This is a genomic window from Agromyces sp. Y558, from assembly GCF_059445415.1.
This window is the reverse complement of the sequence record NZ_JCAIUH010000002.1, coordinates 1-54,544: the sequence shown is the minus strand read 5'-3', so window position 1 is coordinate 54,544 and position 54,544 is coordinate 1. Positions and strand designations below refer to the sequence as shown.

The 54,544-nt window shown below is 68.7% G+C and carries 54 protein-coding genes, 1 tRNA gene and 1 rRNA gene (1 of these 56 cut by a window edge); 19 read left to right on the top strand and 37 right to left on the bottom strand.

Annotation, left to right across the window (positions count from 1 at the left end; all coding sequences use genetic code 11):
• The 4 genes from AC1C2T_RS12045 to AC1C2T_RS12030 form a co-directional block, all read right to left on the bottom strand.
• Positions 1-1,422, bottom strand: the 5' portion of a protein-coding gene (locus tag AC1C2T_RS12045; RefSeq protein WP_495385463.1) for a long-chain-fatty-acid--CoA ligase. It extends 279 nt beyond the left edge of the window; only the first 1,422 of its 1,701 coding nucleotides appear in the window; it begins with the start codon at positions 1,420-1,422; its stop codon lies off the left edge, out of view.
• A 12-nt stretch (positions 1,423-1,434) separates the two neighbouring features.
• A complete protein-coding gene (locus AC1C2T_RS12040) occupies positions 1,435-2,412 on the bottom strand; it encodes a ribose-phosphate diphosphokinase (RefSeq protein ID WP_495385462.1) in 978 nt (325 codons plus the stop codon).
• 33 nt (positions 2,413-2,445) lie between these two features.
• Entirely contained in the window at positions 2,446-3,891 is a 1,446-nt protein-coding gene (glmU, locus tag AC1C2T_RS12035) for a bifunctional UDP-N-acetylglucosamine diphosphorylase/glucosamine-1-phosphate N-acetyltransferase GlmU (protein WP_495360761.1), read from the bottom strand.
• A 52-nt stretch (positions 3,892-3,943) separates the two neighbouring features.
• Positions 3,944-4,015 (bottom strand) — tRNA-Gln (locus AC1C2T_RS12030).
• Between the two features lie 248 nt (positions 4,016-4,263).
• Here AC1C2T_RS12030 and AC1C2T_RS12025 point away from each other — a divergent pair.
• The 3 genes from AC1C2T_RS12025 to AC1C2T_RS12015 all read left to right on the top strand — a co-directional run bounded on the left by AC1C2T_RS12025 (position 4,264) and on the right by AC1C2T_RS12015 (position 7,163).
• Positions 4,264-4,755: a MarR family winged helix-turn-helix transcriptional regulator gene (locus tag AC1C2T_RS12025; protein WP_495360762.1), complete on the top strand. Its 492-nt coding sequence runs from the start codon at positions 4,264-4,266 to the stop codon at positions 4,753-4,755.
• A gap of 357 nt (positions 4,756-5,112) precedes the next feature.
• Entirely contained in the window at positions 5,113-6,735 is a 1,623-nt protein-coding gene (locus AC1C2T_RS12020) for an HNH endonuclease signature motif containing protein (RefSeq protein WP_495385461.1), read from the top strand.
• Positions 6,736-6,806: 71 nt separating this feature from the next.
• The gene (locus AC1C2T_RS12015) at positions 6,807-7,163 is read left to right on the top strand and encodes a hypothetical protein (protein WP_495385460.1); all 357 of its coding nucleotides are present in this window, start codon (positions 6,807-6,809) and stop codon (positions 7,161-7,163) included.
• A gap of 12 nt (positions 7,164-7,175) precedes the next feature.
• Here the strand turns inward: AC1C2T_RS12015 and AC1C2T_RS12010 are convergent, their stop codons facing one another.
• The 6 genes from AC1C2T_RS12010 to AC1C2T_RS11985 form a co-directional block, all read right to left on the bottom strand.
• Positions 7,176-7,613 (bottom strand): hypothetical protein, encoded by a 438-nt coding sequence (locus AC1C2T_RS12010; protein WP_495385459.1) that lies wholly within the window; start codon positions 7,611-7,613, stop codon positions 7,176-7,178.
• 163 nt (positions 7,614-7,776) lie between these two features.
• The gene (locus tag AC1C2T_RS12005; RefSeq protein WP_495360766.1) at positions 7,777-8,436 is read right to left on the bottom strand and encodes a methionine ABC transporter permease; all 660 of its coding nucleotides are present in this window, start codon (positions 8,434-8,436) and stop codon (positions 7,777-7,779) included.
• Positions 8,436-9,464, bottom strand: coding sequence for a methionine ABC transporter ATP-binding protein (locus tag AC1C2T_RS12000; RefSeq protein ID WP_495385458.1), 1,029 nt, complete (start codon positions 9,462-9,464; stop codon positions 8,436-8,438). Before AC1C2T_RS12000 ends, AC1C2T_RS12005 begins: the two co-directional genes overlap by 1 nt.
• 95 nt (positions 9,465-9,559) lie before the next feature.
• Positions 9,560-10,480 (bottom strand): MetQ/NlpA family ABC transporter substrate-binding protein, encoded by a 921-nt coding sequence (locus tag AC1C2T_RS11995; protein WP_495385457.1) that lies wholly within the window; start codon positions 10,478-10,480, stop codon positions 9,560-9,562.
• Between the two features lie 183 nt (positions 10,481-10,663).
• Positions 10,664-12,607: an ABC-F family ATP-binding cassette domain-containing protein gene (locus AC1C2T_RS11990; RefSeq protein WP_495385456.1), complete on the bottom strand. Its 1,944-nt coding sequence runs from the start codon at positions 12,605-12,607 to the stop codon at positions 10,664-10,666.
• Between the two features lie 101 nt (positions 12,608-12,708).
• Positions 12,709-13,314 (bottom strand): ArsR/SmtB family transcription factor, encoded by a 606-nt coding sequence (locus AC1C2T_RS11985; protein WP_495385455.1) that lies wholly within the window; start codon positions 13,312-13,314, stop codon positions 12,709-12,711.
• Between the two features lie 65 nt (positions 13,315-13,379).
• On the opposite strand from AC1C2T_RS11985, the gene AC1C2T_RS11980 reads away from it, so the two are divergent.
• The 3 genes from AC1C2T_RS11980 to AC1C2T_RS11970 all read left to right on the top strand — a co-directional run bounded on the left by AC1C2T_RS11980 (position 13,380) and on the right by AC1C2T_RS11970 (position 15,873).
• Entirely contained in the window at positions 13,380-14,471 is a 1,092-nt protein-coding gene (locus AC1C2T_RS11980; protein WP_495385454.1) for an aldo/keto reductase, read from the top strand.
• A gap of 106 nt (positions 14,472-14,577) precedes the next feature.
• The gene (locus AC1C2T_RS11975; RefSeq protein ID WP_495385453.1) at positions 14,578-14,907 is read left to right on the top strand and encodes a PadR family transcriptional regulator; all 330 of its coding nucleotides are present in this window, start codon (positions 14,578-14,580) and stop codon (positions 14,905-14,907) included.
• Between the two features lie 15 nt (positions 14,908-14,922).
• Positions 14,923-15,873, top strand: a complete 951-nt coding sequence (locus AC1C2T_RS11970) for a permease prefix domain 1-containing protein (RefSeq protein WP_495385452.1) — start codon at positions 14,923-14,925, stop codon at positions 15,871-15,873.
• A gap of 52 nt (positions 15,874-15,925) precedes the next feature.
• Here AC1C2T_RS11970 and AC1C2T_RS11965 read toward each other — a convergent pair whose 3' ends face one another.
• From AC1C2T_RS11965 to rsmI, 7 genes are all read right to left on the bottom strand, one after another.
• Positions 15,926-16,852, bottom strand: coding sequence for a 4-(cytidine 5'-diphospho)-2-C-methyl-D-erythritol kinase (locus tag AC1C2T_RS11965; RefSeq protein WP_495360774.1), 927 nt, complete (start codon positions 16,850-16,852; stop codon positions 15,926-15,928).
• Between the two features lie 9 nt (positions 16,853-16,861).
• Positions 16,862-16,996: a hypothetical protein gene (locus AC1C2T_RS11960; RefSeq protein ID WP_495385451.1), complete on the bottom strand. Its 135-nt coding sequence runs from the start codon at positions 16,994-16,996 to the stop codon at positions 16,862-16,864.
• Between the two features lie 9 nt (positions 16,997-17,005).
• Positions 17,006-17,890 (bottom strand): 16S rRNA (adenine(1518)-N(6)/adenine(1519)-N(6))-dimethyltransferase RsmA, encoded by an 885-nt coding sequence (gene rsmA, locus AC1C2T_RS11955; protein WP_495385450.1) that lies wholly within the window; start codon positions 17,888-17,890, stop codon positions 17,006-17,008.
• A complete protein-coding gene (locus tag AC1C2T_RS11950; RefSeq protein WP_495385449.1) occupies positions 17,887-18,810 on the bottom strand; it encodes a TatD family hydrolase in 924 nt (307 codons plus the stop codon). The genes rsmA and AC1C2T_RS11950 overlap by 4 nt, the downstream gene beginning before the upstream one ends.
• Before the next feature lie 68 nt (positions 18,811-18,878).
• Positions 18,879-20,438, bottom strand: coding sequence for a methionine--tRNA ligase (metG, locus tag AC1C2T_RS11945; protein ID WP_495385448.1), 1,560 nt, complete (start codon positions 20,436-20,438; stop codon positions 18,879-18,881).
• 114 nt (positions 20,439-20,552) lie between these two features.
• Complete coding sequence (locus AC1C2T_RS11940; protein WP_495385447.1) at positions 20,553-21,671, bottom strand: NADP-dependent oxidoreductase; 1,119 nt, start codon at positions 21,669-21,671, stop codon at positions 20,553-20,555.
• 181 nt (positions 21,672-21,852) lie between these two features.
• Complete coding sequence (gene rsmI / locus AC1C2T_RS11935) at positions 21,853-22,677, bottom strand: 16S rRNA (cytidine(1402)-2'-O)-methyltransferase (protein ID WP_495360780.1); 825 nt, start codon at positions 22,675-22,677, stop codon at positions 21,853-21,855.
• A gap of 117 nt (positions 22,678-22,794) precedes the next feature.
• On the opposite strand from rsmI, the gene AC1C2T_RS11930 reads away from it, so the two are divergent.
• The 3 genes from AC1C2T_RS11930 to AC1C2T_RS11920 are packed head-to-tail and all read left to right on the top strand — an operon-like array spanning position 22,795 to position 25,766.
• Positions 22,795-23,031 carry a hypothetical protein gene (locus AC1C2T_RS11930; RefSeq protein WP_495385446.1) on the top strand — a complete coding sequence of 79 codons (237 nt, stop codon included), beginning with the start codon at positions 22,795-22,797 and terminating at the stop codon, positions 23,029-23,031.
• Positions 23,028-24,776: a dolichyl-phosphate-mannose--protein mannosyltransferase gene (locus tag AC1C2T_RS11925; RefSeq protein WP_495385445.1), complete on the top strand. Its 1,749-nt coding sequence runs from the start codon at positions 23,028-23,030 to the stop codon at positions 24,774-24,776. Before AC1C2T_RS11930 ends, AC1C2T_RS11925 begins: the two co-directional genes overlap by 4 nt.
• A gap of 9 nt (positions 24,777-24,785) precedes the next feature.
• Positions 24,786-25,766 (top strand): YeiH family protein, encoded by a 981-nt coding sequence (locus tag AC1C2T_RS11920; RefSeq protein ID WP_495385444.1) that lies wholly within the window; start codon positions 24,786-24,788, stop codon positions 25,764-25,766.
• 28 nt (positions 25,767-25,794) lie between these two features.
• Here AC1C2T_RS11920 and AC1C2T_RS11915 read toward each other — a convergent pair whose 3' ends face one another.
• From AC1C2T_RS11915 to AC1C2T_RS11900, 4 genes are all read right to left on the bottom strand, one after another.
• Positions 25,795-26,760, bottom strand: coding sequence for an NAD(P)-dependent alcohol dehydrogenase (locus tag AC1C2T_RS11915; RefSeq protein WP_495385443.1), 966 nt, complete (start codon positions 26,758-26,760; stop codon positions 25,795-25,797).
• On the bottom strand, positions 26,757-27,758 hold the full coding sequence (locus tag AC1C2T_RS11910) for an NAD(P)-dependent alcohol dehydrogenase (RefSeq protein ID WP_495385442.1): 1,002 nt from the start codon (positions 27,756-27,758) through the stop codon (positions 26,757-26,759). The genes AC1C2T_RS11915 and AC1C2T_RS11910 overlap by 4 nt, the downstream gene beginning before the upstream one ends.
• Positions 27,755-27,970 carry a helix-turn-helix transcriptional regulator gene (locus AC1C2T_RS11905; RefSeq protein WP_495360786.1) on the bottom strand — a complete coding sequence of 72 codons (216 nt, stop codon included), beginning with the start codon at positions 27,968-27,970 and terminating at the stop codon, positions 27,755-27,757. Before AC1C2T_RS11905 ends, AC1C2T_RS11910 begins: the two co-directional genes overlap by 4 nt.
• A 102-nt stretch (positions 27,971-28,072) precedes the next feature.
• Positions 28,073-28,372, bottom strand: coding sequence for an antibiotic biosynthesis monooxygenase family protein (locus tag AC1C2T_RS11900; RefSeq protein ID WP_495385441.1), 300 nt, complete (start codon positions 28,370-28,372; stop codon positions 28,073-28,075).
• A 137-nt stretch (positions 28,373-28,509) separates the two neighbouring features.
• Here AC1C2T_RS11900 and AC1C2T_RS11895 point away from each other — a divergent pair, with 137 nt between their 5' ends.
• The 3 genes from AC1C2T_RS11895 to AC1C2T_RS11885 all read left to right on the top strand — a co-directional run bounded on the left by AC1C2T_RS11895 (position 28,510) and on the right by AC1C2T_RS11885 (position 31,098).
• Positions 28,510-29,088, top strand: a complete 579-nt coding sequence (locus AC1C2T_RS11895; protein WP_495360788.1) for a cysteine hydrolase family protein — start codon at positions 28,510-28,512, stop codon at positions 29,086-29,088.
• Between the two features lie 58 nt (positions 29,089-29,146).
• On the top strand, positions 29,147-30,442 hold the full coding sequence (locus tag AC1C2T_RS11890; RefSeq protein ID WP_495385440.1) for an O-acetylhomoserine aminocarboxypropyltransferase/cysteine synthase family protein: 1,296 nt from the start codon (positions 29,147-29,149) through the stop codon (positions 30,440-30,442).
• A gap of 137 nt (positions 30,443-30,579) precedes the next feature.
• Positions 30,580-31,098: a CoA-binding protein gene (locus tag AC1C2T_RS11885; RefSeq protein WP_495385781.1), complete on the top strand. Its 519-nt coding sequence runs from the start codon at positions 30,580-30,582 to the stop codon at positions 31,096-31,098.
• Between the two features lie 147 nt (positions 31,099-31,245).
• On the opposite strand, the gene AC1C2T_RS11880 is transcribed toward AC1C2T_RS11885, so the two are convergent.
• The 5 genes from AC1C2T_RS11880 to AC1C2T_RS11860 form a co-directional block, all read right to left on the bottom strand.
• Positions 31,246-33,147, bottom strand: a complete 1,902-nt coding sequence (locus AC1C2T_RS11880) for a CocE/NonD family hydrolase (RefSeq protein WP_495385439.1) — start codon at positions 33,145-33,147, stop codon at positions 31,246-31,248.
• A 93-nt stretch (positions 33,148-33,240) separates the two neighbouring features.
• Positions 33,241-34,086, bottom strand: coding sequence for an ABC transporter permease (locus tag AC1C2T_RS11875; RefSeq protein ID WP_495385438.1), 846 nt, complete (start codon positions 34,084-34,086; stop codon positions 33,241-33,243).
• Positions 34,083-34,997, bottom strand: coding sequence for an ABC transporter ATP-binding protein (locus AC1C2T_RS11870; RefSeq protein ID WP_495385437.1), 915 nt, complete (start codon positions 34,995-34,997; stop codon positions 34,083-34,085). The genes AC1C2T_RS11875 and AC1C2T_RS11870 overlap by 4 nt, the downstream gene beginning before the upstream one ends.
• 13 nt (positions 34,998-35,010) lie before the next feature.
• Positions 35,011-35,535, bottom strand: a complete 525-nt coding sequence (locus AC1C2T_RS11865; RefSeq protein ID WP_495360793.1) for a Clp protease N-terminal domain-containing protein — start codon at positions 35,533-35,535, stop codon at positions 35,011-35,013.
• Positions 35,528-35,779 (bottom strand): hypothetical protein, encoded by a 252-nt coding sequence (locus AC1C2T_RS11860; protein WP_495360794.1) that lies wholly within the window; start codon positions 35,777-35,779, stop codon positions 35,528-35,530. The genes AC1C2T_RS11865 and AC1C2T_RS11860 overlap by 8 nt, the downstream gene beginning before the upstream one ends.
• A 123-nt stretch (positions 35,780-35,902) precedes the next feature.
• Here AC1C2T_RS11860 and AC1C2T_RS11855 point away from each other — a divergent pair, with 123 nt between their 5' ends.
• Entirely contained in the window at positions 35,903-36,334 is a 432-nt protein-coding gene (locus tag AC1C2T_RS11855; protein ID WP_495360795.1) for a GNAT family N-acetyltransferase, read from the top strand.
• 18 nt (positions 36,335-36,352) lie between these two features.
• Here the strand turns inward: AC1C2T_RS11855 and AC1C2T_RS11850 are convergent, their stop codons facing one another.
• A complete protein-coding gene (locus tag AC1C2T_RS11850) occupies positions 36,353-37,402 on the bottom strand; it encodes a GNAT family N-acetyltransferase (RefSeq protein ID WP_495385436.1) in 1,050 nt (349 codons plus the stop codon).
• A gap of 44 nt (positions 37,403-37,446) precedes the next feature.
• Here AC1C2T_RS11850 and AC1C2T_RS11845 point away from each other — a divergent pair, with 44 nt between their 5' ends.
• On the top strand, positions 37,447-40,677 hold the full coding sequence (locus AC1C2T_RS11845) for an ATP-binding protein (protein WP_495385435.1): 3,231 nt from the start codon (positions 37,447-37,449) through the stop codon (positions 40,675-40,677).
• 12 nt (positions 40,678-40,689) lie between these two features.
• On the opposite strand, the gene AC1C2T_RS11840 is transcribed toward AC1C2T_RS11845, so the two are convergent.
• Together AC1C2T_RS11840 and AC1C2T_RS11835 are read right to left on the bottom strand one after the other, a co-directional pair.
• Complete coding sequence (locus tag AC1C2T_RS11840; protein WP_495385434.1) at positions 40,690-41,535, bottom strand: ABC transporter permease; 846 nt, start codon at positions 41,533-41,535, stop codon at positions 40,690-40,692.
• Positions 41,532-42,539 carry an ATP-binding cassette domain-containing protein gene (locus tag AC1C2T_RS11835; protein WP_495385433.1) on the bottom strand — a complete coding sequence of 336 codons (1,008 nt, stop codon included), beginning with the start codon at positions 42,537-42,539 and terminating at the stop codon, positions 41,532-41,534. Before AC1C2T_RS11835 ends, AC1C2T_RS11840 begins: the two co-directional genes overlap by 4 nt.
• A 209-nt stretch (positions 42,540-42,748) precedes the next feature.
• Here AC1C2T_RS11835 and AC1C2T_RS11830 point away from each other — a divergent pair, with 209 nt between their 5' ends.
• Positions 42,749-44,140 carry an L-serine ammonia-lyase gene (locus AC1C2T_RS11830; protein WP_495385432.1) on the top strand — a complete coding sequence of 464 codons (1,392 nt, stop codon included), beginning with the start codon at positions 42,749-42,751 and terminating at the stop codon, positions 44,138-44,140.
• A gap of 261 nt (positions 44,141-44,401) precedes the next feature.
• On the opposite strand, the gene AC1C2T_RS11825 is transcribed toward AC1C2T_RS11830, so the two are convergent.
• Positions 44,402-44,926 (bottom strand): rhodanese-like domain-containing protein, encoded by a 525-nt coding sequence (locus tag AC1C2T_RS11825; protein ID WP_495385431.1) that lies wholly within the window; start codon positions 44,924-44,926, stop codon positions 44,402-44,404.
• Between the two features lie 124 nt (positions 44,927-45,050).
• Here AC1C2T_RS11825 and AC1C2T_RS11820 point away from each other — a divergent pair, with 124 nt between their 5' ends.
• Entirely contained in the window at positions 45,051-46,718 is a 1,668-nt protein-coding gene (locus AC1C2T_RS11820) for a cation:proton antiporter (RefSeq protein WP_495385430.1), read from the top strand.
• Positions 46,719-46,745: 27 nt separating this feature from the next.
• Here AC1C2T_RS11820 and AC1C2T_RS11815 read toward each other — a convergent pair whose 3' ends face one another.
• Positions 46,746-48,017, bottom strand: a complete 1,272-nt coding sequence (locus tag AC1C2T_RS11815) for a M18 family aminopeptidase (protein ID WP_495385429.1) — start codon at positions 48,015-48,017, stop codon at positions 46,746-46,748.
• A 111-nt stretch (positions 48,018-48,128) separates the two neighbouring features.
• On the opposite strand from AC1C2T_RS11815, the gene AC1C2T_RS11810 reads away from it, so the two are divergent.
• Positions 48,129-48,716: an NADPH-dependent FMN reductase gene (locus AC1C2T_RS11810; RefSeq protein ID WP_495385428.1), complete on the top strand. Its 588-nt coding sequence runs from the start codon at positions 48,129-48,131 to the stop codon at positions 48,714-48,716.
• A 100-nt stretch (positions 48,717-48,816) separates the two neighbouring features.
• Here the strand turns inward: AC1C2T_RS11810 and AC1C2T_RS11805 are convergent, their stop codons facing one another.
• Entirely contained in the window at positions 48,817-49,749 is a 933-nt protein-coding gene (locus tag AC1C2T_RS11805; RefSeq protein WP_495360804.1) for a J domain-containing protein, read from the bottom strand.
• Between the two features lie 161 nt (positions 49,750-49,910).
• On the opposite strand from AC1C2T_RS11805, the gene AC1C2T_RS11800 reads away from it, so the two are divergent.
• The gene (locus AC1C2T_RS11800; RefSeq protein WP_495360805.1) at positions 49,911-50,339 is read left to right on the top strand and encodes a DUF1761 domain-containing protein; all 429 of its coding nucleotides are present in this window, start codon (positions 49,911-49,913) and stop codon (positions 50,337-50,339) included.
• 13 nt (positions 50,340-50,352) lie between these two features.
• Here the strand turns inward: AC1C2T_RS11800 and AC1C2T_RS11795 are convergent, their stop codons facing one another.
• Complete coding sequence (locus AC1C2T_RS11795; RefSeq protein WP_495385427.1) at positions 50,353-50,520, bottom strand: hypothetical protein; 168 nt, start codon at positions 50,518-50,520, stop codon at positions 50,353-50,355.
• 215 nt (positions 50,521-50,735) lie between these two features.
• Between AC1C2T_RS11795 and AC1C2T_RS11790 the strand changes: the two genes are divergently transcribed.
• The gene (locus AC1C2T_RS11790; protein ID WP_495360807.1) at positions 50,736-51,068 is read left to right on the top strand and encodes a hypothetical protein; all 333 of its coding nucleotides are present in this window, start codon (positions 50,736-50,738) and stop codon (positions 51,066-51,068) included.
• Here the strand turns inward: AC1C2T_RS11790 and pnuC are convergent.
• The 4 genes from pnuC to rrf all read right to left on the bottom strand — a co-directional run bounded on the left by pnuC (position 51,019) and on the right by rrf (position 54,374).
• On the bottom strand, positions 51,019-51,702 hold the full coding sequence (gene pnuC / locus AC1C2T_RS11785) for a nicotinamide riboside transporter PnuC (RefSeq protein WP_495360808.1): 684 nt from the start codon (positions 51,700-51,702) through the stop codon (positions 51,019-51,021). The genes AC1C2T_RS11790 and pnuC overlap by 50 nt on opposite strands.
• Entirely contained in the window at positions 51,699-52,118 is a 420-nt protein-coding gene (locus tag AC1C2T_RS11780; RefSeq protein WP_495360809.1) for a DUF3054 domain-containing protein, read from the bottom strand. Before AC1C2T_RS11780 ends, pnuC begins: the two co-directional genes overlap by 4 nt.
• A 54-nt stretch (positions 52,119-52,172) precedes the next feature.
• Entirely contained in the window at positions 52,173-54,077 is a 1,905-nt protein-coding gene (locus tag AC1C2T_RS11775; RefSeq protein ID WP_495385426.1) for a thioredoxin domain-containing protein, read from the bottom strand.
• A 180-nt stretch (positions 54,078-54,257) separates the two neighbouring features.
• Positions 54,258-54,374: ribosomal RNA gene (rrf, locus tag AC1C2T_RS11770) — 5S ribosomal RNA — on the bottom strand.
• Positions 54,375-54,544 lie beyond the last annotated feature (170 nt).

The following is a 54,544-nucleotide window of genomic DNA, read 5'->3' as shown; positions in this document are numbered from 1 at the left end:
GACGTTGAAGCCCCCCGTGATGATCAGTTCTTTGATGCGATCGACGATACGCACGAAGCCCTCGGCGTCGATCGAGACGATGTCGCCCGTGCGGAACCAGTCGGCACCGCCGTCGGTCGCGGGCACGAACACCGCCTCGGTCTCCTCGGGCTTCTGCCAGTAGCCCGAGAACACCTGCGGACCACGCACGATGAGTTCGCCCTCGGCGCCCGCAGCGACATCCGTGCCCGGGGAGTCGGGGTCGACGACGCGCGCCTCGGTCGAGGGAAGCGGGAGCCCGACCGTGCCGACCTTGCGGTTCGGCGCGACGGGATTGGCCATGAGCACGGGCGAACACTCCGAGAGGCCGTAGCCCTCGACGAGGTAGCCGCCCGTCTCCGCCTCCCACGGCTCGACGACGGCCGCCGAGAGCGGCATGGCGCCCGAGATCGCGATGCGGATGCCGGCGAGCGAGACGCCCTGGGCGACGGCCGCCTTCGTGAGTCGCTCGTAGATGGGCGGCACGGCCGGCAGGAACGTCGGCGGATGCCGCTTCACGACCTTCAGCACGAGGTCGGGTTCGAACTTCGGGAAGAGCACGAGGCGGGCGCCCATGCTCATCGCGAAGGTGAGGCAGAGCGTGAGCCCGTAGGCGTGGAACATCGGCAGCACCGCGTAGACGACCGCGGTACCCCGCTCGATCTCGGGCACCCAGGCGCGCGCCTGCGCGGCGTTCGCACCGAGGTTCGCGTGCGTGAGCGCCGCGCCCCTGGGGCTGCCCGTCGTGCCGCTCGTGTACTGGATCACGGCGACGTCGGAGACGCCGGGCCCGATGATGTGCGCATCGATCGGGTCGGCGCCGACGATCTTCTCCCACGGCGTCGTGCCGCGCACGCTCGTGGTCAGCGCCGCGCGCGACTCGCGCGCCTTCGCGATCGGCAGGCGCAGCATCGCACGCATCGAGAACGGCATCGCGCGAGTCACGTCGACCGAGATGATCGCCTGCACCGCGACATCCGCCGGGAACGCCTGAATCGTCTCGACGACACTGTTCCAGGCGATGACGACTCGCGCACCGTGGTCTTCGAACTGGTGCCGTAGCTCACGCGGGGTGTAGAGCGGGTTGTGCTCGACGACGATCGCGCCGAGGCGCAGTACCGCGTAGAACGCGACGATGTGCTGCGGGCAGTTCGGCAGCACGAGCGCGACCGGGTCGCCCTTCTGCACCCCGAGAAGCCGCAGGCCTTCGGCGGCGCGCTCGATCTGCTCACCGAGCTCGGCATACGTCGTGGTGCGCCCGAAGAACTCGAGGGCGACATGGTCGCCGTAGGTGTCGACGGATGAACGGATCAGGTCGCAGAGCGAGCCGGTCTCGGCCGGGAGCTCAGCCGGGACACCCTCGGCGTAGCTCGCGAGCCACGGACGAGGCGTCGTGATCGACATGAGCCGGCCGGCCTACGCCGCGCCGTCGAACATGCTCGTCACCGAGGTGTCTTCGAACACCGCGTGGATGGCCCGGGCGAGGAGGGGCGCGATCGGCAACACGGTCAAGCGGTCCCAGCGCTTCTCTTCGGGAATCGGCAGCGTGTCGGTGACCACCACACTGTCGATGAAGTCGGACTGCAGGATCTCAGTGGCCGGGTTCGAGAACACCGCGTGGGTCGCCGCGACGACGACACCGATCGCGCCGGCGGCCTTCAATGCCTCGGCGGCCTTCACGATCGTGCGCCCCGTGTCGATGAGATCGTCGACGAGCAGGCAGATGCGGCCGTCGACCTCGCCGACGATCTCGTGCACCGAGATCTGGTTGGGCACGAGGGGGTCGCGGCGCTTGTGGATGATGGCGAGCGGCGCGCCGAGCTTGTCGCTCCAGATGTCGGCGACGCGCACCCGGCCGATGTCGGGCGAGACGACCGTGAGCGTCGACGGGTCGAGCTTCTCCCTGAAATGCTCGAGCAGCACCGGCATCGCGAAGAGGTGGTCGACGGGGCCGTCGAAGAAGCCCTGGATCTGCGCGGCGTGGAGGTCGATCGACATGATTCGGTCTGCGCCGGCGGCCTTGAAGAGGTCGGCGACGAGACGGGCCGAGATCGGCTCGCGGCCGCGGCCCTTCTTGTCTTGCCTGGCATACGGATAGAACGGCGCGACGACGGTGATGCGCTTGGCCGACGCCCGCTTGAGCGCGTCGATCATGATGAGCTGCTCCATGAGCCACTCGTTGATCGGGGAGGTGTGCGACTGGATGACGAACGCGTCGGAACCGCGCACGCTCTCGTCGTAGCGTGCGTAGATCTCACCGTTCGCGAACGTGCGCGCGTCGGTCGGCACGAGGTCTGCGCCGAGCTCGTCGGCGATCTCGATCGCGAGCGAGGGGTGCGCACGACCCGACACCAACACGAGGCGTTTGGATCCGGTGGTCTCGATTCCCGACATTTCTGTCCTCTCCACCCGCGGTCTGCCGGTGCGTCAGTCGGCGGTGGGGCCGGATGCCTCTGCGGCCGCCTCGGCTGCCTCAGCAGCCGCGGTGCCGGCTCGATGCGTCTGGACCCATCCCTCGATGTTGCGTTGCGGGGCCACATTCACGGCGAGCGCGCCTGCCGGAACGTCTTTGCGGACGACGGTACCGGCGCCCGTGTAGGCCCCGTCAGCAATCCTAACGGGCGCGACGAACACCCCGTGCGACCCGGTTCGCACGTGCGAGCCGATCTCGGTGCGGTGCTTGTTCACTCCGTCGTAGTTCGCGGTGATCGAGCCGGCCCCGATGTTCGACTGCTCGCCGACCGTCGTGTCGCCGATGTACGAGAGGTGCGGCACCTTGCTGCCCTCGCCGATGTTCGCGTTCTTCGTCTCGACGAAGGCGCCGATCTTGCCGTCGGCACCGAGCACCGTGCCTGGACGAAGGTAGGAGAAGGGCCCGACGGATGCCCCGGGGCCGACGACGGCGAGGGTGGCGTCGGTGCGCTTCACCTCGGAATTCTCACCGATCTCGCAGTCGACGAGCGTCGTGTCGGGGCCGACGATCGCGCCGGTCGCGATCGCCGTCGCACCCTTCAGCTGCGTGCCGGGGCGGATCGTGACATCCGGTTCGATGCGCACCGCGAGGTCGATCCAGGTGGTCGCCGGGTCTTCGATCGTGACGCCGTTCAGCTGCCAGCCGCGCACGATGAGCGCGTTCAGGCGAGCAGCGGTCTCGGAGAGCTGGGCCCGGTCATTGATGCCGGCGACGAGCCACGGTTCGGAGACGGGCACTGCCTCGACCTCGGAGCCGGCTGCACGGAGCAGGCCGATCACGTCGGTGAGGTACTTCTCGCCCTGCACGTTGTCGGTCGTGAGGTTCGCGAGCTGGTCGCGGAGCGCGGCCGCGCCGAACGCGTAGATGCCCGCGTTGATCTCGGCGATGGCGCGCTCGTCGTCACTCGCGTCCTTCTGCTCGACGATGCGGTCGAAGAGGCCGGCGTCGTTGCGCACGACGCGACCGTACCCGCTCGGGTCGTCGTACACGGCGGAGAGCACGGATGCCGCCGCGGCATCCGCGCGATGCTGCTCGAGGAAGGCGGCCAGCGTGTCGGCGTTCAAGAGGGGCACATCGCCGTTCAGCACGAGCACCTCGCCGTCGAAGTCGGCGGGCAGCGCGGCGAGCGCCTGCTCGACGGCACGGCCGGTGCCGGGCACCTCGTCTTGGTCGACGATGATCGTGCCGGGCAGTTCGATCTCGACCGCTGCGGCGACGAGATCGCGCTCGTGGCGGACGACCGCGATGATGTGCTCGGCGTCGAGCGCGCGAGCCGTGGCGAGCACGTGCGCGACGATCGGCGCACCGGCGAGCGGGTGCAGGAGCTTCGGCACCGCCGACTTCATGCGCGTGCCCTGGCCGGCGGCGAGAACGATGATGGCGAGGTTCTGGTCGGTCATTCGCGCCTATTCCTATCGGTGCAGTCTGTGGGGTGCATGGCGGCCGTTCCGGCTCCGCCACCAGGATTCGAACCTGGACCGGACAGCTCCAAAGGCTGCCGTGCTGCCGTTACACTATGGCGGATCACTCGGGCCGACGCCCGTGCGCGACATCCAGTCTGCCATGTTCCTCGGCCGCTCCGACGCGTTCCGATCGTTGCCATGTCGTGAGATGCGCTCCCTGAACGCCGTGCCGATCACGTCTCGCAGAACGTGCGCACGTCACTCCGCCCGGGCGGAGAGGACGCGGTGAGATCGCTGCTCGAGACGGGCGAAGCACTCGCGCATGCGAAGTGAACGACTCCGCGACGCGAGCGGCGCGATAATGGCTGGATGACCGATGCTGACGAGGTCGACCGAATCGTGGACGACTGGGAACGCGAGCGCCCCGACCTCGATTTCTCGCCGCTGCAGGTGCTCTCGCGTGTCGCGCGACTCTCGAAGCACCTCGACCGCGCCAGACGGCAGGCGTTCACCCGGTCCGAACTCGAGTCGTCGGAGTTCGACGTGCTCTCGGCGCTCCGGAGGGCCGGATCGCCCTACCGACTCTCCCCCAAGGCGCTGCTGTTGCAGACGCTCGTCTCGAGCGGCACCATGACCAATCGCATCGACCGGCTCGTCGAGCGCGGACTCGTGACGCGCCAGACCGACCCGAACGACGGGCGCGGCATCCTCGTCGAGATGACGTCGGCCGGGCTCACTCGCGTCGATGCCGCGATCACGAGGCTCGTCGACGCCGAGGCCGAGCTGCTCGGCAGCCTGCCTGCGGCCGAACAGAAACGGCTGGCCCGGCTGCTGCGCAAACTCAGTCTCGGATTCGACTGAGCGCGACGGGCTCGCGCAGGCGGCTCGTACCGGCGCGGCTCGCGCCGGCTCGGCTCGGCTCGGACCGGCGCGGCTCGGCTCGGCTCGGCTCGGCTCGCACCGGCGCGGCTCGGCTCGGCTCGCACCGGCGCGGCGCGGCTCGGCTCGGCTCGGCTCGGCTCGTGCCAGCGAGGCTCGCACCGGCGCGGCTCGCGTGCGAGTAGAGGGGGCGCGAAGAGGTGGCGCGCAGAGGTGGCGCGCAGAGCGGATGTCGCGGGCATGATCGCGCCCGCGGCATCCGTTCGATGCTCGTGCCACGGGTCGGAGAAGTTCTCCACAACCATCGAACATACGTTCGAATTCTGGTAGAATCGAGTCATGCAGCCGCCACCCGTGATTACCAGATCAAACGGTAATTCTGGGCGTGATTCCGGGCGCAATGCACGGCATGATTCCGGGCACGATTCCGGCCACTTCGATACTCAAGAGCGGTCGCCGTATGCGATCGCGCAAGACGGCCTCGCCGAACTCGTCGAAGCCTCCGTGCAGGCGCAGCGCATCGAAGCGATGAACGCGGCGATGCGGGTCGATCTGATCTTCTTGACGGTGTCATTTGCGCTTCGCGCCGAGCAGGCGTTCGTCGCCCCGACGCTGTCCCCCGAACGACGACGAGAGATGGCGCATCGCAACGTCACCGCCGAGCTCGCGACAGCACTGCATGTGCCCGAGCGCACGATGCAACATCAGATCGATGACGCCTGGGCACTGTCGACTCAGCTTCCCGCAACACTCGCGGCGCTGCGGTCCGGAGCGATCAGCCTGCAGCATGCGCGCGTGATCGTCGAGGCCGCCGCCGAGCTCGATGACGAACCCCGCGTCCGGGCCGACCTCGATGAAACACTCGCGGTCTACGCGGCCGACCACACGCCGCCGAGCGTTCGTCGCCGAGCACGTTCATTGCGCGAAGAACTGCAAGCGCAGACTCTCGCCGAACGCCATCGTGCTGCCCGGGCGAAGCGTCGCGTCGAGATCGAGCCGGCTCCCGACGGCATGGCCTGGCTGCACGCCTACCTGCCGGCGGCAGACGCCCTGCTCATCAGAGATCGCCTCGATCACGTCGCTCGCGAGGTCGCTTCCGCACGCTACCACCGTCACGCGGCTCGATCCGATCATGATGGCAACACCGGGCGCACCGATGATGTCACGGCGATTTTCTCCTCATCGACCCGCGACAACGCACGCGCCGACGCCGCACGCGATCTTCTGCTGTACGGCGGGCTCGGCGATGACTCGCCCTTCGCGGCTGCATGCGACCGAGTGCGACCGAGTGTGCACGTGACCGTGCCTGTGCTCACGCTCATCGGCTGCTCGTCCGACCCCGGCATTCTCGACGGCTACGGTCCGATCGACGCAGAGACGGCTCGCCGCCTCGCTGCTGATGCCCCGTCCTTCGTACGCCTGCTGACCGATCCGATCACGGGCGCGGTGCTCGACGTCGATCGCACCAGCTACCGACCGCCGGCCGACCTTCAGCGGTGGCTCCAGGTGCGCGACGAGACCTGCCGATTCCCGGGCTGTCAGCGCGACGCCAGACGCAGCGATCTCGACCACAGCATCGACTGGGCCGATGACGGCCGCACCGCATTCGACAATCTGGCCCACCTCTGCCCGCTGCATCATCACCTCAAGCACGAGTCATCCTGGTCGATGCGGCATCTGGCCGGCGGAGTCCTCGAGTGGACCTCCCCCGCGGGTCGCCTGCACCTCACCCACCCGGCGCGCTCGATCGAGGTCGATGGCGGCAGCGACGAAGCGGGCGGCAACGTTCCCGGAGTCCGGCAGCACCATCATGGTGTCGCTCCGCCCGGTGTCGATGCCCATGCCGATGCCGACACGGTACGTGCTGGCGTTCAACTCACGCCTCTCGGCGTCGACTTCCAGACGAATGCCGGCTCTGCGCCGACCTCCCAAGTGGAATTCCCTGAAGCACCTCCGTTCTGATCGCGCTCAGCCCCCGTGATCGAAGCGCGGTGACCTCGCATCGCAGCCCATTGTCGCGCATCGTGTCACGCATGGCAGTGTCACGCGTGACCATGTCGGGCATCATCGCGTCAGGCATCATCGCGTCAGGCATCATCGCGTCAGGCATGGTCGCGTCAGGCATGGTCGCGTCAGGCATGGTCGCGTCAGGCATGGTCGCGCCAGGCATGGTCGCGTCAGGCATCATCGCGGCAGGCATGGCATGGTCGCATCGCTCAGGTCGTGACGGGCAGGGCAATGTCAGTCAGGGCAGCGCCATGCGCGGTGGTGTCAGGCAGCACAATGCCACCCGCGGCAGCGTCAGGCACGGTCGTGCCCCGGCAGAACAGTGCCAGGCAGAATGCAAGGCGCAGTCGTGTCAGGCACAGCGCCGTCAGACACGTTCGTGACGAGTTTCCCTGTCACGCATAGTCATCGGGAGCGAACCAGCGAGCGCCCCCATCGTGCAGGATCAGCTGAGCACGCACAGCTACACCCTCGGCGCGGCACGCCTCGCCGAGTTCACGCGCCCACACCCGATCGGCCGGGGTCGATTCGGCACCGCCGGGTCGCTCCCAGACGAACACGAGCTTCGCGGCACCGATCTCCTGCACGATCGTGGCGAGCCTGCTCGCCATCAGACCGGCGGCGGTGCCCGACTCGGGCGCTGGCTCATCGGGTGACTCCGGGTAGCCGGCCATCGGCATGATGAGCGGACTCTGCATGTCGTGCTCATCGAGGTAGAGGGTCCACCACTGGCGGCGGATCGCACGATCGAGCAGCATCGCGACACGCTCGAGCACGTCGTGGTCGGAGGGAATGGGCAGCCGGGTCGCCTCGTCGGCGTCGAGTCGGGTCATGCGTCGATCGTCATGGACAGGACTGCCTCACCGTGGCGGAGCGCGCCTCGTTGTGGAAGCTTCGCACCTTCTCGGAGCTGTCGAGGAGCTGTCGAGGAGCAGTCGACCAGCACGTCGACGGCCAGCACATCGACGACGAGCATGTCGACGACCGGCACGTCGACTATCGGCGCATCACCTTGCGTGCCAGCCAGTTGCCGAAGAACTGCGCGACCTGCACGAAGATCACGATGAGCACGATCGCCGCCCAAGTGATGATCGGCTCGAACTGACGGTACCCGTAGACCTGCGCGAAGGTGCCGAGGCCGCCACCGCCGATGAAGCCTGCGACAGCAGTCATGTCGATGATCGCGACGAGCACGAAGGTGTAGCCGAGGATGAGCGGCCCGAGCGCTTCGGGCAGCACGACCGTGCGAAGTATGCGGAACGGGCCGGCACCCATCGCGCGAGCGGCCTCGATTACGCCGGGCGTGACGGTGAGCAGGTTCTGCTCGACGAGTCGGGCGATTGCGAAGGAGGCCGCGATCGAGAGTGCGAACACCAATGCATCGTTGCCGATGCCGGTACCGATCACGTATCTCGCGAGCGGTTGCACCGCAGCGATGAAGATGATGAACGGGATCGGGCGAAAGAAGTTGATCACGACGTTCAGAACGTTGAAGACCACTCGATTCGAGAGCAGACTCCCGGGCCGTGTCGTGTACAGCACCATGCCGAGCAGAAGCCCGGCGAGCCCACCGAAGAACAGGGTGAGCGCCACCATGTACAGCGTCTCGACAGCGGCGACCCAGAACTCGCCCTGCAGTTCGAAGAGCCGGTCCATCACGACACCTCCGTCACGTCGACGTTCGAGGAGATTTCGGCGAGCACCGCGTCGATCGCGGCATCCGTGCCCCTGATCGCCAGGGTGAGATGCCCGAAGGCACGACCCTGGATGTCGTTGATGCCGCCGTAGACGAGCTCGAACTCGACGCCCGCCGTAGCGAGCGCGACGAAGACCGCCCCCTGTGACGCGTCACCGTCGCGGAACGAGATCGTGACGATGCGACCCTCGTGCCGCTCGCGCAGCACGGCGAGTTCGGCAGGCGACGGAATGCCCTTCACGACCGTTGCGACGAACCGCTGCGACGATGGGTTCTGCGGGTTCGAGAAGACGTCGAACACGCCGCCGGCCTCGATCACGCGCCCGCCGTCCATGACGGCGACCTTCGTGGCGATCGACTGGATCACGTCCATCTCATGGGTGATGACGATGATGGTGACCCCGAATTCCCGATTGACGCGCTTGAGCAGTTCGAGCACCTCCCCCGTCGTCTCAGGGTCGAGGGCGCTCGTGGCCTCGTCGGCGAGCAACAGGCGCGGCGAGGTGGCGAGCGCTCGCGCGATGCCGACGCGCTGCTTCTGGCCGCCCGAGAGCTGATCGGGGTAGTTCTTGGCCTTGTCGGTGAGGCCGACGAACTCGAGCAGCTCGGCGACCCGAGCGGCGATCTCCGGCTTCGACGCACCGGCGACCGTGAGCGGATAGGCGATGTTCGCCCAGACCGTCTTCGAGTTGAAGAGGTTGAACTGCTGGAAGATCATGCCGATGCCGAGACGGATGCCCCGGAGCTCGCGTTCGGGCATCGTCGTGATCTCGCGGCCGTCGACCTCGATCGAGCCCGAGGTCGCGGGCTCGAGCGCGTTCACGAGCCGCACGAGCGTGGACTTGCCGGCTCCCGAGTAACCGATGATGCCGTAGACGTCGCCGGGTTCGACTTCGAGGCTCACGTCGTTGATCGCGACGACGGGTGAGCCTCCCTTCTCGGATGCCGGGTACGTCTTGGTGACGTTTCGCAAGGCGACCAGCGCCATGGTGAACTCCTCTTTCAACGCCGAACCGGGCGGCGGTCACCGAGCGTGTCGGTGACCGCCGCCCGAACGGCGTGCGATCGATCGCGCGTGCGCGATCAGCCCTTGGCGGCCTTGGTGTCGGCCTCGACCTTGGCGAGGGACTCCTCGAGGTCGGCGACGGGGGTCTGCACGGCGACGCCGGTGCTGCCCGACGCCTCGATGAGGCCGGCCTGCACCTCGGGGTCGGTCTGGAAGATCTCGACGAGCTTCAGGTAGGTCGCGTTGTCCTTGTCATCGGCGCGGGTGGCGAAGATGTTGACGTAGGGCAGCGCGTTCAGGTCGGTGGGGTCGTCCTGCGCAATCGCGTCTTCGAAGGTGAGGCCCGCGTCTTCGACGAAGTCGTTGTTGATGACGGCGGCGGCGAGGTCGGGCAACGAGGTCGGCGTGAGCGAGGCCTCGAGCGCGGTGACCTCGACCTTCGACTTCGCCTCGTCGACATCGGCGAGGTCGGAGAAGATCGTGCCGCCGCTCGAGAGCTCGATGAGGCCGGCCGACTGCAGCACGAGGAGTGCCCGCGCCTGGTTCGAGGCATCGTTCGGCACGGCGACGGTCTCGCCCTCGGGAATGGCCTTCACCGAGTCGTACTTCGTCGAGTAGAGCCCGAGCGGGTAGATCGCGGACGACCCGATGGGCGCGAGGTCTTCACCGCTCGACACGTTGTAGTCGGCGAGGTAGACGATGTGCTGGAACTGGTTGAGGTCGAGCTCGCCCTCGGTGGTCGCCGGGTTCGGCTGCGCGTAGTCCGAGAAGTCGACGATCTCGATCTCGATGCCCTCGTCGGCAGCAGCCTCTTCGAATGCAGCCCACTGCGGGTCGGCCTTGCCGACGACGCCGATCTTGATGACCTCGTTCGAGGCTTCCCCGCCTTCGCCGGCCGCGGGCGTGGCGCATGCGGCGAGGCCGAAGACGAGCGGCGCTGCGGCGAGTGCGGCGAGTGCGGCGATGAGCCTTGTCCGACGTGACGAGTGCTGTGACATGGTGGTTCCCTTTCGCTTCCGGCGCACGCGATCGGGTGCTGATGGCGTGGAGCAGGCATGGCTCCGCCACGGTTGGTAACGGTGGGGGCTTCGATGCCGCGATCGCGGGTGCATCTCTACGCTAAGCGAAGATTCTTTGCCTGTTCCCCAACAGGGTCACAGAGAGTCACAGCTTCTGCGACGTCAAGCTTCCAGCGACTCGGAAACTTCGAGCCAGCGGGTCTCGAGGTCGGCGACGGATGCCTCGAGCGCACGCACCGCGTCGCCGAGCGCTGCCAGCCCGACGTAGTCGCCCTGGTCGTGGCGCGCCAGATTCTCGTGTTGCTGGGCGATCTGGATCGCCAGCTTCTCGAGCTTGCGATCGATCGACGCGAGCTCCTTCTCTGCGTTCCGGCGATCGGCGCCGGCGAGCGGCGCGGGGCCGTTGCCCGACCCGCTCCCTGAGCCCGCCTTGCCCCCTGAGCCTGCCTTGCTCCCTGAGCCTGCCTTGCTCCCTGAGCCCGTCGAAGGGGCCTTCGCACCGCCCTCGCTCGCTTCGACAGGCTCAGCGAGCGACGCCTTGCGCAATTCGAGGTATTGCTCGACGCCGCGCGGCAGATCGCGCAGATGGCCGTCGAGGATCGCGAACTGACGGTCGGTGACGCGCTCGATGAGGTATCGGTCGTGCGAGACGACGAGCAGGGTACCCGGCCACGAGTCGAGCAGGTCCTCGATCGCAGCGAGCATGTCGGTGTCGAGATCGTTGGTCGGCTCGTCGAGGATCAGCACGTTGGGCTCCTGCAGCAGGATCAGCAGCAGCTGCAGGCGCCGCTTCTGGCCGCCCGACAGGTTCTTGACCGGGGTCGACAGTTGCGCCGTCGTGAAGCCGAGCCGCTCGAGGAGCTGGCCGGGGGTCATCTCCTTGTCACCCACCTGGTAGCTGGTGCGCTGCTCGGCGACGACCGCGGAGACCCGCATGTCGGCCCACTCGGTGAGTTCGTTCAACTCTTGACTGAGCGTGGCGATGCGCACCGTCTTGCCGCGCTTCACACGGCCCGTCGTCGGTTGCACCGCTCCCGTCACGAGCCCGAGCAGGGTCGATTTGCCTGCACCGTTCACGCCGAGGATGCCGGTGCGCTCGCCCGGAGCGATGCGCCACTCGATGTCGCGCAGCACGGTGCGTGTAGCAGGCGCGCCGCTCGCGACATCCGCGCCGTCCTGAGACTGTCGAAGGGTCATCGGCTCGCCCTCCCGAGCGGGATAGGCCACGGACACATCGAGGATGTCGACGACGTCTTTGCCGAGACGTGAGACGGCGAGCCGGTCGAGCTCGACCTTGTTGCGCACGGGGGGTTCGTTCTCGATGAGCTCGTTCGCCGCGTCGATGCGGAACTTCGGCTTCGAGGTGCGTGCGGGCGCGCCGCGGCGCAGCCACGCGAGCTCTTTGCGCATGAGGTTCTGGCGCTTGGCCTCGGATGCCGCGGCGGAGCGATCACGTTCGACTCGCTGCAACACGTATGCGGCGTAGCCGCCCTCGAAGGGCTCGACGATGCCGTCGTGCACCTCCCACGTGCCGGTGCACACCTCGTCGAGGAACCACCGGTCGTGGGTGACGACGACGAGCGCACCGGAATCGGTCGCCCAACGGCGCTTCAAGTGTCCGGCGAGCCAGGCGATGCCCTCGACATCGAGGTGGTTCGTCGGCTCGTCGAGGAAGACGACGTCCCAGTCGCCGACAAGAAGCGACGCGAGGCCGACGCGCCGCCGCTGCCCGCCCGAGAGGTTCGCGATCTGTCCGTGCCAGGGCACATCGCCGAGGAGGCCCGCGATGACGTCGCGCACCTTCGCGTCGCCCGCCCACACGTGCTCTTCGATGCCGCCGACCACGAACTCGGCGACCGTCTTGCCAGGGTCGACCACGTCGGCCTGATCGAGCGTGCCGATGCGGATGCCGCGACGACGCGTGACCCGGCCGCCATCGGGGTCGAGGCGGCCGTCGAGAAGCTTCAGGAGCGTGGACTTGCCGTCGCCGTTGCGGCCGACGACGCCGATGCGATCGCCCTCGTCGATGCCCAGGGTCACCTCGTCGAAGACCACTCGCGTCGGGAATTCGAGGTGCAGGCGCTCAGCGCCGAGGAGATGTGCCATGTCCTGACGAGCCTAGCTGTGATGTCCGGGGAGGTTGTTGAGCCTGCACATTCCTGCCGAGACTGGGCGTTCCTGCTGCGCCCGCGCGTTCCCTGCCGCGGTCAGGGTCGTGACGGGAACACGTGCGCGAAGCCGTGCACCGCCCGGCGGTCCGTGCCGTCGTCGGGAATGTCGCGCCGGCGCCACGACAGGAAGAGCTCGTCGAGCTGTCGGCCGAGCTGCGCGAGCTCTTCCGCGTTCAGGTGGAGCCAGTAGTGCCCGGAGACCGCGACGTCGTCCCATGGCGACTCAGCGGACTCGACGAATTCACGTGCCCGTTCGAACTGCCGCTCGAGCATGACGGCATCTGCAGATGACGCTGCGAACTCTGCGGCCGGGCGGTCGCGGAACTGGCCTGCGGACCAGCGCATACCGCGACTCACGAGCTTCCAATGACGCTCACGGAGGTCTGACGGATCCTGCGGTGCGCGGGCGACGAGTCCTGCGTCGGTGAGCACCTTCAGATGGTGCGACACGCTGCCGGTCGCCACGCCGAGCGTACTGGCGAGTGCGCCGGTGGTCGAGTCTCCGTCGACGGCCAATGCGTCGACGAGGCGCGAGCGCACGGGATGCGCGAGCGCCGCGAGCGCCCGCACATCGTCGATGGTCCGTACATCCCCTGGTTCCTCGTGATCTGGCTCCTCGTGATCTGACTCCTCGTGCTGCATGCTCCGAGTCTACAGATTCCGCAAATGTATTTGCGCAACTCGCCTTGCGGAGATATCTTCCTCACATGAGCAGCTCTGAGATGACCGAAACCGGCATGACATACACCACGCTCGGTCGAACCGGCATGACGGTGTCCCGCTTCGCGCTCGGCACCATGATGTTCGGATCTGCCGGCAATGCCGATCACGACGAGTGCGCGCGGATCATCCATGCCGCGCTCGATCGGGGCATCAACTTCGTCGACACCGCCGACATGTACTCGGGCGGGGAGTCCGAGATCATCGTCGGCGAAGCACTTCGCGGTCGCCGCGATGACGTGATTCTCGCGACGAAGGGGCACTTCGCGCTCGACGAAGGTCGCAACCGCAGCGGCAACTCCCGGCGCCATCTGCTCCGTGCCGTGGAGGCCAGCCTGACCCGCCTCGGCACGGACTACCTCGACCTCTACCAAGTGCACCGACCCGACTTCGACACCGACATCGAGGAGACGCTCGGGGTGCTCACCGATCTCGTGCATGCGGGGAAGATCCGCGCTTTCGGCTGCTCGACGTTCGCCGCCCACGAGATCGTCGAGTCGCACCGGGTCGCCGGAGCACGCGGCCTCATGCGGTTCCGCACCGAGCAGCCGCCCTACAACATCCTGGCGCGCGGCATCGAGCGCGACGTGCTGCCCGTCGCGGAGCGCTGGGGAATGGGGGTGCTGACCTGGAGCCCGCTCGCGTTCGGTTTCCTCACCGGGCGATATCGGCGCGGCATGAGCACCCCGGCCCCCGAGGGGCGGGCAGCTCTCCGCCCTGCCTGGTTCGATCCCGACGAGCCCATCACGGCACGCAAGCTCGACGTCGTCGAACAGCTGCTCCCGATCGCAGAAGAGCTCGGCACGTCGCTGCCTGCACTGGCTGTCGCGTTCCCGCTCGCCCACCGCGCGGTCACCTCGGTCATCCTGGGGCCGCGCACCATGCCGCAGCTCGAATCATTGCTCGAATCGGTCTCTGTCGAGCTCGACGACGACGTGCTCGACCGCATCGACGAGGTCGTGCCGCCGGGTACCGACGTGTATACGCCCAACGCGGCCTTCGCCCTCCCCTGGCTCACCGACCCGAGCCGGCGGCGGCGCGGCAAGGGGCGGGTTGCCGGCGGGCCCCCGAACGACTAGGACGCATCCCCCATTTCGGTGGCGGCTGGCTACGCCGGGAGAGACCCGCCTTCGGCATTACTGGGTTCAGTTGCAATAGTGTGCGTCGCACAGTATTATTGTCGGCATGAGCGAGCCAGAGGGATTCGAGACGCACCGCCACGAGCTGCGGCGCGGCACCGTGGTGCTCGCATGTCTGCGGATCCTGCGAACGCCCGGATACGGCTATGGGCTGCTCGAAGACCTCGCTGTGCGCGGCTTCGAGACCGATGCGAGCACGCTGTATCCCCTGCTGCGCCGGCTCGAGAAGCAGGGCTGCCTGACAAGCGAGTGGGACACCGACGAGGCCCGGCCCCGCAAGTTCTACCGCACCTCCGATGTCGGGGATCGCCTCGCCGACACCCTGACCTCCGACTGGCGTGCGCTGACCCAGGCGATCGACGCGCTGGCCGACTGAAGAGAGAGAACCGAGATGACCCCCGAACCGATCACCAGGGACGAGTACACCGAACGCTACGTCGAAGCAGCGACGAGAACGCTGCCGGTCGATCAGCGCGACGACTACGCCGACGAGCTGCGCACGTCGATCCGCGACCAGCTCGACGATCGCATCGAGCGAGGCGAGGAGCCGGCCGCCGCCGAGAAGGCGGTGCTGAACGGGCTCGGCGACCCCGCCGTTCTCGCTGCCGGCTACGCCGACCGACCCCTTCACCTCCTCGGCCCTCGGTGGTACCCGACGTGGCGGCGGATCCTGCGGATCATCCTCTGGAGCGCACTGCCGGCCGTCGCGCTCGGGGTGGCGATCGGCTTCGCCGTCGAGGGCAGACCCTTCTGGGGGATCGTCGGGCCGATGGTCGGCATCACGCTCACCGCGGGAGCATGGATCTTCACCATCACCACGATTACCTACGTCAGGCTGGACCGAGCCGATGCGCCGGTGGGACCGTGGACGGTCGACTCTCTCCCTGCCCATGACCCGAACGAGGGGAAGCCGTCCGGCCGCACTGAGCGGGTGGTGGGCATCGTCTTGGTGGTCCTGGCGATGGCCGGGCTCGTCGTCATCAGCATCCCGTGGGACGTCCCGGACGTCGGGCGGATGTCGGTGCTGAACCAGGCGCTGTGGCCGTGGAGCCTGATCCTCGGCATCGTGCTGATCGCTGCCGGGGGTCTCGTGACGGCGCGGGCCCGGGCGATCGGGCGGTGGACGATCGGCACAGCCGTCCTGAACGCCGTGATCGCGACCGTGTGGGCGGTGCTCATCATCGGCCTGACGGTGGCCGGACGGCTCTTCGACCCGTCGTTCGTGGAGTTCATCGACATCGATCTCGACGCGCAGCGCGTGATCGCGGTGTGCCTGGTGGCCGGCACGATCGCACTTGGCTGGAGCGCCGTGAACGGGTTCCGACGGGCTCGCCGCCCCTGACTGGTCGCGGCCGCGATCCTCATCCGGCCCTGCACACCAGAGATGTCACGCCTTAGATGATGCGCGCCCCGTGCACCGGCCCGTGCACGTGCACCGCGTTGAGCCGGGCGGCGGAGAGTGCGACTTGCAACTCGAGGGCGGCGTCCGTGTCTTCGACGAGGAACGCGACCGTCGGCCCCGACCCGGAGACGAGTCCGGCGAGAGCGCCGTGCGCCTCGCCGAGTTCGAGGATGCCCCCGAGCCCCGGGGCGAGGCTCAGCGCGGCCGCCTGCAGGTCGTTGTGCAACGACTCGGCCAGGCGCGCGGCGTCGCCGGCGCGGAGTGCCTGGAGCACCGCAGTGTCGACGACGGGCGCCGTGCCGTCGGGCACGAGGGTGAGGCGGGAATCCCGTTGGTGATCGAGCTCGCGGTAGACCGCCGGCGTCGACAGCCCGAACTCGGCGACGGCGAGCACCCAGTGGAATGACCCGGTGGCGAGCGCGGGGCTCAGGCGATCACCCCGCCCCGTACCGATGGCGGTGCCGCCGGTGAGGGCGAACGGCACGTCGGCGCCGAGCTTGGCCGCGAGGGCGTGCAGTTCCTCTTTGGCAAGGGCGGTGCCCCACAGAGCGTCGCACGCGACGAGGGTGGCTGCGGCATCCGCCGACCCGCCGCCCATGCCGCCGGCGATCGGCACGTGCTTGTCGATCTCGAGGTGCACACCGCCCGGCACACCGGCGGTGCGAGCGAGGAGCTTCGCGGCCTTGATCGCCAGGTTCGAGCGGCCGGTGGGCAGACCCGAGGCGTCGACGCTGCCGCCGAAGGTCACGCTGAACTCATCGTCGGGCCAGGCGCGCACGTCTTCGTACAGCGAGACCGCCTGGTACGCGGTGGCGACGTCGTGATAGCCGTCGGCCTGCACCGCGCCGACACGCATGAAGACATTGATCTTGCCGGGCGCCCGAACGTGCACTGCCTCGTCGGTCGCCGCGATCGTCATAAGTCCACGCTAACCGACCGCATCGACGGTCAAGTCGAGACAACCCCGAAGCATCGACTCGGCCTCGACGCCGACCGCATCGACGCCGACGCCGTCAGCCGATGCCCCCACCGAATGCTGCTTCGGTACACCCTGCTTCCCCACGGCACCACGCTAGCGCGTTGATGAGGTTGCGCGGGCGATGCGGAGGAAGTCGGCGACCGTGAGTTGTTCGCCGCGCTCCTGCGGGTCGACGCCGGCCGCCTCGAGCACCGCCGAGGCCTGCGCTGCGGTCCCGCCGAGCACCGAGGAGAGGGACTGCCGCAGCATCTTGCGCCGCTGCTGGAACGCAGCGTCGACGAGCCGGAACGTGGCAACACGCTCGGCCTCGGTGCCGGGGACATCCGCTCGCTCGAAGCCGACGAGTACCGAGTCGACGTTCGGGACCGGCCAGAACACCATGCGCGAGACCTGGCCGGCCGTGCGCCAGCGTCCGTACCAGGAGGCCTTGACGCTCGGTGCACCATAGACCTTCGAGCCGGGCTCGGCCGCGAGCCGGTACCCGACTTCGGCCTGCACCATCACGATGCCCGACTGCAGCGAGTCGAAGTGCTCGAGCAGGTGCAGCAGCACAGGCACCGAGATGTTGTACGGCAGGTTGGCGACGAGTCGCACGGGCTCGCCGGGCAGTTCGGTGACGCGCATCGCGTCTTCGGTCACGACTGTGAGCGACGTGCCCGGCTGCATGATGTCGGCGGTGTGCGGCAATTGAGCGGCGAGGCGCTTGTCGATCTCGACTGCAATGACGGATGCCCCGACCTCGAGCAGCCCGAGCGTCAGGGAGCCCAGCCCGGGGCCGATCTCGAGCACGGTCTCGCCGGAGCGCACGCCGGCCGTCTGCACGATGCGACGCACGGTGTTGGCGTCGTGCACGAAGTTCTGCCCGAGCTTCTTCGTCGGGGTGACGTCGAGCATCTCGGCGAGGTCGCGGATTTCGGCCGGTCCGAGCAAGCGCGGCGACACCGCGACACCCTCACCTTCATGCCGATGCGCGTTCATACTGCAGCCCCCACCACGGGCTCATCATGCCACGAGCCGTACACGCGCACGGTGTTCGACGCGAGCTGCGCGCAGAACTCGTCGAGCTCGGCGCCGAGCACCTCGGCCATGAATCGCACCGTGTGGGGCACGAGATACGGCGCGTTCGGGCGCCCGCGCAGCGGCACGGGAGTGAGGTACGGGGCATCCGTCTCGACCAGTATGCGGTCGCGCGGGGCGACTCTGAGGGCCTCGCGCAGGTTCTCGGCGTTCTTGAATGTGACGTTTCCGGCGAAGGAGAGATACCAGCCTTCGCCCGCCGCGAGTCGGGCGAGCGAATCGCCGCCCGAGAAGCAGTGGAACACCGTGCGCTCGGGCGCGCCGACCCGCCGCAGCGTCGCCACGACCTCGTCATGCGCGTCGCGATCGTGGATCTGCAGTGCAAGCCCGTGCCGCTTCGCGATTTCGAGGTGCGCCTCGAACGAGCGGAATTGCGCACCACGACCCTCCTCACCGGTGCGGAAGAAATCGAGGCCCGTCTCGCCGATCGCGCGCACTCGCGGTCTGGCTGCCAGCTCGTCGATCACGGCGAGAGCATCGTCGAGCGTGCCAGCCTCTTCGAGCTCCGGCGCCTCGTTCGGGTGCAGTGCGACCGCGGCGAGCAGTCGCGGCTCACGTGCGGCGACCTCGGCCGACCAGCGGCTCGTCGCAACATCCGTGCCGACCTGCACTGCGCCTGCGATGCCGACGGATGCCGCCCGCTCGAGGTGCTCGTGCACGTCGATCGGAAGAGCGCCGTCGGCGATCTCCAAGTGCGTGTGATTGTCGTAGACCGCGACCGGGAGCGGTTCGGGCAGCGGCGGGTATTCGGCGGCCCGATCGCTCCCTGAGCCTGCCGAAGGGCGGCGAACCCTGAGGTGCGCGGCACCTTCGTTCCCCATCGGCACCGCCGTCACGTCGCTTCGCGCACCGGAACCGGCCGTTGTGGGCCCAGGCTCAGGGAGCAAGGTCACTCCACGACCTCGACGCGCGGGAAGAGCGCCTCGAGTGGCGCCACCTGCGTGCCGAGCGACCACTCGTTCGCCTGGTCGATGCGCTGCTCCTGCACGGTGCCGGCGCCGCCGAGCGCGGTCCACAGCTTGGCCGTCGCGACCGGCAGCACCGGCGAGAGCAGCACGGCGAGAGTACCGAGGCCGTGGTAGGCGGTGGCGAGTACCGTCTCGAGTCGATCGCGCTTGGCGGGATCCTTCGCGAGCGTCCACGGCTCCTCGATCGTGAGGTAGCCGTTCAGCGCATCGACGAGCTCCCAGGCCGCGCCGATCGCGTCGTGGATCGCAAGACGATCGATGGCCTCCCACGAGGCATCCGTCGCTCGACGCTCGACGCCGGCGATCTCGATGTCGGCCGCCGTCAAGGTTCCGGCCGATGGCACGGCGCCGTCGCAGTAGCGGGTGATCATCGCGACCACGCGCGAAGCGAGGTTGCCGAAGCCGTTCGCGAGTTCGGCCTGGTAGCGCGCTGCCAGGTCTTCCCACGAGAAGGAGCCGTCTTGCCCGAACGCGATCGCACGCAGGAAGTAGTAGCGGAACGCGTCGGAGCCGAACGTCTCGGTGATCTGCTCGGGGGCGATGCCCGTGAGCTTGGACTTCGACATCTTCTCGCCGCCCACGAGAAGCCAGCCGTGCGCGAACACGCCACGGGGCACCTCGAGACCGCCCGCGAGCAGCATGGCCGGCCAGATGACGGCGTGGAAGCGCAGGATGTCTTTGCCGATGATGTGCTGCGCGGGCCACCGCCGAGCGAACTCGGCCTCGTCTTCGCCGTAGCCGACAGCGGTGATGTAGTTCAGCAGTGCATCGAACCAGACGTAGAAGACATGGCTCTCGTCCCATGGCACCGTCACGCCCCAGTCGAACGTCGAGCGCGAGATCGAGATATCCGAGAGTCCGCGGCTCACGAAGGAGACCGCCTCGTTGCGAGCCGACTCGGGCTGCACGAAATCGGGCCGCTCCTCGTAGAGCGCGAGCAGCTGGTCGGCGAACGCCGACATGCGGAAGAAGTAGTTCTTCTCGTGCAGCAGCTCGACGGGCTTCGAATGGATCGCACAGACGAGCTGCCCGTCGTACTCCCCCGTGCCCGGAACGAGCTCCGACTGCTGCTTGTACTCCTCGCAGCCGACGCAGTAGTAGCCGTCGTACTCGCCGGCGTAGATGTGGCCGTCGTCGTAGAGCTTCTGCAGGAACTTCTGCACGTTGGCCTCGTGCCGCACATCGGTCGTGCGAATGAAGTCGTCGTTCGCGATGTCGACCGTCTTGAGGAGCGGCTTCCACGCTTCGGCGACGAGCTTGTCGGCCCACTCCTTCGGCGTCACGCCGTTGGCGGTCGCCGTGCGCAGGATCTTCTGGCCGTGCTCGTCGGTGCCCGTGAGCATCCACGTGTCTTCGCCCGCCTGGCGGTGCCAGCGCGCGAGCACGTCAGCGGCCACCTCGGTGTAGGCGTGCCCGATGTGGGGCACGTCATTCACATAGAAAATGGGCGTGGTGATATAGAACGAGGAGCCGTCGGCCATACCCCCAATCCTACGGGCGAGCGGATGTTCCGGGGTTCCGGTTACGACTGGGCGAGCGGATGTCCCGGGGTTCCGGTCACCACGGCGTGCGAGACCGACGGCTCGCGCGCTCACCTACTCGGCGCGAGATCCGGACTCCGCCTGCCGCTGCTCGCGGCGACGGCGGCGAACGCTCCCGTCGAGGATGGCGGGCGGCACCGCCTCCTCGACCTCGAGATGCTCGTGCGGCGTGGGCACGCCGAGCGTCACATCCTGTTCCTTGATCGCCGGCTCATGCACACGCTGGCTCGCGTAGCCGACGATGCGCAGCCCGAGCACGATCTTGCCCGGCGCCTCACGGCGGTCGAGGGCGCGATATGCGTCGGCGACGGCGTTGAACGGAAAGATGTCGGCGATCGGCAACCGTGCGCGCCGGGCGGCGACGAGCGCGGCGACCCTGCCGAGAGCCACGACGTCTCCGGCGTTCGCCTTCACTGCCGCGTCCTGTTCGACGGCGGCCCAGTCGAGGGTCGTGAGGATCCTGGTGCGCGGAACGCCGAGCGCAATCGCCTCTTCGGCCTGGCCGCCGAGGAAGTCGAGGAACCCGGTGATCGGTCCGGGAGCGAGCGGCCGCACCCGTTCGGCGAGGTCGGGTCCGTAGGCCACGGGCAGCACCCCGAACTGCCGGAGGAAGTCGAATCGCATCTCGGCACTCGAGCCGATCACCGTGGCGCCGCGCATGCGGGCGAACTGGGCGGCGAGGCATCCGACGCCGCCCGCCGCCGCCGTGATGACGACCGTGTCGGAGGGTCCGAGCGCGAGCCCCTCGACGGCCGTCCAAGCGGTCGTACCGGCGACGTGGAGGGATCCGGCCACCTCCCACGTCAGCTCGGGCGGCTTCGGCAGCAACTGTCGTTCCGGCACCGCGACGTGAGTGGCGTGCGCACCGCGTTCGACGAAGCCCATGACCTCTTCACCACGCGAGAAAACCGACGCGCCGGGGCCTGTCGCCACGACGACGCCCGCGAGATCCTGACCCTGCGGTGACGGGAACGTCACCGGCCAGCGTCCGGGATGCTCGCCGCGTCTGATGCCGCTCTCCACGGGGTTGAGCCCCGTCGCGAACACCTCGACGAGCACCTCACCCTCGCCGGGCAGGGGCATCGGAACTTCGACGACTTCGAGCACCTCCGGCCCACCGAACCCGGAGAATCGGATCGCGTGAGCAACGTCGTGAGTCAGGTCGTGAGTCATGTCGCACCTCCACCGTGCCGTGTGGTGTAGCCGATCTTCGCGGTACTGCCATTGTCCGCTTTCGGGGCCGATTCCGACAGGGCTGGTCATCGCGGGTGCTGAGGCAGTGCCCGTCTCAGCTGCGCTTGCGCGACTGCAGCGCCGCCTCGTACAGATCGCGGGTGCTGAGGCAGTGCCCGACTCAGCTGCGCTTGCGCGACTGCAGCGCCGCCTCGTAGAGATCGCGGGTGCTGAGCGCGCTTTCGGCGGCGACGAGGGCCGCAGCGTCTTTCAGGCGGGTTCCGGATGCCGCGAGCGCGAGTACCCGCTCGAGGGCGTGTTCGGGGTCGGACTGTTGTTCGGGGGCACCCCCCACGACGATGACGATCTCGCCGCGCACTCCGCCCTCGGCCCAGGTCGCGAGTTCGCTGAGCGGGCCGCGGCGCACCTCTTCGTAGAGTTTCGTGAGCTCACGGCAGACCGCCGCCGGCCGATCGGCACCGAACGCCTCGGCGAGCGCGGTGAGACTCACGGCCAGCCGGGACGGCGCCTCGAAGAAGAGCAGCGTGCGCCGGTCGCCGGCGAGCTCGGAGAGTCGGCGGCTGCGCTCCCCCGCTTTCCGCGGCAGGAACCCTTCGAACGCGAACCGGTCGGTCGGCAGCCCCGAGACGGCGAGCGCGGTGACCACTGCCGAGGGCCCCGGGATCACGGTGACCCGCACATCGGCGGCCGCAGCGGCAGAGACGAGCTGGAACCCGGGGTCGGAGACCGTCGGCATGCCCGCGTCGCTCAACACGAGGAGGTCGGTATCGCGGGCGAACTCGACGAGCTCAGCCGCCTTCTGCCGCTCGTTGTGCTCGTGCAGGGCGATGAGGCGCGGCCGATTCGCGATGCCGAGTCCCGCGAGCAGGCGCTGCGTCACTCGGGTGTCTTCGGATGCCACGACCACGGCCGTCTCGAGCGCCTCCCGCAGCCGCGCAGAGGCGTCGCCGAGGTTGCCGATGGGCGTCGCCGCGAGGATGATCATGCTTCAAGTGTGTCGCACCGGGTGCTGGTTCGGGTCGCGATGCGGGGGTCTACCCCCACACGAAGACGCGGACAGCAGGGCGGCCGTGCCGATGTCCCCGCGCCTGCGGTGAGTCCAATGAGAAACGCACTCACGTTCGGTTGGACCTCAGCCGTGAGCCTGGTCCTCGACGTCGTGCTCGGCAGCCTCTGGTTCGTCTTCGTGTTCACGCTCGGTACAACGCCCTCCTCGAGACGGATGTACCGCCGATCGTGCGCCGACCGACGACCGTGGACGGGCGACGACGCAACCGCCCCTCGTCCACCCGAGGTGCTCACCGCCCACCCCGTCCTCGCGGATAAGGTGGGCGCATGAGTGTGCTGGCCGCGTCGGGAGCTGACGGCGCCGATCGCCAGCCCGTCGGCACCGAACTCGACGCTGACGGTGAACTCGGCCCAGACGCCGAGATCGAAGCCGACGCCGGGCTCGACCCGGACACCGAACTCGACCCAGACACCCGTCCCGACCTCGACCTGGACCTCGACCCGGTCGAGGAGTCCCGAGGCACACGGCTCGACGACTGGTGGGGGCGGGTGCTCTCCACCCCGAGACGCCGAGCGCTCTGGTACTGGGGCGGTCCGATCCTCGTGACCCTCATCGCCGCCGTGCTGCGGTTCTGGAACCTCGGCAATCCGCACGCGATCATCTTCGACGAGACGTACTACGTGAAGGACGCGTGGACACTCCTGCAGAACGGTTACGAGTCGAGCTGGCCCGAGGGCTCCGATGCCGACTTCGCGGCGGGCGACACCGGCATCTACCAGGACTCCCCCTCGTACGTCGTGCATCCGCCGCTCGGCAAGTGGATGATCTCGCTCGGCATGGCCGCCTTCGGCGCCGGCGATGCATTCTGGTGGCGAGCGTCGACGGCCTTGGCCGGCACGCTCGCGGTGTTCCTCATGACCCTCGTCGCACGACGTCTCTTCGCCTCGACGATCCTCGCGGTCATCGCGGGTCTGCTGTTCGCGGTCGACGGCAACGCGATCGTGATGTCGCGAGTGGCCCTGCTCGACAACTGGCTCATGCTCTTCGCCCTCCTCGGGTTCTGGTTCGTGCTGATCGATCGCGATCGATCGAAACGGCTGCTCGACTCGCGGCTCGCCGACGCCCGCGCCGCCGGACGCGAACCGCACTACGGACCGGCGCTCTGGGGGCGCCCATGGATCGTGGCCGCCGGCATCGCCTTCGGCGCGGCGTGCGCCGTGAAGTGGTCAGGCCTCTGGTTCCTTGCCGCGTTCGGCCTCTACCTCGTGATCGTCGACGCCGTCGCCCGGCGCCGCGCGGGCCTGCCTTTCTGGCTCACGGCCGCGCTCCTGAAGCAAGCGCCCGTCACGTTCGTGCTGCTCGTGCCGGTCGCGGCGGCCGTCTACCTCGCCTCATGGACCGGCTGGCTGGTCACCGACGGCGGGTACTACCGGCACTGGGCCGAGGAGGCGGGCAACGCCGCAACCGGCTGGCTCTCATGGGTGCCGCTCGCCCTGCAGAGCCTCTGGCATTACCATGAGGCGGCCTACGGTTATCACCTCGGGGTCGCCAGCCCGCACCCGTGGCAGTCGAACCCGCTCACCTGGCTCTTCATGATCCGGCCGACGAACATGTACTTCTCCTCGACCGACGACGGTTCGGGCGGGTGCGGTGCCGACACCTGCTGGTCGTCGATCATCGAAGTGGGCAACCCGCTCATCTGGTGGGCGGCGGCCGCGGCATCCGTCTATCTGGTCTATCGGCTCGTGCGGTACCGGGAATGGCAGGTCGGGGCGATTCTCGTGGGGCTCGCGGCCGGGTACCTGCCGTGGCTCATGTACTTGAACCGCACCGTGTTCCAGTTCTACTCGATCGCGTTCGAGCCCTTCACCGTGCTCGCGCTCGTGTTCGTGATCGGGCTGATCCTCGGCCGGCGCGACGACCCCCGCTGGCGTCGGGAGCGCGGCATCGCCGTCGTCGTCGTCTTCCTCGGGTTCGTGGTGCTGGTGTCTGCGTTCTTCTTCCCGATCTGGTCGGGCATCCCGGTGACCCCGACGTTCCGGCAACTGCATTTCTGGCTGCCGAGCTGGGGTTAGCGTAGGAGGATGCGTGAACGGATGCCGGGACTTCTCGTCGCGGCATCCGCGGCACTCATCGCGTGGCTCGCGCACCTGGCGTTGCCCGCAGTGCCGATCCTCACCGCGGCGGTCGCACTCGGCATCGTCGTCGGGCAGATTCCGGCCGTGCAACCCGCGCTCACGGGCGCACTCGCACCTGGCCTCAAGATCGCCGCGCGCCGCCTGCTGCGCGTCGGCATCGTGCTGCTCGGCCTGAAACTCAGCCTCGTCGACATCGCCGCGCTCGGCTGGGTGTCGATCGTGACGACGGTCGCCGTCGTGGTGCTCACGTTCGTCGGCACGATCGGTCTCGGCCGTGCCCTCGGCCTGCCGGGGCACCAGCCGCTGCTGATCGCGAGCGGCTTCTCGATCTGCGGCGCATCCGCGATCGGGGCGATGGGCGCCGCCGTGCGTGCCCGTGACGAGGAGCAAGCGGTGCCCGTGGCGCTCGTCACCCTGTGCGGCACGCTCGCGATCGCGGTGCTGCCTGCGTTGTGGCATCCGCTCGGCTTGTCGGCCACCGGCTTCGGGCACTGGGTCGGTGCAGGTGTGCACGACGTGGGCCAGGTCGTCGCGACCGCGCAGATCGCCGGCACCGCGGCGCTCGCCGTGGCCGTCGTCGTGAAGCTCACCCGGGTGCTCATGCTGGCACCGATGGTCGCGATCACTTCAGCGATCGAACGGCGCAGGGCGACGGATGCCTCTGGCCCGCGCCCCGCGATCGTGCCGCTCTTCGTGGCGGGGTTCCTCGCCGCCGTGCTGCTGAACACGTTCGTGCCGCTGCCCGAGTGGATGCTCGTCGGTGCCGACCAGGTGCAGACCGTGCTGCTGGCGATGGCGCTCTTCGCGCTCGGCGCATCGATCCGACTCGGTGAGCTCGCGAGCACGGGATGGCGCGCGCTCGTCGTCGGGCTCACGTCGTGGGTACTCGTGGCGGCACTCGCGTACGGTGCGGTGCTGCTCGGCTGAAGCACGGTGTCGCCCTGCCGGGCCGTGCTCAGACCTCGATGACGACCTTGCCGCGCACCTCGCCCGACTCGAGTCGCGCGAGGGCATCGGCGGCGCGTTCGAGTGGGAACACCTCGTCGACGATCGGCACGACCTCGCCCGCGTCGATCCTGCGTGCGAGCTCGGCGAGATCGTCGCCGTTCCGAGTGGCCGCGAGCGGCCGGAGGCGTTGGGCGACGAACACCGACACGATGGACGCCCGGATGATGCGCCCGAACGGGCCGAACACCGGGCCACCCGTGCCCGACGAGAGCACGAGCGTGCCTCGCGGTGCGAGCACGCGACGAACACGGCTGAGCGGGTGGTCGGCGACGAGGTCGAAGATCACGTCGTAGCGGGCTCCGCCCGCGGTGAAGTCCTCGCTCGAGTAGTCGATGACGTGGTCGGCGCCGATCGCGCGCACGTGCTCGGCCTTCGTAGCGCGGCACACGCCGGTCGCCTCGGCACCCATCGCCTTCGCGAGCTGCACGGCGAATCCGCCGACGCCACCCGAGGCGCCGTTGACGAGCACGTGGCTGCCCGGCCCGACACCGGCGAGCCGGAGTCCCTGGAGCGCGGTCGTGCCCGACACCGGCACTGCGGCCGCGTGGATCGCGTCGACGGTCGTCGGTCGCAGCGCCACGAATCGCTCCTGCACCGCGACGAACTCCGCATAGCCGCCCTGATCCGACTCGGCGTACACGGCGTCGCCGACGTGGAAACGGGTGACCTGCGCCCCGACCGCCTCGACCTCGCCCGCGACATCCCGCCCGATGGTCGGCTGCTTCGGCCGCCGCAGCCCGAATGCGAGACGAACCGCACGCGGCACTCCGCGCATCACGAGGGCGTCGCCGGCGCTGACGGCGACCGCACGAACGCGGATGAGCACCTCGTCGGCCGCCGGAACCGGAGCGTCGACGTCGGCGAGCGCGAGCACCTCTGGTCCGCCGTAGCGGTGTTGCACGATCGCCCTCATGACGACGCTCCCCGCGTCGCGGGCGCCATCGCGACGACGACGCTCCCCACCTTGTGGCCCGTGTCGACCCTGCGATGCGCCTCGGCGATGTCGTCGAATGGCACGAGCCGGTCGATGACCGGCACGAATGCGCCCGTCTCGACGAGCTGGACGAGGCGCGCGAGTTCGTCGGCCTTCGTTCGCGCGTCGCGCAACCCGGTGAAGGCGATCGCCGCGCGGCGACCGCGACTGAACCAGCGCGTGAAGGGCGCCTGCACCAGAATCAGAGCCGAGGGCACCGTGGTGAGATAGATGCCGCGCTCGGTCAGCGACCGTCGGCTGGCTCCGAATGATCGTTTGCCGACCGCGTCGAACACGACGTCGTACGCGCCACGGGCTGCGGCGAAGTCCTCCTTCGTGTAGTCGATCACGCGGTCGGCGCCGAGCGAAGCCACGAGCGCCGCGTTGGCTCCGCTGCAGACGCCGATGACGGTCGCCCCGAAGTGCTTCGCGAGCTGCACGGCGGCCGAGCCCACGGTGCCGGACGCCCCGTTCACGAGCACCACCTGGCCGGGTCGCACCTGCGCAACTTCTCGGAGGAACGGCCATGCGGTGAGGAATCCATCGATGGTCGCGACGGCCTCAGCCTGGTCGAGCCGCGCCGGGGCGCGCGCGATCACGCCGTCTTCGGCGACGCGAACGAGTTCGGCGTGCGCGCCACCGTCGAGGTCGACGAGGCCGAACACGCGATCGCCCGGCACGAATCGCCCGACGCGGCTGCCGACGCGTTCGACGACGCCCGCGAAGTCCCAACCGAGCACCGGATGCTTCGGACGCCTGAGGCCGAAGAACAGGCGGGCGAACTTCGGGGTGCCAGAGCGCGACACACTGTCGGTCGCGCCGACCACGGACGCGTCAACGCGCACGAGCACCTCGCCGTCGTCGATCTCCGGATCGGCGACCTCTCGGATGCGCACCACGTCAGGCCCGCCGTATCGTTCGCACACTGCTGCTCTCATGACGCCGTCTCCTCGCGGTCGGGGTACTGGAACACTTCGTCGAGCTGAACGCCGAACACCCGCGCGATCTGGAAGGCCATCTCGAGCGATGGCGAGTAGCGCCCCTGCTCGATCGCGATGACGGTCTGACGGGTCACGCCGATGCGTTCGGCGAGCTCGGCCTGGGTCATCTCGCCGTGGCGGAAGCGCAGGGCCCGGATGTCGTTGGTCACGCTCGACACGTTCAAGGTGAAGCATTCTTTACACGACGTCAAGTCGTTCTTGACAATCGATGGCTTCGCACGCCGAGCCGGGATGGCCGGTCCCGTGCAGCCTCAATCGACGCGGGTGACCTCGGCGAAGTGCTCGACCGTCGGGAACGGCTCGTAGAACTCGTGCAGCAACGCCCGCCACCGCTCGTATTCGGGCGAGCCGCGGAAGCCCCGCTCGTGCGCCTCGACGCTCTCCCAGTGCACGAGCAGCAGGTACTGGTTCGGCGACTCGATGCCACGCGAGAGGCGCAGGTCGACGAACCCGGGCATCCCCGCGATGATCGACTTCGCTTCGGCGAACGCCGCTTCGAACTCGGTTTCCCGGCCGGGCACGACGGGCAGGAGCGCATGTTCGAGGATCACCCGATTACCGTAACGCGTCTCGAAACCGGCATCCGCGACCCGTGACGTGACGTGGCGTGTCTGCCTGTTCTCGTGGTCAACCGGCCAAATCCGCCTGTTCGCGAAACTCGGGTCTCGCGATCGGGCACGATGAAGACATGCCATTCGACGACAATGCCCGATTCGACGACAACGCCGCCCTCATCGTGATCGACGTGCAGCAGGCCTTCGACGACCCCGTGTGGGGCGCCCGCAACAACCCCGAGGCCGAGGCGAACATCGGCCGCCTCGTCGAGGCATGGTCGGATGCAGCGCGGCCGATCGTGCTCGTGCGCCACGACTCCGTCTCGCCCGGGTCGCCCCTCGCTGCAGGCTCCCCCGGCAACGCGCTGAAGCCCGTCGTGGCCGAAGCGCCGCACGAACTCTTCGTCACGAAGCACGTGAACTCGGCGTTCTACGGGGATCCCGATCTCGGCGCCTGGCTCGAGGCGCGCGGCATCCGCCAGCTCGTGATCTGCGGCATCCAGACGAACATGTGCGTCGAGACGACCGCACGCATGGCCGGCAACCTCGGCTACGACGTGACCGTGCCGCTCGACGCCACCTACACCTTCGACCTCGAAGGTCCCGGCGACCTGCGACTCACGGCCGACGAACTCGCGCGCGCGACCGCGGTGAATCTCGCGGGAGGCGGCTTCGCACGCGTCGTGACGACCGAGGAAGTGGTCGGAGGCTGATTGCCTCGGGTTACGCACATGCCGGAGCCTCCGCCGCGCGCTCGGTAGCGTTGCCCACATGGCAGACCGCGAATTCGGCTTCAAGACCCGCGCCATCCACGCAGGCAACATCCCCGACCAGGTGACTGGCGCCCGCGCGCTGCCGATCTACCAGACGAGCGCGTACGTCTTCGATGACACCGCAGACGCTGCGGCACGCTTCGCCTTGCAGAAGTACGGCAACATCTACTCGCGACTCGCGAACCCCACAGTCGCGAGCTTCGAAGAGCGCGTCGCGAGCCTCGAGGGCGGGCTCGGCGCGGTCGCGACGGCATCCGGCCTCTCCGCGCAGTACATCACCTTCGCGAGCCTCGCGGGCGCGGGCGATCACATCGTCGCCTCGGCGAACCTCTACGGCGGTTCGATCACGCAGCTCGACGTGACCCTGCGCCGCTTCGGCATCGAGACGACCTTCGTGCGCAGCGCGAACGCCGAGGACTACGCCGCCTCGATCACCGACAAGACCAAGGCGCTCTTCGTCGAGACGATCGCCAACCCCTCCGGCGAGATCGCCGATCTCGAGGCGCTCGCCGACGTCGCCCACGCACACGGCATCCCCTTCATCGTCGACTCGACCATTCCCACGCCGTACCTGAACCGGCCGATCGAGTGGGGCGCCGACATCGTGACCCACTCGGCGACGAAGTTCCTCGGCGGCCACGGCACCACGCTCGGCGGCGTCGTCGTCGAGTCGGGCCGCTTCGACTGGCACTCCGAGAAGTTCCCGCTCTTCGGCCAGCCCGTGCCGAGCTACGGGGGCCTGCAGTGGTCGGGCAACTTCGGCGAGTACGCGTTCCTCACCCGGCTTCGCGCCGAGCAGCTGCGTGACATCGGCCCGGCGCTCGCACCGCACTCGGCCTTCCTCCTGGCGCAGGGCGTCGAGACACTGCCGTACCGCATCCAGGCGCACGTCGACAACGCCCGCGCGGTCGCGGAATGGCTCGAGTCCGACTCGCGCATCGAGCGTGTGCTCTGGGCGGGACTGCCCGATCACCCGCATCACGACCGCGCGCAGAAGTACCTCCCGAAGGGTGCTGGATCCGTCTTCAGCTTCGAGGTGAAGGGCGGCCGCGCCGTCGGCCAGGCCCTCATCGAGAACGTCAACCTCGCGAGCCACCTCGCCAACATCGGTGACGCCAAGACCCTCATCATCCATCCCGCATCGACGACGCACGCGCAGCTGAGCGAGCAGCAGCTCGTCGACGCGGGCGTCCTGCCGGGGGTTGTGCGCCTGTCCGTCGGCATCGAGGATGTGGAAGACATCATCGACGACCTCGACCAGGCCCTCACGATCGCGACGGGAGTAGCACGATGACGACACTTCGACAGGCTCAGGACGGCGTGGATGCAGGCATCATCGACGAGGCCACCACTGGCGACGACACCACCGGCGACACGACCGCCGGCGACGCCACGGAGACCGTGCGCCTCGTCAACGGCCTCTCCTGCGAGCTGCCTGCGAGCTCACCGCTCGCGAAGCTCTTGAAGTCGCAGCGCACCTGGACCGGGCCCGACGCGAAGCAGCGCCTCGCGATCCTGCGCGCCGCGAAGACGGTCGCGATCGTCGGCGCCTCGCCGAACCCGGCCCGGTCGAGCTTCTTCGTCGGCACCTACCTGCAGCAGTCGAGCGACTACCGGCTGTACTTCGTGAACCCGAACGCCACCGAGATCCTCGGGCAGCCCGCGTACGCGAGCCTCGCCGACCTGCCCGAAGTGCCAGACATCGTCGTGGTGTTCCGCCGCGGCAGCGACATCCCGCGGGTCGTCGACGAGGTCGTGGCATCCGGTGCCAAGACCATCTGGGTGCAACTCGGAATCTGGAACCAGGAAGCCGCGTACGACGGTGAGGCGAAGGGCCTGACCGTCGTCATGGACCGTTGCATCAAGGTCGAGCATGCCCGCTTCCACGGCGGCCTGCACTTGCTCGGTTTCGATACGGGTCAGATCACGGCCCGCAAGACGGTGCGCTGACGGAACCGGTCAAGCGCTCGCCGACCCGCTGCAACGCCTCCACGCGCGAGCGAGCCCAGCGGCATACGGAGCTGGCCGTATACCGCTGAGCTCGCTGAGCGGGCCCTGTCGCCGGGCGCGTGGCGGCGCGCTTTCCCGACTGGCGGGTCAGTTGCCGGGCCACACCGTTACGTCGAGGTCGGGCAAGGTTCCCGGGCTCAGGTTCTCGGTGTCCTTCTCGGTCAGGTGGCCAGGCCCGAAGCCGGCCATCGGGCCCGAGATCGGAAGGTTCAACCTCGAACTGCTCAGAGCGACCGTGTACGGGGTCGCCGCGTTGTCCACGGCCACGACACCGTTCCGGCTGCCGCTGATCACGATGCCGAGCTGGTGACCTGCCGGCACGACGACGTCGTTGGCAGCCAGTTCGACCGTGACCTTGTGGTTGCCGGCCCCATCGAGGCGAGCCCATCCCCGGGCCAGCACCTGCAGTTCGGTGGTCGAGATGCGCTTGGCGACGTCTTGGTAGCAGGCGTCGTCGGTCGCGGTCGCCGGGCCCCAGCAGGACTCCGTGCTCAGCGTCTCCGCACCGTCACCGGAGGCGCTGACGCGGTCCATCACGCCGTAGTCGACCAGCATGACCGACACCTGCCCGACCGGGGCCGTGTGCGTGACATCGAGGTCGAGGGTCGGCGTGCCCGAGATCCGCACGTCGTGCTTGATTGTGCCGGTGAGGAACTGCAGTCGGTTCGCATTGTCGCCGATCCTGATCGCGTTCGCCTCGCTCAGCGACGTGGAGTTGACATAGCCGGCCGTGGAGCGATCCTTCTTGCCGAGCATCATCGTGCCGTCGGCGTGCAGGTTCAGCGTCTGGGTGCGAGCTGACGAGATCGGCCAGGTGTCGGACTGCTCCCACTGGTTCGGCGCGGTCTCGACGCTCACGGCGGGCTCCCGGTCGATGCCGTTGTCGATGTCCATGAGCTCGTGGTCGAACCATCGGTGCAGGGTCTCGACCCACAGCGCGCGCTCGGAGTCGAAGGGGTCGACATGCCCGAGGCGGGTGAGCCACATCTTGCGGTCGACACCCTGCTCACCGAGGTCCTCCCACCACTTCGAGGCGTTCATCGTCTTGACGTTGTTGTCCTGCAGTCCGTGCATGACGAACACGCTGGCCGTGACCTTCGACACGTCGTAGATGGAGCCCGCGCGGTAGTCGCGCTCAGCCCAGAAATCGGTGTAGGCCCCCGTCTCGTCGCCGTCGTTGGCGTTCATCCAGTTCAGCCGCGCCGAGCAGTCCGTCGCGATGGTCCGGTTGGAAGCGACCGACCGGGACAGGCCGCTCGGATAATTGAAGGACTTCACCGCGCCCTGCCAGCGGTTGTAGTCGTACCACGAGCTGATCGCACTGATCGGCACGATCGTCTTCAAGCCGTCGACGCCGGTGGCAGCGACTCCGTTGGCCAGGGTGCCGTCGTAGGACTTGCCGATCATGCCCGTCTTGCCGTTGCTCCAATCGGCGTCGACGACCACGCCATCGGCATCGTGGGCGACGCCCGTGCCGTTCAGCCACTCCACGACGGCCTTGACCGACTCGATGTCGGAAAGGCCTCCCTCATCCGTGCAGCCGGTCGACCGTGCCGTGCCGGCCATGTCGACGGCGACGAAGGCGTAGCCACGGGGCACGAAGTAGTTGTCGTAGTAGAGCGGGAACTTGACCAGGTTGCCGTCGGCGTCGTAGACCTTGCGCTCCGCCTCGTTGCCTCGTCCGGAGCTCAGGTAGTAGGGGCTCGCATCCATGATGATCGGAACCCGGGCGTTGCCGTCGAGTTCGCGGGGGCGGATGATGTCGGTGGCGATCCGTTCGTCGACACCATCGCCGTCGAGGTCGGGGGCGGTGACCCAGATCGTCTCCCGGATGGCGCTGGCATAGTCGTAGATCGGCGCGGTGACGTTGTCGACGAGGCTGACCGGCGGGTTGTCGGCCGGCACCGCGATGGCCGCCCCCGCCCCACCGAGTGCGAGTGGTGCCGCGATGGCCGCCGCACCCACGAGGGCGAGAATTCTGGATTTCACAAGGAGGTCCTTCCGTCGCAGGCCGGGATGTTATGTGGCAACTTACGGTGCTCGAGCCTGATTGGTCAACAATCTCGACGGTCGAGTCGCGCGTCACCCGACCCGCTGCAGCGCCCGCTCTCGGCGCTGGGCGACGCGCGAGCCCGACTCCCGCCGCGCCATCCGTCGCAGCACGATCGGGGCCAGGATGAGTCCGGCGATCGCCCACGCCCCCAGCACCGCCGCCGTCTCGAACAGCCGCCACGATTGGCCGATCTCGAGGAGCACCGCGTCATCGGGCAGGAACGCCGCACGCATGCCGAGTCCGAGCCAGTAGATCGGGAAGACCTGCGCGATCCACTGCAGCCAATCTGGCAGGCCGGTGATCGGTGCGAAGATGCCCGAGATCGCGATCAGCCCGAGCACTGGGAGCGAGAGGTACCCCGCGCCGCGCGGGGTCGCGATCAGGGAGCCGAGCATCGCCCCGATGGTCTGCGTCGCGACGAGTCCGAGCACGAGCACCAACGCGAAGGTGGCCCACGACCTCGGATCGGCGAGATCGAGGCCGTCGACGAGGAACACCCCCGGGATCAGCAGGATGGCGAGGTACGCGAGGATCGTCGCCGAGATCTGCACGATCTTGCCGACGAGGTAGGCGCGGATGCCGTTGGGCGTCGCCTTGGCGCGGAGGAGGGTGCCGTCTTCTCGGTCGGCGGCGAGCTGCTGCACGACGAGCAGCACGCCCAGCGCGACGAACATGCCGAGCGCACCCGGGAGGATGACCATGCCGAGCCGGTACCCGGTGTCGCCGATCGTCAGGTCGCGCAGGAAGAAGACGGCCACGAGCGTGGCAACGGGCCAGAGCAGCTGATTGACGAGTTCCATGCCGCTGAATGCCTGCCGGAGCTCGATCAACCCGCGCCGGAAGCCGGCACGAAGCGCGGTCGTCGCCGCGGTCATCGGGATGCCTCGGCGAGCTGATTCGCGTCCGTCTCCGCGTCCCGCACGAGCGTCAGATACGTCTCCTCCAGCGAGGCGCGCCGTAGCTCGAGCTCGCTGATCTCGTCGCCGTGCCGCGCGAACAGCTCGCGTGCGTATGTCGTCGAGTCCGCAACGTGCTGCACCGAACGCACGCCGTTCCGCACCCAGCTCACTTCGTCGTGACCGACGATCTGCCGCGCGAGCTCATCGGGAGTGCCGTTCGCGATGATGTGCCCCCCGGTCAGGATGACGATGCGGTCGGCGAGCTTGCCCGCCTCGTCGAGATCGTGCGTGGTGATGAGCACGGTGATGTCGAGGTCGTCGCGGATGCGCCGAATCAGGCTGTGGAAGTCTCGACGCGCCTTCGGGTCGAGGCCCGTCGTCGGCTCGTCGAGGAACACCAGTTCAGGGCGCCCGACGAGCCCGATCGCCACGTCGAGTCGTCGCCGCTGCCCGCCCGAGAGCATCTTGACCGCCTTGTCGGCGTGCTCGGTCAGGCCGACGGCCGCGAGCAACTCGTCGACGTTCCATGGGCGGCGAATCTGCGCCGTCGAATACGGTTCGTACAGGGATCCCTGGAATGCGAGGAGTTCGCGAACCCTCCATTTGGCGTGGTCGCGCCACGACTGCAGCACGACGCCGATGCGGGCGCGCCAGTCTTCGCCTCCGTGGGCCGGGTCACTGCCCAAGACCGCGACCCGGCCCGCCGAACGCATGCGGAAGCCCTCGAGGATCTCGATCGTGGAGGTCTTGCCCGCGCCGTTCGGCCCGAGGAGGGCCAGCACCTCTCCGCGACCCACATGAAAGCTCACGTCGTGCAGCACGTCATTCGCGCCGTAACGCATTCTGAGACCTTCGACCTCGATCGCGAGGTCCTCGGTCATCGTCATCGCGTCCTCCATGTCATCGGTTGACGGCGCCATCAGCTCGACGTCGTAAGGCCCGCTCGAGCGCGGCGATGAGCGCGGCGCGGTCGACGCCGGCGTAGGCGAGCGCGCGAGGGACGGTACCGAGGTCGGCTCGCAGGATGCCGCCGAGCGCGTCGGCGACGGCGAGTCGTTCACGCTCCGCGCGGCCACGTTTCCGGTGGGTCTTGAAGTCAGCACGCCGCAGCGCTTCGCGCACCGTGGCCCCCCACGTCGGACGCGACTTCCGAGTGGCGGCCAGTCGGTCCTCGGCGACGGGTTCGATTCCGGCTGCACGAAGCGAACGTTCGCGTTCACCGCGAAGCGCGGCGTCGACACCGTCGTGGTCGAGGCCGAATTCGGCGAGCGTGTGGCCGGCGACGTCGTGGCCGGCCGAGATCGCGAGCAGCAGGTGCTCGGCCTCGACGCTGGAAGCGCCGCGGTCGATCGCCTCGTCGATCGCGTTGATGATGACCTTCTTCAGCGTCGGGTCGAGAGCGTCGTCTTCCAGGCGGTCAGGCATTGCGTCTCCTCAGTTCGATGCCGGCGACTTCGAGCCGTCGGTGGTGCTTCTTGTGCACTGCTTGCCGGGTGACTCCGAGTGCCTCCGCGACCTGCGTCCAGCTCCAGCCGGCTCGCATGGCGCGCTCGACGGCAGCATCTTCGAGACGGTCGGCGAGCTCGCGCAATGCGACGACGGCGGCGAGGTCATCGGCTTCGGCGCCGGTGGGGTCCGGACTCTGCGGAATCGGTGGGGGCGGGGTCATAGAAGCAACTTAGGTTGCTTATATTGGCTTGTCAACCATAGTTGCTTATCCCTCGTCGTCACACAGGCCGCCGACCTCGAATTGGCCGTTGCTCCGCGCACGAAACTGCGATTGCATTGAAAGATGCACGACGACCTCGAGTTCTCCGCCGACCCCGCACGCCTCGACCTCGATCAGGTGCACACGTGGCTCGCCGACGAGTCGTACTGGGCGATGGGTCGCTCGCGGGCTGCACTCGAGGCCGCAGTCGCCGCTTCACGAAACTACGGCATCTACGACGCCGAGAGCGGCGCGCAGCTCGCCTACGCCCGGGTCATCACCGATGGAGTCACCTTCGCCTGGCTGTGCGACGTGTTCGTCGACACCGAGGCTCGCGGCCGCGGCATCGGCGTGGCACTCATCGAGCAGATCATGGCATCCCTCGAATCTCTCGGGCTCCGACGCATCGGCCTCACGACCGCCGATGCGCACGGACTCTACGAGCGGTTCGGATTCCGGCCGCTCGACCAGCCCGAGCAGTGGATGGCGCTCACGGGACCCATGAAGTCGACCTGACGGCCGCGATGAGGCCCTTCAGGCCGCTCCAGCCTCACGTCGAACTCCATCGATGACGACATCCCGCCCGTAGGCGATCATGAGGAAACTCGTGCCATCAGGGCGTTCGAACGTGAACTCGCGCTCGTGCAACCGGCCGAACCCGATCCGCTCGTAGAGGCGCTGGGCCGCGACCATGTCGGGTCCGGTGTTCAAGACGACCCGGTCGATTCCACGGATCCGGGCGAGACGCATCACGTGCCCGACGAGCAGTTCGCCGATGCCGCGGCGGCGTGCCTCGGCTGCGACCCCGAGGAAGCGGAAGTCGAGTTCGCCGTCGCGCGCGAGCGGCGAGATCGAAGCACCCGCCACGGGCGTCGAGACGGTGCCGAGCAGCGCGCCGCTCGCGACATCCGTCGCGACCCAGACCTGGTGGTCGCGCGCTCGCTCGGCGACCGCAGCGATATCCGCCAGATACGCCGGGTTCAATTCGAAGTCGTTCGCGTACGCACGCTGGACGAGTTCGGAGACCGCGCCGGTCTCATCGGCCAACATGAGCCGCACGCGCACGTCGTCTCGCGCCTGCAGGCTGAACCCGTATGCGAGCGACTCGACCTCGTCGTCCGGGTCTCGCTCGGGGAGCCGTTCGAAGCCGAGTCGGCCGTAGAGCGCCTGCGCCCGCGCGTTGAGTTCACCGGTATCGAGCACCATCGCATCGGCGCCCCAGACGAGCGCGGCCTCCATGCTCGCCCGCACGAGCGTCTCGCCGACACCTGCGCCCTGCGCCGAGGGGGCGACGGCGACGAGACGCACCTCGGCCTCGCCTGGTCTCGCGACCCGTGCGTACGGAGTGCCTGCGCGCAAGACGCTCGCCGTGCCGAGCAGCCGTTCGCCGTCGACCGCGACGAGCACCGCTCCGGATGCCGCTCGCCCCGTCGTGTCCTGTTCGAAGGCGCGCCGCTCGGCGCTCACGGGCCGATGCCCGTACGGGCCCGACGCGAACGCCTCTTCGATGATCGCGGACTCGGCGACGGCCTCGCCGTCGCGGATCGGACGGATGGTGAACGGGGCGGAGTTGGTCTGCGACATCGCTCTCAAGCCTACGACGACCCACTCGCATTAGGCTCGACTGCGTGCCGCAGACCCCGACCGACGCACCACGCGTCGCCCTTCTCGGGCCAGTGCTCGTCGAGGCCAGGAACGGCACCCTCGTCGAACCACCCGGGGCATTGGCGAAGGCCCTGATCGCGCTGCTCGCCGAGGCCGCCGATCGCCCCGGCGGGCGTGGGCTGAGCACGAATGCGATCACGGCCGAGCTCTGGGGCGAGGCCCCACCTCGAAATGCGAAGGCCGCGTTGCAGACCCTCGTCTCCCGAGCACGCGGCGCGACCGCCGAGGGCCTGATCGTCTCCACGACATCCGGGTACGCCCTCGCCGCCGACGACCGAGCGAGCGACCTCGCCCTCGCGAGGTCGCTGCTCGCGCACGCGCGATCGTTGCTCGATCGCGACCCGACCGAGGCATCACACGCCGTCGATCGTGCCCTCGCGCTGTGGCGCGGTGAACCCGGCGCCGACCTCGGCGATTCCCCGATCGGGGCGCAACTCGCCGGATCCGCGGCGGCGCTCCACGATGAACTCCGCGAGGTACGGGCGCGTGCCCGCCTCGCAACCGGAAACCCCGGCGGCGCCGTCGACGACCTCGAACGTCTCACGACGGTGCATCCGCTGAACGAACGACTTCAGCTCCTGCTGCTGCACGCCCTGACCGACGACGGACGCCGTCAGGAGGCTCTCGAGGCGTTCGGCCGCTTCCGCGAGCGGCTCCGCGACGAACTCGGCGCCTCTCCCGGCGCCGAACTCGTCGCGCTCAACACCCGGCTGCTCGACGATGAACCACGAGCCGAGACCCGCGTGCGCCTCGGCCTCCGCGCCGAGCCCAACCAGCTGCTCGGGCGCGAAGCAGACGTCGGCGCCATCGAAGCGCAATTCCACTCCGCGCGCCTCGTGACCGTGCTCGGCCCGGGGGGTCTCGGCAAGACGAGGCTCGCGCAAGCCGTCGCCGCCCGGGCCGCCGACCCCGTCGTCGTGGTCGTCGAGCTCGCGAGCATCCGCAGCGACGACGACGTCACCCTCGCTCTCGCGTCGACCCTCGGCATCAGCGAACCCTCGGTGAGCACGCGCCTCGCCGACGCAGCGCCCCGACCCGACCTCGCGACCCGGGTCGTCCAGCAACTCTCCGAGGTCCCGACACTGCTCGTGCTCGACAACTGCGAGCACGTCATCGACGGCGCAGCCCGCTGGACGGCGACCCTTCTGGCGTCGGCCCCCCGACTCAGGGTGCTCGCGACCAGTCGCAGCCCGCTCGCGATCACGGCCGAGCACGTGTACCCGCTCGACGCCCTTCCGACCGTGACCCCCGAGGGAACGCCCGGGGCCGCCGTGCAGTTGTTCCTCGATCGGGCGAGCTCCGCGCGACCGGGCGTCTCCCTCCCCCGCGATGCCGTCGAACGCCTCTGCGCCCACCTCGATGGACTCCCCCTCGCCATCGAGCTCGCGGCGGCGCGAGTGCGCTCGATGTCGGTCGAGCAGATCGAGAAGCGCCTCGAGCACCGCTTCGCCCTACTCGTCTCCGGCGACCGGGCAGCGCCAGAACGCCACCGCACGCTCCAGGCGGTCATCGAGTGGAGCTGGCGTCTGCTCGAACCGGCCGAGCAGCGCGCCCTTGCGCGTCTCTCGCTCTTCGTCGACGGATTCGGCGTCGACGCCGCAGCAGGCATGATCGGCGACGACGGCTCCACTACCGACTTCATCATCGATGCGCTCGTCGCACAGTCCCTGCTCGCCGTGGCGGAGCCGCCCGGTTCGACCGCGCCCCGCTTCCGCATGCTCGAGACCGTGCGCGAGTTCGGCCAGCTCGAGCTCGACGCCGCCGGCGAGGCCGACGATGCACGCAGCGCGATGTTCGAGTGGGGCGCCGAGTTCGCGCTCGACTCGATCGCCCGAACCGGCGACCACCGCCAGATCGACATGCTGCATCACGTCGCGCTCGAGCACGACAATCTGGTGTCGATCCTGCGGTGGGCGATCGCCGAACGCGACGCACGGGTGGCACTCGCCGTCTTCGCGGTGCTCGCGTACTCATGGTCGGTGCGCGGCAACCACGACGAGGTGCTCGCCTTCATCGGCGACGTGCTGGCGGCGAGCGCCGGCTACTCCCCCGAACCACGATTCGTCGGGCTGACGGCGACCGCGTACATCACGATGTCCTCGACCGCCCTCGTCGCCGAGCAGCGCAACGGGCTCATCGCACTCTCCCGACTGCGCCGGATGGTGCGCTCCGGCGCCGAACTCGCGCCGTGGCAGCGGGGAGTTGCCGAGTTCGTGCTGTCACTCTCCGACCTCGATCACGCCCGCACGGCACTCGAGCGGATGACCTCGTCCGACGATCTGACGGCGGCGCTCCTCGGCGGTATCATCGCAGCCCAGATCGCCGAGAACGAGGGGGATATCGAGGAGGCCGCGACGGCGGCACGCCGCGCTTTCGAACTCTCGGAGCGGAGCGGCGAGGCATGGATCGGCGCCATGGCCGCGATGACCCTCGCTCAGCTGGCCAGTCAGACCGCCCAGCCCGCCGATGCGCTCCGCTGGAGCGAGGAAGCGGGGGGCCGTCTGCAACGGTTCGGAGCGGCACCCGACCTGCTGCATCTCGAGTGGATCGAGGCGGTGGCGATGTTCGCCCTCGGCCGCCACGATGAGGCGCAGGCGCGCTTCGAGCGGATGACGCAGACCGACCGGAGCGACCTGGCCGGCGACGAACGTTTCGATCTCGGCGCGATCGGCGAGCTCGGCCTCTTCGAGATCGCTCGCTTCCGTGGCGACGTCGAGGGGGCGCGCGCGGCCATGGGCCGGGCGCTCGACCGCTACGCGCCGCCCGGTCGACGTGCGTCGCCGTGGTACATCATGTCGCTCGCGGCATTCGTCACCGCCGGCGTCGACGACGGTCGTGACGAAGACGAGATCGCCGGGATGGCGCGGCAGCTCCGCGGGCGAACGCTCGCCACGCACCGGGCCCGGCCGACGTACCTCGACAAGCCCGTGCGCGGCACGGCGCTCGTCGGCTGGACGAGCTGGGCGATGACGGTACCGGGGCTCGAAGACCGGGCGCTCGAGCTGCTCGCCCTCGCCGAACGCCTGTCCCCTCGACAGGATCTCCCGGTGCTCGCGCTGCCCGCACGCTTCGGCGCCGCCGAGCAGCGATTCGGGGTGGCCCGGGTGCACGAAGCCCGGTCGGCCGCGGCATCCGTGTCTCCGAATGCTGCAGCCGACCGAGCGATCGAGCTCCTCGCAGAGCCGATTCCGTAGTGGTCTCGGCGGCTACGCCTTGCGCATGTACGCCTTCACCGTGAGCGGTGCGAAGATCGCGACGATGACCGCGGCACCCAGAAGAGTGAGCCACGCGTCAGCGCCGAAGGTTCCCGCACTCATGAGCTCACGAGCGGCATTGACCAGGTGGGTGACGGGGTTGTACGCCACGATGGTCTGCAGCCAGTCCGGCATGGTGTCGACCGGGGCGAATGCGCCGGAGAGGAACGTGAGCGGGAACAGCACGAGCATCGAGATGCCCTGCACGCTCGATGCCGTGCGAGCGATCACGCCGAAGAAGGCGAAGATCCAGCTGATGCCCCAGGCACAGGCGATCACCAGGAGCGCTGCACCGAGCACGCCGCCTGCTCCGCCTTCCGGGCGGAAGCCCATCAGGAATCCCATCAGGAGCGTGATCGTGGTCGCGATCGCATAGCGGACGGTGTCCGCGAGCAGCGCACCGGAGAGCGGCGCGATACGGGCGATCGGCAGCGAGCGGAAGCGATCGAACACGCCCTTGTCCATGTCCTCCCGCAACTGCACGCCCGTGACGATCGAACCGGTGATGACGGTCTGCACGAGGATGCCCGGGATGATGATGGGCAGGTAGCTCGGGATGTCGCCAGAGATCGCCCCACCGAAGATGTAGACGAACATCACAGTGAAGATGATCGGCTGCAACGTCACGTCGAACAGCTGCTCGGGGGTGCGCTTGATCTTGAGCAGCCCCCGGTAGGCCATCGTCAGGGTGTGCGAGAGGGTCTCGGAGGCCGAGACGCGGTTCTTGAGGGTGCGTTGGGCGCCCGGGACGATCGGCGACGCGGTGGTCGCCTTGGGGGAAAGCATCGTGGTGGTCATGCGCGGCTCCCTTCGAGCTCGGCGGATGCATCGGCCGCGGCGTCGTCTGATTCGACGCCGTGTCCGGTGAGTGTGAGGAAGACTTCGTCGAGGGTCGGCTTCTGCACGCTCATCTCGGCGAGGTGGATGCCCTCGTCGCGGAGCGTCACGAGCAGCTCGGTGACGAGGTCGGGGTTGTTCATGGGAGCGGTGATGCGCCCGGCCTCCGGAGAGACGGATGCTGCGACACCGAGCACGCGCTGGATCGCGACGCGCACGTCGTCGGCGTCTCCGAGGTTCGTGAGTCGCAGCTCGAGGGTGGACTCCCCCACGGATGCCTTGAGCTCGTTGGCAGTTCCTTCTGCGACCACACGGCCGCGGTCGATGACCGCGATGCGGTCGGCGAGCTGGTCGGCCTCGTCGAGATACTGCGTGGTGAGCAGCACGGTCGAGCCCGATGAGACGAGGCGGCGGATGGTCTCCCACATCTGGATGCGCGTGCGCGGGTCGAGGCCCGTCGTCGGCTCGTCGAGGAAGATGAGCGGCGGTTGCGAGATGAGGCTCGCGGCCAGGTCGAGCCGGCGCCGCATGCCGCCGGAGAAGTTCTTGAGCGGTCGCCTCGCGGCATCCGACAGTCCGAACTCCTCGAGCAGCTCGGTGGACTTGCGACGCGAGTCCGCGGCGCTCAGGCCGTGCAGGCGCGAGAACAGGAAGAGGTTCTCGGTGGCCGAGAGTGTCTCGTCGACGGAGGCGTACTGCCCCGTGACGCCGATGAGCTGCCGCACGACCTGTGCTTCGCGCTGCACGTCGTGGCCGAAGATGCGGGCGCTGCCGCCGTCAGGGCGGAGCAGTGTGGCAAGCATCGAGATGGTGGTGGTCTTGCCGGCGCCGTTCGGGCCGAGCACGCCGTAGACGGAGCCGGTCGCGACGTGCAGGTCGACGCCGTCGACGGCACGATTCGTGCCGAAGGTCTTCACGAGCCCTTCGGCCTCGACGGCCCAATCGGATGAGGTGTATGTGGTCATGGGTACATGGTGGGCGGCCGGACTTGCGCGACGCTCACGCGGCGCTCACAACACGCTGACGACCGCTGACGACCGCTGACAGCGGTTCGATCGCACTGTTGCGTGTGCACCGGCGATCGTGCGCCGAACAGGCGCGGCCAGCGCCGTATGCGCACGATTCTGCGAGTTCCCGCCACAACGCTGCGCGACTCTCGGCGTAGCCTTGAGGGGTGACAGCGTTCGTCTCAGCCCTCGATCTCTTCTCGATCGGAATCGGCCCTTCGAGTTCGCACACCGTCGGCCCGATGCGGGCGGCACGTGCGTTCGCCGAGCGACTCGCGAGCGACGACCAGCGCGAGCGGGTGACTCGCATCACGTGCTCGCTCTACGGCTCGCTCGGGGCGACCGGGCTCGGTCACGGCACGCCCGACGCGGTCGTCGCCGGGCTCGCAGGGCTCGAGCCCCAGGACTGCGATCCCGACGAGGTGCGCGGAGCCTGGTCGCGACTCGGGATTGAAGGCGCCGAAGTGCGCATCATGGGCGGGCACGTAGTGCGGATGCTCCGCAGCGACGTCTCCCTCGAACCACGCACCCGGCTCCCCGGCCACCCCAACGCGATGACGCTGCAGGCCTGGGGCGACGGCCCGCTTCCCCTCGCCGAAGAGACGTACTACTCGGTCGGCGGCGGCTTCATCCGCCGCGAGGGCGAAGCGGCTTCCGAGGCCGAAGCGCTGCGGCATCCGTTGCCCTATTCGACCGCCGACGAACTGCTCGCGCTCTGCGAAGAGCACGGCGTCTCGTTCTGCGACGTCGCGAGGTACAACGAGGTCTCGGTGCACGGCGATGCGGGCATCGACGCCGGACTCGACGCGATCTGGGGCGCAATGGCCGCCTGCGTCGCCCACGGGCTCGCCGCCGAGGGCACACTGCCCGGTGGACTCGGCGTGAAGCGTCGGGCGCCACAGGTGCGCCGTCGTCTCGAGGAGTACGACCGCGACGAGGCGGCACACAGCGGAGCAGCCGGGCGTGACACCTCGACGGAGTGGCTGCAGGCCTTCGCGCTCGCGGTGAACGAAGAGAATGCCTCTGGCGGGCGGGTCGTCACGGCGCCGACGAACGGTGCTGCGGGCATCATCCCGGCCGTCGGCCACTACTACCTGAAGTTCGTACCGGGCGCGGATGCCGCCGGCATCCGCCGCTACCTGCTGACCGCTGCGGCGATCGCCTCGCTCGTGAAGAAGAACGCGTCGATCTCAGGGGCAGAGGGCGGTTGCCAGGCCGAGGTCGGCTCCGCGTGTGCGATGGCGGCCGGCGCCCTGTGCGCCGTGCTCGGCGGCACACCGCGCCAGATCGAGAACGCGGCCGAGATCGCGATGGAGCACCACCTCGGCCTCACGTGCGACCCGGTCGCCGGTCTCGTGCAAGTGCCGTGCATCGAGCGCAACGCGATCGCCTCGTCGACCGCCGTGTCGGCCGCGCGACTCTCTTTGCACGGCGACGGCACGCACCTCGTCTCGCTCGACACCGTCATCGAGACGATGCGGCAGACCGGTCTCGACATGATGACGAAGTACAAGGAGACCAGCGAGGGCGGACTCGCCGTCAACGTCGTCGAGTGCTGAGCGCTCAGCCGACCTGCCCTCTGCCTAGAGGGCGAACCGTCTGCGCCGGTTACGGCGTTGCGGCATCCCATGCCGGACATCGCCGCCGCGGCTGGCTTTTCGCCATGACCGCTCCCGCCCTTGAACTGCCCGGTCCCCTCGTCACCGTCGACTGGCTCGCCCGACACGGGGTGAACGCCGCGTCTCCATGATCGCGCGTCTCGCTGATCGGGTGAGCGCCGGTGTCCCGGCCGGCACCCACCCGAGTGCGATGCGCCGGGCTCAGCAGGCGCAACTGATGGGGCCGTTCGAGACGGCGCCGCCGCCGAGGCCGGCGTCGGCGACGTTGGTGAGCACGTCGGGCGCGAGCTGCGCGGGGCCGTCGGCCGTGTCGAACGCGAAGCCCTCGCGCACCCAGTACTCGAACCCGCCCAACATCTCCTTCACGGGGTAGCCGAGCAGCGCGAACTCCAAGGCGGCACGCGTGGCGCCGTTGCATCCGGGCCCCCAGCAGTACACGACCACGGGCGTGCCCGCGGGGATCCGCGACGACGCCTCGGCCGCGATGAGGCGGCGCGGCAGGTGCATGGCGCCGGGCACGTGACCCTGCGCCCACGAGGCGTCGTTCCGAGTATCGACGAGCACGAATCCGCGCTCGGCGTCGGCGAGCGCGTCGGCGACGTCGGAAACATCGCACTCGAAGCCGAGGCGCCCGCGAAAGTGGGCGATCGCGGCGGTGCTGGAGGCGACGGGCTCGAAGAGCTCGAGAGCGGCGGCGGTCGGTTTGGCGGTGATCGTCTCGGTCATGTCTTGACCCTGTCAGCGACGAGTGCGACGAGGCCAGTGAAATCACGCCGTCGTAGCGCGACATCCGGCCATGATCGCTCGCGCCTGCCATACCGTGACGGCGCTCCTCGCTTACCCTGAATCCATGCACATCGGCGAGGTCTTCCTCCTGCTCGGCGGTTCGCTCGCGGTCACCGCGTTCGCGCGATGGCGCGGCTGGCCCGCGCCCCTGCTGGTCATGGGCGTGGCATTCATCGTTTCGGTGGTGCCCGTCATCCCCGATATCGACGTCGACGGCGAGCTCGTGCTCACGCTCGTGCTGCCGCCGCTCCTCTACTCCGCCGCGCTCGACGTCACGTACCTGAACTTCCGACGCAGCATCCGGCAGATCCGCCGACTCGGCATCTTCCTGCCCATAGCGACCGCCGCAGCCGTCGGGCTCGTGGTGTGGCTCATCGCTCCATCGCTCGGGCTGCCATTGGCCTTGCTCATCGGCGCGATCGTGGCCCCGTCCGACGCGGTCTCGGCGGCAGCCGTAGGCCGTAGGCTCGGGCTCCCGCGGCGGGTCATGACGGTGATCTCCGGCGAGAGTCTGGTGAACGATGCGACCTCGATCACCCTCTTCCGGACGTTCGCGGCGATCGTCGCCGGTGCCACGGTCACCTGGCTCGACGGCATCGGCTCCTTCCTGATCGCAGTCGTCGTCGGCACCGGCCTCGGACTCCTCATCGGGTGGCTCGTGACCCTGGTGCGCACGCGACTCGACGATCCCATCGTGCTCGGCACGATCAGCCTGCTCGTGCCGTTCGCCGCGTACGCGATCGCCGAGCGTCTGGGCGGTTCGGGCGTGCTCGCGGTCGTGGCCGCGGGCATCGTGGTCGGATACAACGCCCCGAAGACGAGCTACGCGACGAGACAGCAGGAGCGACCGATCTGGCAGTCGATCGACGTGCTGCTCGAGGGCCTCGTGTTCGCGCTCATCGGCCTGCAGTTGAGCCCGGCGATCAAGGATCTGCTCGAGAGCCCGCTCGGCCTCGGCGTGAACGTCGCCCTCGGGCTCGCGGTGCTCGCCACCGTCATCGTCGTGCGCATCATCTGGGTGTACGGCGGGTACGCGCTGTCGAGGCGCGTCGGCGATCTGCTGGCGCCGATCTGGCAGAAACGCGGTCGCAGGTACCACGTCGAGCCGCATCTTGCGCCGAAGGAGCTCGCGGTCATCTCATGGGCCGGCATGCGCGGCGTCGTCACGCTCGCGACGGCGACGGCGACGGCGAGTCCGACGATGGCGAGCGACCCGAGCGCGGGCAGCACCGTGTTCCTCGTCGCGTTCGTCGTGACGATCGGCACACTCCTGTTGCAGTCGACGACCCTTCCGGCGCTCATCCGTCGGCTCGGGGTGGTCGCCGACGACGAACGCGAGCAGGACCGCAAGGAGATCCGTGCCGTGCTCCGGCGCAGTAGCACGGCCGGTCTCGCCTATATCGAGAGTCGGCGCGACGAATGGCGTGAGCGACACGGGGTCGAGCTCGCCGACGGGTTCATCGATCGCTTCGAGAGGCGCATTCGAGCGGATGCGGCGAAGACCGAGCAACTCGTCGACGACGAGGCACCGCCACCTGATCTCCAGGCGGAGTTCGCCGAGCTCTCCCGTCACTGGATCGCCGCGCGTCGAGCGGTCGTGCTCGAGGAGCGCGACGCCGGGCATCTGAACGAGGAGGTCATGCGTGAACTCTTCTTCGCCCTCGACGCCGAGGAGCTCGCGCTGGACTCGCGCACCACGGTGCGAGCCGACGCCCGCGGGGAGATGCCGTGAGCGCCCGCGCGGTCGGTGTCGACTCGGCTACTCTTCGGCGGCGAAGAAGGCGGTGACGGTGGCGGCGAGGGCCGCGAGATCATCGACGTGGGCGAGCTCGCGGGCCGAGTGCATCGACAGGAGCGGCACCCCGACGTCGACCGTGCGGATGCCGAGGCGGGTCGCTGAGAGCGGCCCGATGGTCGAACCGCAGGGAATCGAGTTGTTCGACACGAACGACTGGGTCGGCACTCCTGCCCGGCGGCAGAGCGCCGCCCAGAAGCCCGATCCTGCTGCGTCGCTCGCGTAGCGCTGGCTCGCGTTGAGTTTCAGCAGTGGCCCGCCGCCGAGCACTGGCCGGTTCGCGGGGTCGTGCCGGTCGGGATAGTTCGGGTGCACCGCGTGGCCGGCATCCGACGAGATGATCCACGATGCCGCGAACGCTCGCCGGCGTTCGATGTCGCCTGCGCCGAGGCCGGCACCGATGCGCACGAGCACGTCATCGAGGAAGGGGCCGCTCGCGCCGGAGCGCGATTCGGAGCCGAGCTCTTCGTGGTCGAACGCCGCGAGCACGCTGATGTGCCCGCCATCGCTCGAAGCATCGAGGAGTGCCGCGAGTCCGGCGTAGACCGAGCTCAGGTTGTCCATGCGCCCCGACGCGAACAGGGCGTCGTCGAGACCGAACCGGCCAGGCGCCTGAGTGTCGGCCACGAACACGTCGTGCCCGGCGATGCGTTCGACCGGCACCCCCGCAAAAGCGGCGAGCACGGCCAGGATGTCGCCGTCGGCACCCGTGCCCCAGATCGGTTGCATGTGGCGCTGCTTGTCGAGCGTGAGGCCCTTGTTCACGTCGCGGTCGAGGTGGATCGCCAGTTGCGGGATGCGCAGCATCGGGCCCGTGCGCACCAGGTGCTCGAGACCGTCGTCAGTGACGATGCGCCCGGCGAGCTCGAGCTCACGGTCGAGCCACGAGTTCAGGAGCGGCCCTCCGTAGACCTCGACGCCGGCCTGCAGCAGCCCTTCGGAGCTCGTCGTCGGGCGGGGCTTCAGCTTGAACGACGGCGAATCCGTGTGCGCTCCGAGGATCCGGTACGGCGTCGTCGCACTCGCGGCTTCGGGCGTCACCCACGCGATGACGGCGCCGTCGCGCACCACGACGTGCCGACCGCCGGCCGGCCACTCGTCTCGCTCATCGAGCCGGTCGAAACCGGCCGCCTCGAGCCGTCGGGCGACCTCGGCTGCGGCGTGGTACGACGACGGGGAGGCGCGGACGAACTCGGCGAAGTCGGCGATGTAGGCGTCGGTGCGTGATGTGGGCATTCTCCCATCCAACACCGCCCGCGCTCCCGGGTCGAGTTCACCGCTCGACACGCGGCCGATCGAGGAGCAGGGTGGAGGCGAGGACACCGCCCCGGGGGGAAGGACACCACGATGCCGATCACCTACGAACACGAGCCGCCGTACACCGTCGGCGTTCTGATCGGGAGTCTCTCGGTCGATTCGATCAACCGTCGCCTCGCGACCGCGCTCGCACGCCTCGCGCCCGAGGAGTTCCGGTTCACCGAGATCGAGATCGGGCAACTGCCGCTCTACAACCGCGACTTCGACGCCGACTACCCGCAGGTCGCCCGCGACTTCAAACGGTCGATCACCGATGTCGACGCACTGCTCTTCGTCACGCCCGAGTACAACCGTTCGCTGCCGGGAGCGTTGAAGAACGCGATCGACTGGGCGAGCCGCCCGTTCGGCGCCAACGCCCTGAGCCAGAAGCCTTCAGCAGTCATCGGCGCTTCGACGGGCGCGATCGGCACGGCTGTGGCGCAACAGCAGTTGCGCAGCATCCTGAGCTTCTGCAACGCGCCGCAGATGAACTCACCCGAGGCGTACATCCAGATGAAGCCCGGGCTCATCACGGACGACGGCGAAGTCACGGTCGACAGCACGCGCGAGTTCCTCGTGACGTACCTCACACGGTTCCTCGAGTTCACCACCCGCGTGCTGACGGTGCTCCCGCGCTGACAGTACCGCCTCACTCACAGCGCTGCCGCGCTCAGGGTGCTGCCGCGCCCTCGGTGAGTTCTCGAGTGGCCCGGTTTCTGTAGAGATTTGGGCCTCGGAATCACGCGAACCGCACGACCGCCTGCAGGCGCGAACGCACCTCCATGACCTCGGTGCCGCCGAGATGCGCCGATCCCGGCAGCCCCTCGCGTATGGCGCTCGCGAGGCGCGATCTCTGCACGAGCGCGACGACTGCGCCGCGAATGGTGCCGCCGAGTTCGAGCGGCTCGGCGGTGTGCTCGTCGGGCACGACGATCATGAGCGCCGTCGGCTTCACACGCGCTGCCCGACCGATGGCCTTCGCCCGCGTGGCGAGCGCGCGCACCGGCCGTTCGCCGCCGAGCGCCTCGCCGACGAGTTCGCCGCGCTTCATCGCCACGGGCCCGCCCCAGTCCTCCGACTGGATCGCGAAGAGCCCAGTCGGGCCGAGCACGAGGTGGTCGAGCTTCGGCGGCAGGCCGCGGCCCGCGGCATCCGTCGCCAGATCGTGCCACACCGTGTACGCGATGCCGAGCGTCGCGAGAGCACGCGCACTCTCTTCTTCGGCGAGGGCGTCGGCGAGCACATGACGGATGTCGCGTGGCGCACTCCGCACGAGTGCGGGATCGTAGGGGTCGGTGAGCGTGACGCCCCGCCCCGCCCACTCGCGGATCAGGTCGAGGTACCTCTCGCGAGAGAGCCCGCCAGGATGGCCGTAGGTGCGAGCCAACGGACGCGAGTCGCGCCGGGGCCTTGGCGAAGCCGGCGCCCAGGCCTCCCGGGTCGGCGCCAGAGGGCCCGTTCGCGACCCGCGGTCGAAGGCGGCGCGCGCATCGGGGGTGCCGACCAGCTCCCACGCCGACTGCACAGCATGGAACCTCACCACATCGCCGCCCGTGTCGGGGTGGGCGCTGCGCAGCGCACGTCGATACGCGAGTCGCAGCGTCGCGTCATCCGCGTTCGAGGGGATACCGAGTACCTCGTACGGAGAGGCGGAGAGCGGACTGTCGGGCATGGGCTCGCTTTCGATGTGCGACCACGAGAATACCGCGGTCCGGCTGTGCGCGGGTCTAGACTGCCGACCACAGGGGCCCGTACGGGCCGCAGGGGAGGCTTCGATGCTCGTCGACGTCAAGACCACAGGGACTGTCCGGGCGAATCGTAGGAGACGCTGAGATGCTCGTCGAGGTGAACTACTGGGCCGTGGTCATCGCAACGCTGTCGACGATGCTGGTCGGCTCGATCTGGTACACGCCGAAGGTCTTCGGCAACTACTGGATGAGGGTCGCGAAGGTCGACGACTCGGGCGACCGTGGCGCGGTCGGACCGATCCTCACGACCCTCATCGTGAGCTTCATCTCGGCGTGGGTGCTCGCGATCGCGACACAAGTGGCGTGGACGGCACTCGGCGGCAACTACCTGCTGATGGCGATCACGACCGGCCTCATGCTGTGGGCCGGCTTCACTGCAGCGCGTTTCATCACCCACGACGCATTCGAGGGGCGCCCGCCCGGCCTCACGATCCTGAACATCGCGCACGAATTCGTGACGGTGCTCATCATGGCGCTCATCATCGGGGTGTGGCCGCCCGCCGGCACCGTCTGAGTCGATCGGTCGTTCACTCGGCGAAGCGCAGCATCCCGTCGTCGATGAGCGTTCGCACCGCCGGCACCAGTTCAGCACCGAGCGCATCCTCGCTCGGCGCGTCCTGCCGGTCGTGATCGGCGAGGCACTCCGCGAGATGCGCGCCGAGCCCGGCCTCGTTCGCGCCGAGCGCACCGTACATCCGCTCGACGCGGGCAAGCGGCCCCGCCGAGCACGAAGAGGTCCGCGAGGTCCCCAGCCGATGCCCGCCCACTCAATCAGCTGCGCGGAGGCGTCGGCGTCGCGAGCGTCATCGACTCGTCATCTGCCGTACACGTCAGGTTGCGCTCTGTAACCCGCCCGTCACACGGTGCGTTTAGCTTTGATTACGATCGTAATGAGCGAGGGGAGGCGCGTATGGAGGAGTCGACGACGCTCGAACGCCTGCGCCAAGACGCACGCGACGAGTTATCGGCACTCATCGAGCTCCGGTGCCGCCTCGGCGAAGATCCATGGGTGTTCCTGCCCGACCTTCCGTCGGTCGATGAGCAGGTCGTCGCGACGCTCCGCGAGGAGCGCCTGCTTTCCGAGCGTTGGCGTCCGGCTCGATCGCGGGCCTATCACCCGGCCGCCCGCGAGGGCGACGCCGCGAAGTTCGAGTACGAATTGCTCCGCGAGATCGCCCTCGAACACCCCGAACTCAGCTCGGCGGTGTGGTTGGTGCTCGATCGGGTGCCGTCGCGCTGGTGAGGCGCTGCACGCGCCGCCACGTGATGAACCCGAAGATCGTGAAGATGCCGTAGAAGACGTAGAGCAGGGCCGAGGCGTAGAAGCCGGCGCTGATCAGCAGCGGTACGCCCACGATGTCGACCGCGACCCAGATCAGCCAGAACTCGGTCCAGCCCTTCGCCATGCCCCACGTGGCGAGCAGCGAACCCACGAAGATCCATGCGTCGGCCCAGACCGGTTCGAACGAGCCCAGGGCGCGGAAGATCGGCGTCAACACGAGCGTACCGCCGACGAGGGCGACGCCGAGCAGGATACGAGCACGGGTACTCGCCCATCTCGGCTCGACCGCGGTGGCACTGACGTGGCGGTGACGCGACCAGCGCACCCAACCGTAGATCGAGACGGCGATGAACATCAGCTGCCGTCCGGCCTGACCGAGGAGGTTGACCGGATTCGGAGTGTCGAACACCGCCCCGAGGAAGACGGTGAAGAGCAGGGCATTGCCGACGATGCCGACCGGCCACGCCCACACCTTGCGGCGGAGCCCGCCGAGTGCACTCGCGAGGCCGAAGAGGTTGCCGACGATCTCGCGCCACAGGATCACCTGGTCGCCGATCACGAGCTGGGCGTCGAAGAGCCACTCGAAGGGATTCATGCCGCATCGCCTCGGGCGCGAGCACGGGCGCGGTTGCGTGCCGCACGGATGACGAGCAGGGCGAGCAGGCGCCACCCGATGAGGAGAACCGCGAGTGTCAACGTCGCGACGACCACGAACGCGAACTGCACGCCCTGGCCGCTCACTGCACGGAGCAGCATGCCGCCGGCCACGGTCACAGCCCAGATGACGACTCCCGTGGGCCAGACGACCAGCGGACGCCGCCATGCAAGCGTCGCAGCCCAGCCGACGACGAGTGCCGCGAGAAACGGCCACGCCGTGCCGACAGACCCGACCAGATCGAGCCCTTCGGCGTGACTGCGTCGGCCGATGAGCACGAAGACGACGACCAGCGCTGCATCGATGATCGCGGCAACGGCAACGACGCCTGCTCCGTTCTGCGTCCGCCTGTTCATGCTCTCATGGTACGGATGCGGAGCGGAGCCCGCGGACCCCGCAACTGCAGGGCGTCACGCGCGTCTGCCGAGCGCGTCGAGGGCTGCGGCGTTGCCGACAGGAAGCGCGCACACGAACGTCTCGCAGCGGTATGCGGCCGCGGTGCCGTCGCGCGTGGCTCGGCCGTCGAACAGTGAGAATCCCGCGTCGGAGAATGCATCGGCCTGCCGCTCGTCGACAACAACGGTGACGGATGCCCCGTGCCGTCGCGTCGCACCGATGAGACCGAGCTCCCCCTTGCCGACCCGTCGCGCGTCGCGGTGGTCGGCGACGACGGTGACGAGCTGCACGACCGGCGCCGCAAGTCGCGCCATGAGCCCCAGTGCGCCGCCGAACGCGAGTGGACGCGTCAGCGCGATGCCCGCGACCGAGGCCATCGCCTGCTCGGCTGCAGTGCGATATCCGTCGCCGGCGCCCAGGAGGTAGAGCTGCCACGCGGCATCCGCGCACGCTGTGACCCCCGAGGGCGCTGCGCCCTCGGCGGGATCTTCGGTCAGCACGAGTCCGCGCGCCCGCAGCACAGGATCGGCGCCGCCGGGCGGAGCGAACGGGAGGGCCGCACCGGCCGCCGCCGCCATCGCCATCGCGGCATCGATGAGCGATCGCGCAGCAATCGCGTACCCGCACTCACCGGTCGCGACGGCGAGTTCGAGCAGACCGCCGGCGAACATCCCCGTGTCTTCGAGCGTCGCGACCGCCTCCGACGCCGTTCCATCGAGCGAAGCTCGCACGAGCGTGCCGCCGGGCCTGACATGGTCGGCGAGCAACCGATCGGCAGCACGTCGTGCCGACGCCAGTGACCGCTCATCGTCGCGGGTGGACGCGTGCGTGGACAGCGCGCCGATCGCGAGGCCGTTCCAGCCGGTCAGCACCTTCCGGTCGAGCGCGGGGCGCTCGAGGGCGGCTCGCCCGGCCGCGTCGCGTCGATAGTAGCCGCCCTCGCTCCGCGCGCCGTCGACGATGCTCTCCGAGTCCTGCGCACTCGCGAACCCTCCGGCCGGCAGCTGCATCCGTTCGATGAGAAAGCCCGCGATCCCATCGGCGACCTCCCGGGCGGCGGAGTCACCGGAGTCGGCGGAGTCCGCTCGTGCGAGTTCGGTCGAGACACCGAGCAGCAGCGAGTTGTCGGTCAGCATGCGTTCGTAATGCGGGTCGCTCCAATCCGCTTTCGTCGCGTAACGGAAGAATCCACCTTCAACCGGGTCGCGCAGCGGCGATGCGCCCATGAGTCGCACGGTGCGCGCAGCGACCGCTCGGCCCGGTTCCCCCATCGCGGCGAGGAAGCCGAGCACCGGGGCCACCGGGAACTTCGGTGCACGGCCGAAACCGCCGTGCACCCGATCCTCCTGACTCGCCAGTTCATCGACCGCCGTCTGCAACCGTTCGAGGGTCGGCAGGGCTCCGGCTGTCGGCGCAGCGGATGCCGCGGCCAACGCCTGCGTCACGGCCGCCGCCGTCTCGTCGAGTTGCTCGCGACGCTCGAGCCACGCCTCGCCCACTGCTGCCAGCACTTGCGTGAAGGACGGCATGCCTCGCATCTCTCGGGGCGGGAAGTATGTGCCGGCGTAGAACGCGTGGCCCTCGGGAGTCGCGAATACCGTGAGCGGCCATCCGAGCTCGCGAGTGAATGCGGAGGCGGCTGCCAGGTAACTCGCATCGACGTCGGGATGCTCCTCCCGGTCAACCTTGACGGCGACGAACCCATCGTTCAAGGTCCGTGCCGTCTCGGGGTCGCTGAAGCTCTCACGAGCCATGACATGGCACCAGTGGCACGTCGCGTACCCGATCGAGATGAGCATCGGCACGTCACGCTCGCGAGCCGCTGCGAATGCAGCCTCGCCCCACGGGTACCAGTCGACGGGGTTGCCTGCATGAGCACGCAGATACGGGCTCGTGGCTTCTGAGAGACGGTTGCCCATTCCATCAGACTAGTTCGGCCGGTCTCGCCGTCGCCCTGAACGAAAAAAGCCGCCCGGGTGGGCGGCTCAGCAATCTACCGGCTTGTGGAACACGGACGTTCAACCGAACATGCCAGCTCAACCGACATGCCAGTTAAACCAAAGAGAGCCACCCAATTGGGTGGCTCTCTTTGAAATTATGTCCGGCGGTGTCCTACTCTCCCACAGGGTCCCCCCTGCAGTACCATCGGCGCTGCGAGTCTTAGCTTCCGGGTTCGGAATGTGTCCGGGCGTTTCCCTCGCGCTATGGCCGCCGAAACTCTTGCCACACCGCAGCCCGCCACGTGTTGTGGGGTGGGTGTGTGGTCTCGGTGACCGCACCGTGCCCGGGTGACAGCCCCGTGTGGGGTTGTGTTTTCGGGTGGTGCGGGTACAACTGTTGAGTTGTGTGTTGGGTTTCCGTCTGAAGGGAACCACAGAGTGGACGC

What these genes read in the sequence shown, in the direction of transcription:
- AC1C2T_RS12040 (WP_495385462.1), bottom strand. Translation starts at nt 2,412, where the DNA reads ATGTCGGGAATCGAGACCACCGGATCCAAACGCCTCGTGTTGGTGTCG.
- glmU (WP_495360761.1), bottom strand. Translation starts at nt 3,891, where the DNA reads ATGACCGACCAGAACCTCGCCATCATCGTTCTCGCCGCCGGCCAGGGC.
- AC1C2T_RS12025 (WP_495360762.1), top strand. Translation starts at nt 4,264, where the DNA reads ATGACCGATGCTGACGAGGTCGACCGAATCGTGGACGACTGGGAACGC.
- AC1C2T_RS12020 (WP_495385461.1), top strand. Translation starts at nt 5,113, where the DNA reads ATGCAGCCGCCACCCGTGATTACCAGATCAAACGGTAATTCTGGGCGT.
- AC1C2T_RS12015 (WP_495385460.1), top strand. Translation starts at nt 6,807, where the DNA reads ATGGCAGTGTCACGCGTGACCATGTCGGGCATCATCGCGTCAGGCATC.
- AC1C2T_RS12010 (WP_495385459.1), bottom strand. Translation starts at nt 7,613, where the DNA reads ATGACCCGACTCGACGCCGACGAGGCGACCCGGCTGCCCATTCCCTCC.
- AC1C2T_RS12005 (WP_495360766.1), bottom strand. Translation starts at nt 8,436, where the DNA reads ATGGACCGGCTCTTCGAACTGCAGGGCGAGTTCTGGGTCGCCGCTGTC.
- AC1C2T_RS12000 (WP_495385458.1), bottom strand. Translation starts at nt 9,464, where the DNA reads ATGGCGCTGGTCGCCTTGCGAAACGTCACCAAGACGTACCCGGCATCC.
- AC1C2T_RS11995 (WP_495385457.1), bottom strand. Translation starts at nt 10,480, where the DNA reads ATGTCACAGCACTCGTCACGTCGGACAAGGCTCATCGCCGCACTCGCC.
- AC1C2T_RS11990 (WP_495385456.1), bottom strand. Translation starts at nt 12,607, where the DNA reads ATGGCACATCTCCTCGGCGCTGAGCGCCTGCACCTCGAATTCCCGACG.
- AC1C2T_RS11985 (WP_495385455.1), bottom strand. Translation starts at nt 13,314, where the DNA reads ATGCAGCACGAGGAGTCAGATCACGAGGAGCCAGATCACGAGGAACCA.
- AC1C2T_RS11980 (WP_495385454.1), top strand. Translation starts at nt 13,380, where the DNA reads ATGAGCAGCTCTGAGATGACCGAAACCGGCATGACATACACCACGCTC.
- AC1C2T_RS11975 (WP_495385453.1), top strand. Translation starts at nt 14,578, where the DNA reads ATGAGCGAGCCAGAGGGATTCGAGACGCACCGCCACGAGCTGCGGCGC.
- AC1C2T_RS11970 (WP_495385452.1), top strand. Translation starts at nt 14,923, where the DNA reads ATGACCCCCGAACCGATCACCAGGGACGAGTACACCGAACGCTACGTC.
- AC1C2T_RS11965 (WP_495360774.1), bottom strand. Translation starts at nt 16,852, where the DNA reads ATGACGATCGCGGCGACCGACGAGGCAGTGCACGTTCGGGCGCCCGGC.
- rsmA (WP_495385450.1), bottom strand. Translation starts at nt 17,890, where the DNA reads ATGAACGCGCATCGGCATGAAGGTGAGGGTGTCGCGGTGTCGCCGCGC.
- AC1C2T_RS11950 (WP_495385449.1), bottom strand. Translation starts at nt 18,810, where the DNA reads ATGGGGAACGAAGGTGCCGCGCACCTCAGGGTTCGCCGCCCTTCGGCA.
- metG (WP_495385448.1), bottom strand. Translation starts at nt 20,438, where the DNA reads ATGGCCGACGGCTCCTCGTTCTATATCACCACGCCCATTTTCTATGTG.
- AC1C2T_RS11940 (WP_495385447.1), bottom strand. Translation starts at nt 21,671, where the DNA reads ATGACTCACGACCTGACTCACGACGTTGCTCACGCGATCCGATTCTCC.
- rsmI (WP_495360780.1), bottom strand. Translation starts at nt 22,677, where the DNA reads ATGATCATCCTCGCGGCGACGCCCATCGGCAACCTCGGCGACGCCTCT.
- AC1C2T_RS11930 (WP_495385446.1), top strand. Translation starts at nt 22,795, where the DNA reads ATGAGAAACGCACTCACGTTCGGTTGGACCTCAGCCGTGAGCCTGGTC.
- AC1C2T_RS11925 (WP_495385445.1), top strand. Translation starts at nt 23,028, where the DNA reads ATGAGTGTGCTGGCCGCGTCGGGAGCTGACGGCGCCGATCGCCAGCCC.
- AC1C2T_RS11920 (WP_495385444.1), top strand. Translation starts at nt 24,786, where the DNA reads ATGCGTGAACGGATGCCGGGACTTCTCGTCGCGGCATCCGCGGCACTC.
- AC1C2T_RS11915 (WP_495385443.1), bottom strand. Translation starts at nt 26,760, where the DNA reads ATGAGGGCGATCGTGCAACACCGCTACGGCGGACCAGAGGTGCTCGCG.
- AC1C2T_RS11910 (WP_495385442.1), bottom strand. Translation starts at nt 27,758, where the DNA reads ATGAGAGCAGCAGTGTGCGAACGATACGGCGGGCCTGACGTGGTGCGC.
- AC1C2T_RS11895 (WP_495360788.1), top strand. Translation starts at nt 28,510, where the DNA reads ATGCCATTCGACGACAATGCCCGATTCGACGACAACGCCGCCCTCATC.
- AC1C2T_RS11890 (WP_495385440.1), top strand. Translation starts at nt 29,147, where the DNA reads ATGGCAGACCGCGAATTCGGCTTCAAGACCCGCGCCATCCACGCAGGC.
- AC1C2T_RS11875 (WP_495385438.1), bottom strand. Translation starts at nt 34,086, where the DNA reads ATGACCGCGGCGACGACCGCGCTTCGTGCCGGCTTCCGGCGCGGGTTG.
- AC1C2T_RS11870 (WP_495385437.1), bottom strand. Translation starts at nt 34,997, where the DNA reads ATGACGATGACCGAGGACCTCGCGATCGAGGTCGAAGGTCTCAGAATG.
- AC1C2T_RS11865 (WP_495360793.1), bottom strand. Translation starts at nt 35,535, where the DNA reads ATGCCTGACCGCCTGGAAGACGACGCTCTCGACCCGACGCTGAAGAAG.
- AC1C2T_RS11860 (WP_495360794.1), bottom strand. Translation starts at nt 35,779, where the DNA reads ATGACCCCGCCCCCACCGATTCCGCAGAGTCCGGACCCCACCGGCGCC.
- AC1C2T_RS11855 (WP_495360795.1), top strand. Translation starts at nt 35,903, where the DNA reads ATGCACGACGACCTCGAGTTCTCCGCCGACCCCGCACGCCTCGACCTC.
- AC1C2T_RS11850 (WP_495385436.1), bottom strand. Translation starts at nt 37,402, where the DNA reads ATGTCGCAGACCAACTCCGCCCCGTTCACCATCCGTCCGATCCGCGAC.
- AC1C2T_RS11840 (WP_495385434.1), bottom strand. Translation starts at nt 41,535, where the DNA reads ATGACCACCACGATGCTTTCCCCCAAGGCGACCACCGCGTCGCCGATC.
- AC1C2T_RS11835 (WP_495385433.1), bottom strand. Translation starts at nt 42,539, where the DNA reads ATGACCACATACACCTCATCCGATTGGGCCGTCGAGGCCGAAGGGCTC.
- AC1C2T_RS11825 (WP_495385431.1), bottom strand. Translation starts at nt 44,926, where the DNA reads ATGACCGAGACGATCACCGCCAAACCGACCGCCGCCGCTCTCGAGCTC.
- AC1C2T_RS11820 (WP_495385430.1), top strand. Translation starts at nt 45,051, where the DNA reads ATGCACATCGGCGAGGTCTTCCTCCTGCTCGGCGGTTCGCTCGCGGTC.
- AC1C2T_RS11815 (WP_495385429.1), bottom strand. Translation starts at nt 48,017, where the DNA reads ATGCCCACATCACGCACCGACGCCTACATCGCCGACTTCGCCGAGTTC.
- AC1C2T_RS11810 (WP_495385428.1), top strand. Translation starts at nt 48,129, where the DNA reads ATGCCGATCACCTACGAACACGAGCCGCCGTACACCGTCGGCGTTCTG.
- AC1C2T_RS11805 (WP_495360804.1), bottom strand. Translation starts at nt 49,749, where the DNA reads ATGCCCGACAGTCCGCTCTCCGCCTCTCCGTACGAGGTACTCGGTATC.
- AC1C2T_RS11800 (WP_495360805.1), top strand. Translation starts at nt 49,911, where the DNA reads ATGCTCGTCGAGGTGAACTACTGGGCCGTGGTCATCGCAACGCTGTCG.
- AC1C2T_RS11795 (WP_495385427.1), bottom strand. Translation starts at nt 50,520, where the DNA reads ATGTACGGTGCGCTCGGCGCGAACGAGGCCGGGCTCGGCGCGCATCTC.
- AC1C2T_RS11790 (WP_495360807.1), top strand. Translation starts at nt 50,736, where the DNA reads ATGGAGGAGTCGACGACGCTCGAACGCCTGCGCCAAGACGCACGCGAC.
- pnuC (WP_495360808.1), bottom strand. Translation starts at nt 51,702, where the DNA reads ATGAATCCCTTCGAGTGGCTCTTCGACGCCCAGCTCGTGATCGGCGAC.
- AC1C2T_RS11780 (WP_495360809.1), bottom strand. Translation starts at nt 52,118, where the DNA reads ATGAACAGGCGGACGCAGAACGGAGCAGGCGTCGTTGCCGTTGCCGCG.
- AC1C2T_RS11775 (WP_495385426.1), bottom strand. Translation starts at nt 54,077, where the DNA reads ATGGGCAACCGTCTCTCAGAAGCCACGAGCCCGTATCTGCGTGCTCAT.